Origin of the sequence: Salmonella sp. NW177, assembly GCF_051811585.1 — a bacterium.
GTDB classification, from domain to species: Bacteria; Pseudomonadota; Gammaproteobacteria; order Enterobacterales; family Enterobacteriaceae; genus Salmonella; species Salmonella enterica.
The window spans coordinates 1-45,190 of sequence record NZ_JAMMZV010000013.1 but is presented as its reverse complement, the minus strand read 5'-3'; the positions used below and the strand labels follow the sequence as shown (position 1 = coordinate 45,190).

The following is a 45,190-nucleotide window of genomic DNA, read 5'->3' as shown; positions in this document are numbered from 1 at the left end:
TGCCGAACTCAGAAGTGAAACGCCGTAGCGCCGATGGTAGTGTGGGGTCTCCCCATGCGAGAGTAGGGAACTGCCAGACATCAAATAAAACAAAAGGCTCAGTCGAAAGACTGGGCCTTTTGTTTTATCTGTTGTTTGTCGGTGAGTACTCTCCTGAGGAGGACAAATCCGCCGGGAGCGGATTTGAACGTTGCGCAGCAACGGCCCGGAGGGTGGCGGGCAGGACGCCCGCCATAAACTGCCAGACATCAAATAAAGCAAAAGGCTCAATCGAAAGATTGGGCCTTTTTGCATTTATCTCTCTATGGAAAAAGTTATCGGTTAATGGCGCCGACGCGTTTTAAACATCTTCGTAGAGTGGATAAAAACCGTTTTAGTCAGCGTGATTTCCCGCCATATATCCGCCTGAACCATCGAATGTGAACCGTGCTGAAGTAGATGTACAAACGGCTTTTACTTACGCCTCTAATAAGCAATAGAGATATTCGCTGAGGACTAAAAATCTGGCCCATTAGGCTATTTTATTTGCCAGTTTGGCCCTGGGGCAGTGCTCAAAATCCTCATGTATTACGTGTATGCTCCGGTTTATATCCAGACTGTCTGTAATAATTACGCCTAATGACCACGCGCTAAGTCTTACTGTATAAAGCGTGTTTTTAATGCGGCTTACGATGCTATCAAGCTACAATTTTGTCTGCATCGGACAAGGAATAGAATAAATACTATCGGGATGGGCGAGTAAGAAAAGAGAGCGTTTTATCGTGTTAACTTTCGGGGGACAGGCTGAACAGATTACGTCGCTGAGTATCCTTACGACCTTTATATTATTACTGAAAGCGCGGCATTGCCGCGCCTGCATGTATCATTTAGAAAGCGCAATGATACCCATCGTCAACCCTGCTACCGCCGCAGCGCCGCCAGCAATAGCGCCTGCTGTCTCCCAGTTATCCTGCGTTGTACCTTTCATACATGTATTGGTATGAACCAGCCGCCCTTGATCGTCATAAACCGGTACGCAGGGAGAATCATGTGCACAACCTGCCAATAAGGTGGTAAGCAATGCAACTGGAATTAGTCTTTTCATGGTGTTACCTCATTAATCAGCGTTTCGCGAAGTACAGCAACGTAAATGCTGGCTCTAACCGCTGCGAAAACGAGAGTTATTTTACCACCACAGAAAAAATGGCCGACATGAGGAATCATCTCAATTCATGTGAATTGTAAAAACTATGGAGAATGCAGAGGTAAGCGGAGAGGGGGGAATAGCGGAGATAAAGACGTACCGTTTAAAAAGGCGTCCGAAGACGCCTCTGTTTACCGGTTAATCATGATGGCGATTAAATCGGCGTTTTACAACAACGAAGAATACTGGCACGAAGAAGATAGCTAATAAGGTTGCGGTTAACATTCCCCCCATAACCCCTGTGCCTACTGCGTTCTGTGCCCCACTACCTGCGCCACGACTGATAACTAACGGCATTACCCCGAGAATAAAGGCCAGCGAGGTCATTAGAATAGGACGTAAACGCATACGGGATGCTTCCAGCGTCGCTTCAATCAATCCACGTCCTTCTTTTTCCATGAGATCTTTGGCGAACTCGACAATCAGGATGGCGTTTTTAGCAGAAAGGCCAATAGTGGTTAACAAGCCAACCTGGAAGTAAACGTCATTGTTCAGACCGCGCAATGACGCTGCAAGCAGAGCGCCAACCACGCCGAGCGGTACGACCAGCATTACCGAGAACGGAATTGACCAGCTTTCATACAGAGCGGCAAGGCAGAGGAAAACGACAATGAGTGAGATTGCGTACAGCGCCGGCGCCTGGTTACCTGACAACCGTTCCTGATACGACATACCTGTCCAGTCATAGCCAATACCGTTTGGCAGCTGTGAAGCCAGGTTTTCCATTAACGACATGGCTTCACCGGTACTTCGTCCGGGCGCTGCTTCACCGAGCAGTTCCATTGACGGCATCCCGTTATAGCGTTCCAGGCGTGGCGAACCATAAATCCACCGTGCTGAGCTAAAGGTAGAGAAGGGCACCATCTCGCCATTGGCGCTGCGTACATAAAGATTGTTGATATCTCCCGGCAGCATACGGAACTGAGCGTCAGCCTGAACGTATACTTTTTTCACTCGTCCGCGATCGATAAAGTCGTTAACGTAATAGCCGCCCAACGCCGCGGAGATGGTTTCGTTGATATCAGACAGCGAAACACCGAGCGCCTGCGCTTTTTCTTGATCGACATCCAGCTTGAACTGTGGCGTGTCTTCGAGCCCGTTCGGGCGTACGCGCACTAATAGATCAGGATGCTTCGCGACCATACCCAGGAGTTGATTACGCGCTTTCGTTAACGCATCGTGACCGAGCCCTCCCTGATCAATCAGTTCAAAGTCGAAACCTGTCGCGGTACCTAACTCGACAATTGCCGGCATGTTGAAGGGGAACACCAACCCGTCGCGAATCTGGCTGAAGGCGCGTGTCGCTCTGGCGATAACGGCTTCGACGCTATTTTCTTCACCGTTACGCTCTTCCCAGGGTTTAAGGCTAACAAATGCCATCCCTGAGTTTTGTCCCTGACCGCTAAAGCTAAAGCCGTTTACGGTAAACACGCTTTCGACGTTCGCTTTTTCATTATTCAGGTAGTAATGAGTGACTTGATCCAGCACTTTCTGCGTACGTTCTTGCGTAGCGCCAGAGGGGAGCTGAATCATGGTCAGGAATACTCCCTGATCTTCTTCCGGCAGGAAGGAGGTCGGGAGGCGTAAAAACAGAACCGCCATTCCGACTACAATAAGTAGATAGATAATGAGATAGCGACCCGTATTACGCACGATACCGCTTACGCTGTTAGTATAGTGGTTAACGCTGTGGTCAAACCTGGTATTGAACCAGCCAAAGAAGCCGCTTTTTTTCTCGTGATGTTCAGCAGATACGGGTTTAAGCAGTGTAGCGCATAGTGCTGGCGTCAGAATCAACGCAACCAGAACGGATAGCGCCATTGCTGAAACAATAGTAATAGAGAACTGGCGATAAATTGCCCCGGTCGAGCCGCCAAAAAAGGCCATCGGGATAAATACCGCAGACAGTACCATCGCGATACCAACCAGCGCTCCCTGAATCTGCGACATGGATTTTTCCGTCGCCTCTCGGGGAGAAAGGTTATCCTCCATCATTACACGTTCAACGTTTTCTACGACCACTATCGCATCGTCAACCAACAGCCCTATCGCCAGTACCATACCAAACATCGTCAGAGTATTGATGGAATAGCCAAAGGCGGCGAGTACCGCAAAAGTGCCTAGCAACACGACAGGAACAGCGATGGTAGGAATCAGGGTTGCCCGGATATTCTGTAAGAACAGATACATTACCAGGAACACCAGAATAATTGCTTCAAACAGCGTTTTTACCACTTCGTGGATAGATATTTTTACGAAGGGCGTTGTGTCATAAGGATAAACCACCTTCATTCCCTGGGGGAAGAAAGGCTGCAGCTCCGCCAGTTTCGCTTTGATTGCGGTTGCGGTATCCAGCGCGTTAGCGCCGGTCGCCAGTTTAATACCGAGACCGGAGGCCGGTTTACCGTTAATGCGCGCTACAACGTTATAGTTTTCACCGCCAAGCTCAATACGCGCGACATCTTTGAGATGGACGACAGAGCCGTCGGTATTGACACGCAACGTAACTTTGCCGAACTCTTCCGGATCTTTCAGACGCGTTTGGGCGATGATTGAGGCGTTAAGCTGCTGGCCCGGTAATGCTGGCGTACCGCCCAGTTGGCCTGCCGCAATCTGGTCGTTCTGTACTTTTAACTGGTTGATGACGTCAACTGGCGTGAGCTGGTATTTATTTAGCAGATTCGCATCCAGCCAGATACGCATGGCGTACTGTGCGCCAAATAGCTGAACGTCGCCCACACCATTCAGACGGCTGATAGAGTCCTTAATGTTAGAGGCGACATAGTCAGAGATGTCGTCCTGGGTAGTGTTCGGATTATCCGAGACGAACCCGGCGACCATCAAAAAGCTGCTGCTGGACTTTTCAACGCTAATCCCCTGCTGCTGGACTTCTTGCGGCAGTAAAGGCGTGGCGAGTTGCAATTTATTTTGCACCTGAACCTGCGCGATATCCGGATCGGTTCCGGACTGGAAGGTCAGGGTGATGGTCACGCTACCAGCAGAGTCGCTGGTAGAGGACATATACATCAGGTTATCGATACCGTTCATATTTTGTTCGATAACCTGAGTAACCGTATCCTGTACCGTCTGCGCATCCGCGCCAGGATAGGTTGCAGAAATAGAAACCGCTGGCGGCGCAATGGTTGGATACTGCGCAACGGGAAGTTGCATTATTGCCAGTGCGCCAGCCATCATCAGGATAATGGCCAGAACCCAGGCGAAAATAGGACGTCTAATAAAAAAGTTTGCCATGTACGGTTACCTTATTGCGCCGTTTTCGCTGCAGGAGCATCGGTAGTGGCTTTCACCTGGACGCCCGGTCGCGCTTTTTGTAAGCCGCTGACGATGACCTTATCGCCCGGTTTTAACCCTTCGCTGATGAGCCATTTATCGCCAATAGCCTGCGCCGCCACGACATTGCGGGCTTCGACCTGGCTTTTATCGTTAACCACCATCACCATTGCGTCGCCGCGCGGCGTGCGGGTTACGCCCTGCTGGGGGACAAGGATGGCATTGGGCTGGACGCCTTCATCAATGCGGGCGCGAACAAACATACCGGGAAGCAGACTGTGTTGCGGGTTAGGGAAAACTGCCCTGAGCGTGATAGAGCCGGTGCTTTCATCTACGGTAACGTCGGAAAATTGCAGCGTGCCTTTAATCGGGTAGACCTGACCATTCTCCATTACCAGTTGAACCGTGCTACTGGCGCTGTCTTTATGCAGGTTACCTTGTTCGACGGATTGCTTGAGTCGCATAAAGTCGTTGCTTGATTGCGTCACGTCGACATAAATCGGATCGAGTTGTTGCACGGTAGCCAGTTCAGTTGACTGACCATTAGTCACCAGCGCGCCTTCAGTCACATTAGATTTTCCTATACGGCCGCTGATGGGTGAGGTGACTTTGGTATACGCAAGGTTAATACGCGCGCTTTCAACAGCGGCTTTTGCCGCCACAACGGCGGCATCGGCCTGGCGGGCGTCGGCAATCGCCTGATCATATTCCTGTTGGCTGATATATTTTGTGCCGACCAGTGGAACATAGCGTTTGACCGTCAGGTGCGCGATAGCCGCAGCCGCTTCGCTTTTAGCAAGTTCGCCTTTAGCGCTGTCATAATCAGCCTGATAAGTGGCAGGATCGATCTGATAGAGCGACTGCCCGGCCTCTACATCGCTACCTTCGGTGAAGTTTCTTTTAAGCACGATCCCGCTCACCTGGGGGCGAACCTCCGCAATACGAAATGCGGACGTACGTCCGGGAAGTTCGGTCGTTACGGCTAGCGGCGCTGTTTCGACCACATGGACGGTGACTTGCGGCTCGCCGGCATGAGCCTGGGTATCTCCCTGGTCATTACAACCGGCCAGCAGCGCAGCAGAGAATATGATGAATGAGGGCAGGAGTGAAAACCTGGCATGTTTCGTCATTACTGTTCCTTAAAAAACCGAAAGCTCGTTATTCACCGGATAACGGTAAGGCGTTAACGCGCGAAAAATAGAATAGCAGTGGGGTATCCTACAAATTATTAGCTTGTGATGTAAGCAATACTTATTTTGGGATGGGGTTCACGGCACATAAAAGCAAAAAAAAGAACTATTCCCTGTCGTTTCATAATGTCCCGATTAGTAAAATCATGATGTTGAATAACATAATTAGAAATATATATTTTATATGAATATGTTTTATTAATTTATTTGTTTTTATTATTGATTTGGCGATATTGTGCGAAATAAAAATGGCTGTCTCTCGTCTGACTAAAAAGGACATGGTAAAGTTGTTTTTTGTGCTGAGTATTTTATCAGCGTATTTATCGTTTTTATGGTCCAGGATATCTTAATTATGGCGAAGAAAACGAAGGCGGATGCGCTTAAAACGCGGCAACATTTGATTGAAACCGCTATTGCGCAGTTCGCTTTGCGCGGCGTTGCCAACACGACGTTGAATGATATCGCTGATGCCGCTGATGTCACGCGGGGCGCCATCTACTGGCACTTTGAGAATAAAACGCAGTTGTTTAATGAGGTTTGGTTACAGCAACCACCTTTACGCGAACTTATTCAGGATAGGCTTACGGGATGCTGGAATGATAATCCTTTACAGGATCTACGAGAGAAATTTATTGCAGCCTTACAATATATTGCGGCAGTGCCTCGTCAGCAGGCATTAATGCAGATTTTATATCATAAATGTGAATTCCATAATGGTATGATATCGGAACAGGCCATTCGGGAGAAGATGGGTTTCCATCATCAGTCGCTGCTTGAAGTATTACAGCGATGTATGGATAAAAAGCTGATCTCAGGCAGTCTTGATCTGGATGTCATATTAATTATTCTGCATGGTAGTTTTAGCGGAATAGTAAAGAACTGGTTAATGAATCCCACAAGTTATGATCTTTATAAGCAGGCGCCTGCATTAGTCGATAATGTATTAAAAATGCTAAGCCCGGATGGCAGTGTGAGGCAATTAATGCCAAATGAACAACAGGCGGAAGAAGCCTGAGATTATTTTGAGTTGATATTATATATTTGCCTTGTGAATATATTGGCAGGGTCCCGAATATCGCGAGCAATTTCCTCTGCCGTACGCGGCTTGCCAAGCAGGAACCCCTGAAGCGTATGGCATCCTAACTGGGTCAAAAATTGTTGCTGCGTTTCATTTTCTACCCCTTCTGCCACAATTTGCAGATTTAACGCTTTCGCCAGCGCGACAATAGCCGCAACAATGGTCGCGCCGTCGCCTGCCTCGCTGAGTTCATGTACGAAAGCGCGATCAATTTTTAGTTCGCACGCCGGAAGACGTTTCAGATAGAGAAGGCTGGAATAACCGGTGCCAAAGTCGTCAATAGAGGCCTTAACCCCCATTTCCGTTAATCTGGTGAGTATAGCGACGCTTTGCTCCGGCTTATTCATCGCCGTGGTTTCGGTGATTTCCAGAATCAATAAATCGGGACGGATACTGTGTCGGGCCAGGCTCCGCGTAATGGTGTCCACAAGCCCGGGCTGCTCAAATTGTAAGGCGGACAGGTTTACCGCCACTGACCATAAGGCGTATCCCTGTAAGTGCCACTCGCGGAGCTGTCGACACGCCTCGTCTATCACCCAGCTACCGATAGTGACGATAAGACCCGTTTTTTCCGCCAGCGGTAAAAACTGGTCAGGATTCAGTACGCCTTGTTTTGGATGATACCAGCGCAACAGGGCCTCAAATCCTACAATGGGGCCGGCAGGAGCCTGAAATTTAGGCTGATACACCAGCCTGAGCTCTTGTCTTTCCAGCGCCAGCCACAGGTCATTCATTAGCTGAAGTTGGGTTTGCGCCAGCATATTCATTGATGGCTGAAAGAAATGGTATCCGTTACGCCCCGTATGTTTCGTGTGGTACATTGCGGCATCGGCGTTGAACATCAGTTCCCGTTCGTTTTTTCCGTCCAGCGGATAGAGCGCTATTCCCACGCTAAGTGTAACGACCAGTTCGTACGGATCTATTGTAAAGGGCGCATCTATCGAATGTACCAGCGCGCTGGCAAGGGAAGCCGCTTCGTCAGGCGCGCTGACTTCTGCAAGCAGCACAAATTCGTCGCCGCCAATCCGCGCCAGGGTAAACTGCCCGCTCAGCGGTTGGTTCAGACGATGCGTGACCGCCACCAGTAGCTTATCGCCGATATCATGACCATAAGCGTCATTAACGGCTTTAAAGCCATCCAGATCCATAAACAGTAGCGCGAAAGACGTGCCTTCCCGATTCGCTTTGCTGATGGCCTGTTCCAGACGATCCTCAAGAAGTACCCGGTTTGGTAAACGGGTGAGCGTATCATGCAGCGCCAACTGCGCCAGTTCCTGGTTCGCCTGCGCCAGCGAAGAGGCAAGTAGTGCGGTGCGGGCCTGAAGCCGGGCGTCAAATAAAGAAACCAGCAGAGTAATACCCAGGATAGTCAGCGCGACCACGCTGACAAGAACAGCCAGCCAGTTGCTATCGACGCCACGATGCTCCATCGGCCAGTTTTGGGGAAAGTGTGCGGCCTTCATGCCGGCGTAATGCATGCCGGCGATAGCTATCCCCATTAATACCGCGGCGCCTGCTCGCCTCAGGGCGACATCTGTTCCCTCATTACGCAGGCGGAACGTGAGCCACAGCGCGCCGCAGGACGCCAGTAGCGCGATAATGATAGAGAGGGCAACCCACGCGCTATTCCAGACGATAATGGAAGCAAATTGCAGCGCCGCCATCCCGGTATAATGCATTGCGCTGATGCCCAGTCCCATCACCAGCGCGCCCGGCAGTAAACGTCGCAGGCGCAGTTTTTCAGCGCTAACCAGCCATAGCGCAAACAGGGAGGAGCCGATCGCGATCAGCATGGAGAGGCCGGTGAGGAACGGATCGAAGCGCATGTTCATCGCGTGATCCATCGCCAGCATCCCGACAAAATGCATCGCCCAAATACCGACGCCCAGCGCGAAGCCGCCGCCCATTAGCCATATTCTGGCGTTTGATCGGGCGCTTCCGGCTACGCGTCCGGCCATATTTAATGCGGTATAGGACGCAAAAATAGCGACAGCAAATGAAACCGCCACAAGGATGTGGTTGTACTCACTAACCGGCATGTATCATTAGCTCATTGGTTATGCAGGAAAAGAACAGGACGAGACAGTATCACCCCTTCTTTTATCCTCAACGTGTTTTAATTCCCTGTTTTTATAAGGGATAAAAGAAATCCGGGTGATAAATAATCATAGGTTAAATCGCCCGGTTCGCTACTCCAGATCGGTACAATTGATCAATTTAAGAGGGTTAACCGAGTCCATGTTTCGGCACTTATCCTGTTCAGTCGCCATCAATTCGATCCATTGCATCAAAAGCGCATCAAAAAGAAAAACGGAGACGGCAAAAACAACCAGCCACCAATACTTACGTATCATCGTCAAATCCTGTGTATTCATGCCCATGCGTGCTGGGAATATACATGAAATTTTGACGCTGAAAAGCGGACTTACAATGCTTTTACTTCTCTGAAGATAGCGCGTTTATCCCGACATTTCGCTGCTTTTTGGACAGGTTTTGTGTTTTTCTCTTTTTGACTTTTGCAAGTTCATTTTCTGAATAATGCGAAGTGACGCTCAATCTTCTGAGCCCCATTTTTACGTACTCATTATTGAGTTCAATACCGATAAACTTACGACCTGACGCCGCTGCGACAGCGCCTGTGGTGAAACTGCCTGCGAAAGGGTCCAATACGGTATCGCTCGGGTTAGAAGAGGCCAGTATGATCCGTTTTAACAGCGCGCTGGGCTTTTGCGTAGGATGGTTTTCATATTCATCCATCAGATAACGTACGCGAGGAAATGACCAGACGTTGCCCGGCACTTTTTTCTGATTGTATGGTTGGGGCGGGTTTTTTCGATAATCGATTAGCGCGCGCTTAGCGCCCGTAGTGGTTTCGACCAGAATCGCGTCACGATTAAAGGTATAGCTTTTCGGGTTCTTTACCATCATCAGGATCGGTTCATACATAGAACCAAAGTATTTTTTCGCCTGCACCCCGGAACTATCATAGGACCAGACGATACGGCTTTTGATGGTAAAAAGCGTTCGACATTTGAGATCGATATACGGCATATTTTCTGTGCTATTCATGATGTACATGGTGCCGTGTTTCTTCAGTACGCGGTGGCACTCATCAATGCATTCATACAGCCAGGCCAGAAAAGACGCTTCGTCCCAGGATTCCACCATACCGTCGAAATCTTTTCCGATATTGTAAGGCGGATCGGCAAAAATTAAGTCAATGCTTTCAGAAGGCAGTTTTTTAAGTTCTGTTAGCGCGTCACCGTGAATAATCTTCTTCGATTCATCGCCAAAGTACTGAGGTTCACATTCCGCTTTCATGACCAAATTCCATGTGATGCGTATAAAAAAGGCGCTTCCCCATGCCGAGTAGCGCCTTTTTAAACAAGCAGTTAGCTAATCGAAATTAGTTCATGCCGTATTTTTTTAATTTTTTACGCAGCGTACCACGGTTGATGCCCATCATCAGAGCAGCACGGGTCTGGTTACCACGGGTGTATTGCATCACCATGTCCAACAGGGGCTGTTCTACTTCAGCCAGTACCAGCTCATACAGGTCATTAACGTCCTGACCATTCAGTTGAGCAAAATAGTTCTTCAGTGCCTGTTTAACCGAGTCACGCAGGGGTTTTTGGGTTACCTGATCCTGAGAGTTAACGGTAGAAACGGTCAGTACGTCAGAATTTACGCGTTGTTCGAACATAGTTCTGTCAGCTCTTTATTTCTGTTTACGCAAAATTTTCGAAGTATGCCTCCAACGCCTCCAGCTGTTCGCTGGCGTCCTCAATAGCGTTGAATGTGCGCCGAAACTGGTCGTCTGGAGCGTGCTCCTGGAGATACCAGGAGACGTGTTTACGCGCGATTCGGTACCCTTTTGCCTGACCGTAAAAGTCATGCAGTTCCCGAACATGCGTGCAAAGCAAGCGCTTTACCTCTGCCAGCGGCAGCGGCGGAAGCAGCTCCCCAGTGTCCAGATAATGCTGGATTTCCCGAAAGATCCAGGGTCTTCCCTGAGCTGCGCGGCCTATCATCAGGGCATCCGCCCCTGTATAGTCGAGAACAGCTCTGGCTTTATGCGGGTTAGTAATGTCGCCATTCGCGATAATCGGAATGGAAACTTTCTGCTTAACTGCCCGAATACTGTCGTATTCAGCTTCTCCGTTGAACAAACAGGCGCGGGTGCGGCCATGGATGGTCAGAGCCTGAATACCACAATCTTCAGCCAGTTGGGCAATCTCTACGCAGTTACGGTGTTCCGGCGCCCAGCCGGTGCGAATCTTGAGAGTCACAGGAACGTCCACTGCGTTTACGACCCCGATGAGTATAGACTTCACTAAATCCGGGTACTGCAAGAGGGCTGAACCTGCCAGCTTACGATTCACTTTCTTCGCCGGGCACCCCATATTGATATCAATAATCTGGGCGCCGCTTTCCACGTTAATACGTGCGGCATCGGCCATCTCAACAGGGTCGCTACCGGCAATTTGCACCGTGCGAATTCCTGGCTCATCAACGTGCACCATCCGTAAACGAGATTTATCGCTTTCCCACACTTGCGGGTTAGAAGACATCATCTCGGATACTGTCAATCCTGCTCCCATCTCATAGCACAGCGTCCGGAAAGGTCTGTCAGTAATGCCAGCCATGGGCGCTGCGATCAGGCGATTTCTGAGCTGATATTGTCCGATGCGCATGAGTTAAGAAATGACCATACTGTGACTGCAAGGCGGCGTATATTACGCATTTTTTGCACGAGATGAAAGGCCAAACTTTGAACAATCCACTGTTGTAGATCAATGAATCGTGCTTAAAAACAGCAAAATAAATTTATAATTCAGTAAAATCATAGGGTTATTTATTGTCGGCGGTTTTGTACGCGCTTACAAATTCCCGTAACTTCTCTCTATTTCTTCGTCCAGAAACAAGATAAGCGGAATAATCTGCTTTTTTTATAAGCTAATTACCCCAAATGAATGGGATCGCCGTCTCGTTTCAGGACAAGATCACTTCCCGCTGCGCGTGATTTTTCTCCATTGCCAGTCGGAAGGGGGCGCACAGATGCGCTTTTGTGTTCATGAACGGCACGGATAAATTTTTCCAGCTGCGCTGAAGAGAGGGTTAGCGGATGCTGCAGAACAACCCAGACAGCATTTACTAAGCACGAGGACGATGGCTGCCACCCGTTAAAACGCCAGTATCTTTTGTCCGCTGGTAGCAGCAGTTTATCCAGACGGATAGTGACAAAGAAGTTATTTCAGGCATTCATTTGATGAATTTAATGATGTCTCGGTGCCTGAAAGGCGTTAAGGCAGTTGTGTGGAGAAAAGCGTGGCCGGGCGACCACGCTGACAAGAATTATTTCTTACGGCCAGTAATGCGGCACCATTCTTCTTTTTCGACGACCGGGTCGAGAGTGAAAAGCTCGGCGTAAGCATCACAGACGCTTTCCGCCTGGCTGGCGAGAATACCTGAAAGCCCCAGCAGACCGCCCTCAACGGGCAGTACGCTGATTAACGGGGCCAGTTCGCGTAATGGGCCTGCCAGGATGTTAGCGACGACCACGTCGGCTTTCATGGCTTCTGGCTGGTCTTTCGGCAGGTACAGCTCCAGCCGGTCAGACACGCCGTTGCGTTCGGCATTATCGCGACTGGCCTGAATAGCTTGCGGATCGATATCAATACCAATCGCTTTTGCCGCTCCCAGTTTCAGCGCGGCAATCGCCAGAATGCCTGAACCGCAGCCAAAGTCGATCACGGTTTTGCCGTTGAGATCGAGCCCGTCCAGCCATTGCAGACATAAAGAGGTGGTGGGGTGCGTACCCGTACCGAACGCCAGTCCCGGGTCGAGCATCACGTTGACGGCATTCTCGTCCGGAATGTCACGCCAGCTGGGACAAATCCACAGACGCTCGCCAAAACGCATCGGATGGAAATTATCCATCCATTCGCGTTCCCAGTCTTTATCTTCCAGTTGTTCGATTTTATGGGCAAATCCGGCACCCAGCAGCGGATGTTGCTCCAGAATCGCGACAACGTCTTTCATGTCGGTTTCGGCGTCGAACAGACCGATCACATCGGTATCGCCCCACAGACGGGTTTCGCCCGGCAACGGCTCAAAAACCGGCGTATCGTGCGTATCCTGAAAGGTAATGGAAACGGCGCCCGCTTCCATCAGCGCATCACTCAGCTCTTCAGCATTCGCGCCGGTGGTATTCAGTTTCAATTGGATCCATGGCATGGCAAAACTCTTTATTTATCAGTAGACAATACGGTGGCTTGCGAAGCGGAAGAGCCGAATCGGTTTCCGATCAGAAAAGCCAATAAACTTAACAGTAACGCGGGCACAATCGGATGAAAGCCCAGGTACTGAATATTAAATGTGGCAAGCAGGGCATATAGCACGCCGCCCACGATCATGGCGCTTAATGCGCCTGCCGCGTTTGCCCGCTCCCAGTAAAGGCCCAGTACCAGCGGCCATAAGAACACCGCTTCCAGGCCGCCAAACGCCAGCAGGTTGAGCCAAATGATCATCTCTGGCGGTTTCCACGCGGCCAGCAACAACAGCGCGCCTAGCAGTAAAGTAATCGCTGCCGACATACGCTTCAGCCGGATCTCATTTTGCATCTGATCGGGGCGCAGGTTGAGATAGAGATCTTTAATGATCGTCGCGGAACTTTGCAGCAGTTGGGCGTTAATTGTTGACATAATCGCCGCCATTGGCGCAGCGAGGAAGATCCCGGCGGCAAACGGCGGCAAAACTTTCACCATTAGCGTTGGGATCACCAGATCCGGCACCGTCAGATCCGGAAGCACCGCGCGACCCAGCGCGCCGGCAAGGTGCATCCCGAACATTAAAATCGCCACGACAATCGTACCGATAATAATGCCCCGGTGTACCGCTTTACTGTCTTTATAGGAGATGCAGCGCACCGCCGTATGCGGCAGGCCAATCACACCAAAACAGACCAGTACCCAAAAAGAGGTCATAAAGGCGGGAGAAAGTATGTCATCGGCGCCCTGCGGCGTTACCAGTTTGGGGTCGAGAGCGTGCAGCGTGTCAACGGCCTGACTTAGACCGCCCGCCGCATGGATCACGCCCACCAGCAGCACTATCGTGCCGACCAGCATCACCAGGCCCTGTAGCGTATCGTTAAGTACGCTGGCGCGAAAGCCGCCAAACGCCGTATAGAGTGCGATACTGACGCCAAATATTAGCAGGCCGGTTTCGTAGGGAATTCCCGCCGCGGTTTCCAGCAGTCGCGCGCCGCCGATAAATTGTACGGTCATTGCGCCAATAAACGCGACCAATAAACTCAGGCTTGCCAACCACACCAGCAGGCGGCTTTGGTAACGCGCGAATAGCATATCGTTAAGCGTGACGGCATTATAGCGACGCGCCAGGATAGCGAATTTTTTACCCAGAATACCCAGTGAAAGCCAGACGGCGGGAAGCTGGATCATCGCCAGCAAGACCCAGCCCAGACCGTATTTATAAGCCGCGCCGGGACCGCCGATAAATGAACTGGCGCTAATATAGGTGGCGGTAAGCGTCATCGCGAGCACGATCCCGCCCATCGAACGGCTGCCAAGAAAATATTCGTTTAAAAAGGTGCCGGCGGTACGCTTGCGCATAGCGTAAATCGAGACCCCGAAGACCACGACCAGATAGGCTACCAGCGGTAGAATGACCTCAAGCTGCATCGTCATCCTCCAGCGAAATATCGCGATAAATGAATTTCACCATCGCCCAGCACAGCAAAATAAAGACCAGCGGCGTCAATAAGCAGGCCATCTCGAACCAGTGCGGCAGACCGGTAATTCCCGGCGAGTCTCCAGGTAAGTAAGCAGCCACTAACCATGCCGCCAGATAGCAAAGGGTCAGCCACAGCGCCCAGCGCGCCTCTTTATGGGCCTGAACAAAACGAGCGTCCATTTTTTGTCCCTTATGGGTGAAGAAAGCGGGAATTGTACATGATGGGGCATCGCTATCCCCAGAAATAAAAAAGGCCGGATTCACCGGCCTTTTGAGATTAACGTGCGATTACTTTTCCTGAAGACCGAGTTTTTTCTCCAGATAGTGGATGTTGGTTCCACCGTGCTGGAAGTGCTCGTCATTCATGATGCGGGTCTGCAGATCGATATTGGTTTTGATACCATCGATAATCAGTTCCTGCAGGGCATTTTTCATACGGGCAATCGCCACGTCGCGGTTTTCACCGTAGCAGATGAGTTTGCCGATCATGGAATCATAGTACGGCGGCACCGTGTAGCCCGCGTAGATATGAGATTCCCAGCGAACGCCAAAGCCGCCAGGCGCATGGAAGCGCGTGATTTTGCCAGGGCTTGGCAGGAAGGTGTTCGGATCTTCGGCATTGATACGGCATTCTACCGCATGGCCTCGAACGACAACTTCGTCCTGTGTGATCGACAGCGGCTGACCCGCCGCGATGCGCAACTGCTCTTTGATCAAATCGACGCCGGTAATCATTTCAGTCACCGGGTGTTCAACCTGAATACGGGTGTTCATTTCGATGAAATAGAACTCGCCGTTTTCGAACAGGAATTCGAACGTCCCTGCGCCGCGATAGCCGATGTCTACGCACGCTTTCGCGCAGCGTTCGCCGATATAGCGACGCAGTTCCGGCGTAATGCCTGGCGCCGGGGCCTCTTCAACCACTTTCTGGTGGCGACGCTGCATGGAACAGTCGCGTTCCGCCAGATAGATAGCGTTGCCCTGGCCGTCCGCCAGCACCTGAATTTCGATGTGGCGTGGATTTTCCAGGTATTTTTCCATGTATACCATGTCGTTGCTGAAAGCCGCTTTCGCTTCCGCTTTGGTCATGGAGATGGACTGCGCCAGTTCAGCATCGCTACGAACCACGCGCATACCGCGGCCGCCGCCGCCGCCGGACGCTTTGATGATCACCGGATAGCCAATACGTTTGGCATGAGCGCGGTTCGCATTCATATCGTCGCCCAGCGGGCCGTCAGATCCTGGTACGGTCGGCACGCCCGCTTTTTTCATCGCGGTAATCGCGGACACTTTATCGCCCATCAGGCGGATGGTATCCGCTTTCGGGCCGATAAAGATAAAGCCGGAGCGTTCAACCTGCTCGGCAAAATTGGCGTTCTCAGAAAGGAAGCCGTAACCCGGGTGGATTGCCACCGCGCCGGTGATTTCAGCGGCGCTAATGATAGCCGGGATGTTCAGATAACTTTTTACGGACGGTGCCGGGCCAATACAGACCGTCTCATCCGCCAGCAATACGTGTTTTAAATCGCGATCCGCGCTTGAGTGCACAGCGACGGTCTTGATGCCGAGTTCTTTACAGGCTCGAAGAATACGTAGTGCGATCTCGCCGCGGTTGGCGATGACAATTTTATCCAACATGTTCGCCTCGTTACTCGATGACGACCAGTGGCTCGTCAAATTCTACCGGTTGACCACTTTCGACCAGAATCGCTTTCACAGTACCTGCTTTGTCAGCTTCGATCTGGTTCATCATTTTCATGGCTTCAACGATGCACAGGGTATCGCCCACGTTCACTTTCTGGCCCACTTCGATGAACGCTTTCGCGTCCGGGCTTGGGGTGCGGTAGAAAGTACCAACCATTGGGGAGCGTACGATGTGACCACTGATTTCCGCTGCGGCAGGCGCTTCCATTGCTGGAGTAGCCGCTGGCGCGACAGCGTTAGACAGAGCGGGTTGCTGCATCATCGGCGCCGCATAAGCCTGCTGCATCACCGGAAAACCGGCGTTTGCCGTTGTGCGGCTGATGCGAACAGATTCTTCGCCTTCAGAAATTTCCAGTTCGGAGATACCTGATTCTTCAACCAGCTCGATCAGTTTTTTAATCTTACGAATATCCATGAGTGGGTTCCGTACTCTTTGTTTAGTGTGATTGTGACAGGCGTTTTAGCGCCGTCTGTAAAGCATGTGAATGACTGCCGCGGGTAAAATACCGCGCATCTTTGATTTGCCTGTTATGCCGTAGCACCCGAAGGTGAAATTCATGATTTGCCAGTCATTGTGTGGCTATCTTCTGCCATTTTCGGGCAAAAAACAAAATATACCTTCATTGCTCGATTGTCACCCTTTCTGCGAACGAAAATCGCCGTTGGGCAATGTAAAGTCGCACATTATAACTATTTCGTCGCAATTGGCAGCTAAATACTGGTCTTATCAGGGAAGATAATCAACCCGAAACATAAAAAGGACATTACCTGTTTTGCGTTTTGCAATCGACCGCACAGTTCACCAAACTAGCGCCACCACTGGCGAAACTTCCGGTAACGCAACGCTAAAAGGGCTAACGCTAATGCCGCGTAGATGACCGGTTGCGGTGATAAAATCTTTACCGACCACAGGTAATGTATGGGAGCCAGGATCGCGACAAGATAGACGACGTTATGCAGTGTTTGCCAGCGTTTGCCCAATTTACGCTGCGCAAATTGCGTTGAGGTCAACGTCAGCGCCAATAACACCAGCCAGCTAATGATCCCAAGCGTCAAATAAGGGCGTGAAATCAACTCGCTTCCTAACAACGCCAGGTTATGTATCCCCAGTTCCAGTAAGGCATAGCTGGTTAAATGCAGCGTAGCCCAAACGAAACACCATAATCCTAACAGGCGGCGTGTGCGTATCAATAATGGCTGTTTAGCGTAGCGCGCCAGCGGTGAAACCAGCAAGGTGGCGAGCAAAAATTTGAGCGCGGTTCTGCCGGTAAAGTGTTGGATATCCTTTACCGGGTCTGCGCTGAGTCCACCGTGATTTATCGCCCAAAAGAGCCACAGAAGCGGCAAAAAACCGGCAAGATGCAGACAAACTTTTAGCCAGGTTATCTGTTTTGCTGTCAGACGCACTTAAAAATTCTCCCGCAAATTGAGACCGCGATACAGCGAAGCGACTTCATTGGCGTAGCCGTTAAACAGCAGCGTCGGCTGCCTTTGCACATCGAGGATACCGCCTGAACCAATAAAGCGTTCGGTAGCCTGAGACCAGCGTGGATGATCCACATGCGGGTTCACATTGGCATAAAAACCATATTCGTTGGGAGCCGACAAATTCCAGGTGGTTGGCGGACGTTCGCGGGTGAGTTTAATGCTGACAATAGATTTAATACCTTTAAAACCATACTTCCATGGAACGATGAGTCGAATAGGCGCGCCGTTTTGCGGGGGTAACGCCTTACCATAGACGCCAACGGTCATCAGAGTCAGCGGATGCATGGCTTCGTCCAGACGTAGCCCTTCGACATAAGGGTATTTCAGTCCGCCGCCAATAAAGCGATCTTTCTGTCCCGGTATATCATCCGGCGCGTATAGCGTTTCGAATGCCACATATTTAGCGTGGCTGGTGGGCTGTGCCTGCGCGAGTAGCTTATATAAAGGGAAACCAATCCACGGCACGACCATGGACCACGCTTCGACGCAGCGCATTCGATAGATACGCTCTTCTAATGGGAAACGATGTGTTAAATCGTCGTAATCCAGCGTAAATGGCTTCGCGACTTCCCCGCTGATTTTCAACGTCCACGGTTCGGTTTTCAGACTTCCGGCATTGGCCGCCGGGTCGGCTTTATCAAGGCCAAACTCATAGAAATTGTTGTAGCCCGTCACCTTATCTTCCGGCGTTAACGCTAAATCGCTTCGCCAGGCGGCAGGCTGACTAAACTCAAGCGGTTTACCGGCAGGCGCTTTCGGACGATCGTTGCCTTTAAACCAACTGAAGAGATCGGCCTGCGCCGTTGAGGGTAAGGATAAGGCGGCCGCGCTGATGCCTAATGCTTTTAGCACCTGTCGGCGCTGCATAAAAAAAGCCGATTCCGCAGTCACATCGGCTTCTGTTAATGGACGTATCTTTTTCATCACAGACTCCCGGTCTACCCACCACAACATGGCGTGTAGTGAATATGACAGGGAGTGTGTCAATGTGTAAAAATAAATAGTTAATTAAGTGTAAATTTTTTTATACGTGACGTTATTTTATCTTCACCAGCGTACGGCCCTGAACCTGATTATTGATGATGGCATCGGCGAACTTCGGCGCATCCGCCAGCGTAATCTCTGTGGCGGCCTGAGCATAGAACGATTCCGGCAGATCCTTAACCAAACGCGCCCAGGCTTCTGCGCGACGTGCCGGTGGGGTCATCACCGAGTCCACCCCTTGCAAACGCACATTACGCAGAATGAATGGCATAACGGTGGTCGGCAGCGCGAAGCCGCCCGCCAGGCCGCAGGCGGCCACGCAACCGCCATAGTTCATCTGTGCCAGGACTTTCGCCAGCACTTTATCGCCAACGGTATCAATTGCACCGGCCCACAGCTGTTTTTCCAACGGGCGAGATTCAGCAAACTCATCGCGGCTGAGAATACGGTTAGCTCCCAGGCTCTTAAGATAGCCGTGGGTGCTTTCACGTCCTGATACTGCTGCAACCTGATAGCCCAGCTTATGCAGTAATGCAACGGCAGTGCTGCCCACGCCGCCGCTGGCGCCGGTGACGACAACCTCACCGTCTTGCGGGCGAATACCTGCATCTTCAAGCGCCATGACGCACAGCATGGCGGTAAAACCGGCGGTGCCGATGATCATGGCGTTACGGCTGCTCAGTCCCGCAGGCAGCGCGACCAGCCAGTCGCCTTTAACGCGTGCGCGTTCGGCCAGGCCGCCCCAGTGGTTTTCGCCCACGCCCCAGCCAGTCAGTAGTACTTCCTGGCCTGCATGAAAGCGAGGATCTTCGCTTGCGTGAACGGTGCCGGCGAAATCAATACCAGGAATCATCGGAAAATGACGGATAATTTTCCCTTTTCCGGTGATAGCCAGAGCATCTTTATAATTCAGGCTGGACCAGTGGACATCCACCGTCACATCACCTGCCGGCAGTTGACTCTCTTCGAGATGTTGCACGGATGCGAGGGTTTTACCGTCCTGCTGTTCTAAGATCAACGCCTGCATAACCTGTCCTCACTTTACATGGTAGATTGGAAAAATAGCTACGAAGACTATACTCGCTAATTAAAACGTGATGCCGATGCAACGCAATAAATTGCCAGATAGATCCATTTTGGTAGTATGCCTGCTTCATTGCGCGCCGTGGCGAATTCCGCCTTCAGATTCGCTTTTTCATACTGTTTATAACCGTCGGAGTTAACTCAAGGATGCGATTAACGACGAAATTCTCAGCTTTTATCACGCTGCTCACGGGGTTAACGATCTTCGTGACTCTGATAGGTTGCTCGCTAAGCTTTTATAACGCCGTACAGTATAAGTATGTCAGCCGTGTGCAGGCGACGGCGACAGCCATTGATACGCACCTGGTGACCCATGATATTGTCTCGCTGACGCCGCAAATCGACGAACTCATGATCGCTTCCGATATTGTGCGTGTCGATCTGTTGCAGGGGGAGCGCAGCGTCTACAGCCATTCTCGCGCCAGAGGTTATCGGCCAGCCGGCACCAGCGACATGTATCGCGAGCTGGTCGTACCGCTGATAAAACATCCAGGAATGTCGCTACGTCTGGTTTATCAGGACCCGATGGGTAACTATTTTCACTCACTGATCACCACGGCGCCGCTGACGCTGGCGATCGGTTTTATCGTTCTGATTTTGTTTTTATCGGTGCGCTGGCTGCAGCGGCAGCTTTCCGGGCAAGAGCTTCTGGAAATTCGCTCAACGCGTATTCTGAACGGCGAACGCGGGGCGAATGTCCGCGGTTCTGTTTACGAATGGCCAGCGCGCACCAGTAGCGCGCTTGATGTATTGCTTTCCGAAATTCAGTTTGCTCACGAACAGCGTAGCCGCCTGGACACCCTCATTCGCTCCTACGCCGCGCAGGACACCAAAACCGGACTCGGTAACCGTCTGTTCTTTGATAACCAACTGGCGACGCTGCTGGAAGATCAGGAAAAAGTGGGAGTGCATGGCGTGGTGATGATGATCCGCTTGCCAGACTTCAATCTTCTGCGCGACAGCCTGGGAGGCAATCAGGCGGAAGAGCAGATGTTTATGCTTATCAATCTGCTATCGACATTTATTATGCGTTACCCAGGCTCGCTGCTGGCGCGTTATCACCGCAGCGACTTTGCCGTGCTGCTACCGCATCGAACGCTGAAAGAAGCGGAAAGTATTGCCGGACAACTTTTAAAAGCTGTCGATGCGCTACCGGCTAACAAAATGCTCGATCGTGACGATATGGTACATATCGGCATTTGCGCCTGGCGCAGCGGACAGTCCACCGAGCAGGTGATGGAACATGCTGAAGCCGCGGCGCGGAATGCCGCCCTGCAGGGGGGAAATAGCTGGGCTATTTACGACGACACTCTGCCGGAAAAAGGGCGCGGCAATGTGCGCTGGCGCACATTGATTGAGCAGATGCTGAACCGGGGCGGACCGCGACTTTATCAAAAACCAGCGGTCACGCGAGAAGGTCGCGTACATCATCGGGAATTGATGTGTCGCATCTATGACGGTAAAGAAGAGGTGAGCTCGGCGGAGTATATGCCGATGGTGTTGCAATTTGGTTTATCGGAAGAGTATGACAGATTACAAATTAGCCGCCTGATTACGTTGCTGGGCTACTGGCCGGATGAAAATCTGGCAATGCAGTTGACGGTTGAGTCGCTGATTCGTCCGCGTTTTCAGCGCTGGTTGCGCGATACGTTAATGCAGTGTGAAAAATCACAGCGAAATCGCATAATTATTGAACTTGCGGAGGCAGATGTTTGTCAACACATCAGCCGGTTACAACCCATCCTTCGCTTAGTCAATGCGCTTGGCGTTCGGGTGGCGGTGACACAGGCGGGTTTGACGCTGGTTAGCACGAGCTGGATTAAAGCGCTCAATGTGGAATTACTCAAGCTGCATCCGAGTCTGGTCAGAAACATTGAGAAGCGAACGGAAAACCAGCTTCTGGTTCAAAGTCTGGTAGAGGCCTGCGCGGGTACGCCTACGCAGGTTTACGCGACGGGCGTCCGTTCGCGCGGCGAGTGGCAGACGCTGACAAAACGCGGCGTGGCTGGCGGGCAGGGTGATTTTTTTGCCTCCTCCCAACTACTTGACACAAACGTGAAAAAATATTCGCAAAGATACTCGGTTTAACCTGCCGTTTAATTTGTTTTCACGTAGAATAACGCGCGCTGCGCCTCATGGGGGTGTGCTTGTCTGCTCGCCAGATTGTTGCAGCAAATATGCAGGTGAATGACCTTTGACAGGTTGCAAACGAAGGCGAGGATTGCTGCTGATTTTTTCAGCCCTGAGGGACTCAGGCCGAGATTTGTAACAAAGGAAACGAACTGCACTAATTTTCACCGTAGCAGATGATTTTTGCGCCTTGTCGCTGCTGCGTGTGGTTGGTAAAGTAAGCGGATTTTGTTTTCCGCCCCAGCTTTCAGGATTATCCCTTAGTATGTTGAAAAAATTTCGTGGCATGTTTTCCAATGACCTGTCCATTGACCTGGGTACCGCGAATACCCTCATTTATGTAAAAGGACAAGGCATCGTATTGAATGAGCCTTCCGTTGTGGCCATTCGTCAGGATCGTGCCGGTTCGCCGAAAAGCGTGGCTGCAGTCGGTCATGATGCGAAGCAGATGCTGGGCCGTACGCCGGGCAATATCGCTGCGATCCGTCCGATGAAAGACGGCGTTATCGCTGACTTCTTTGTGACCGAAAAAATGCTCCAGCACTTTATTAAACAAGTGCACAGCAACAGCTTTATGCGCCCAAGCCCGCGCGTACTGGTATGCGTGCCGGTCGGCGCGACGCAGGTAGAACGCCGCGCGATTCGTGAATCCGCTCAGGGCGCAGGCGCCCGTGAAGTCTTTTTGATCGAAGAGCCGATGGCGGCCGCGATCGGCGCAGGTCTGCCAGTTTCTGAAGCAACCGGTTCAATGGTTGTGGATATCGGTGGTGGTACCACTGAAGTTGCCGTGATCTCCCTGAACGGCGTGGTTTACTCTTCTTCTGTCCGTATTGGTGGTGACCGCTTCGACGAAGCCATCATTAATTACGTTCGTCGTAACTACGGTTCTCTGATTGGTGAAGCCACCGCAGAACGTATTAAACACGAAATCGGTTCCGCTTATCCGGGCGACGAAGTCCGCGAGATCGAAGTGCGTGGCCGTAACCTGGCGGAAGGCGTTCCACGCGGCTTTACCCTGAACTCAAACGAGATTCTGGAAGCGTTGCAGGAACCGTTGACCGGTATCGTCAGCGCGGTAATGGTGGCGCTGGAACAGTGTCCGCCGGAGCTGGCGTCAGACATCTCCGAGCGCGGTATGGTGCTCACCGGCGGCGGCGCGCTGCTGCGTAACCTTGACCGTCTGTTAATGGAAGAGACGGGCATTCCTGTCGTGGTTGCTGAAGATCCGCTGACCTGTGTGGCGCGCGGCGGCGGCAAGGCGCTGGAAATGATCGATATGCACGGCGGCGACCTGTTCAGCGAAGAGTAGTTGGATACGGGCAGGATTATCCCTGGATTATCCTGCCTCTCCGACGCGAGAATACGCATAGCCTATGAAGCCAATTTTTAGCCGTGGCCCGTCGCTACAGATTCGCCTTATTCTGGCGGTGCTGGTGGCGCTCGGCGTTATCATTGCCGACAGCCGCCTGGGGACGTTCAGTCAAATCCGAACGTACATGGACACTGCCGTCAGTCCTTTCTATTTTATTTCAAACGGCCCTCGTGAACTGCTCGACAGCGTGTCGCAAACGCTGGCTTCTCGCGACCAGCTTGAGCTGGAAAACCGGGCGCTGCGCCAGGAATTACTGCTAAAAAACAGCGACCTGCTGATGCTGGGGCAGTACAAACAGGAGAACGCGCGGTTGCGCGAGCTGCTGGGGTCGCCGCTGCGTCAGGACGAGCAGAAAATGGTGACGCAGGTTATTTCAACGGTTAACGATCCTTACAGCGATCAGGTCGTTATCGATAAAGGCAGCGTTAATGGCGTATATGAAGGTCAACCGGTCATTAGCGACAAAGGCGTCGTAGGGCAGGTTGTCGCCGTGGCGAAACTGACCAGCCGCGTACTGCTGATTTGCGATGCGACTCATGCGCTGCCGATTCAGGTACTGCGCAATGACATCCGCGTGATTGCCGCCGGTAACGGCTGCACTGACGATCTTCAGCTTGAACATCTGCCCGCCAATACCGATATTCGCGTCGGCGATGTGCTGGTAACGTCCGGACTTGGTGGGCGTTTCCCGGAAGGGTATCCGGTGGCGGTGGTCTCTTCCGTCAAGCTGGACACTCAGCGCGCCTATACCGTCATTCAGGCACGTCCAACCGCGGGTTTGCAGCGTTTACGCTATCTGCTGCTGTTGTGGGGAGCCGATCGTAACGGCGCCAATCCGATGACGCCGGAAGAGGTTCACCGCGTCGCCAATGAGCGCCTGATGCAGATGATGCCGCAGGTGTTGCCTTCTCCGGATGCGATGGGGCCGCCGGCGCCAGTGCCGGACCCGGCGACGGGGATTACTCAGCCATCTGCGGGCCAGACTGCGCCGGTATCAACGCAACCATCGCCTTCGGGCGCGACCACGCCGCCTGCGCGTGCGCCGGGAGGGTAATGGTGGCGAGCTATCGTAGCCAGGGGCGCTGGGTTATCTGGCTCTCGTTTCTTATTGCGCTGTTGCTGCAAATCATGCCCTGGCCGGACGACATCATTGTTTTCCGGCCAAACTGGGTTTTGCTCATCTTACTGTACTGGATTCTGGCCCTGCCGCACCGCGTAAATGTGGGGACGGGATTTGTGATGGGTGCCATACTTGATCTCATCAGCGGTTCCACACTTGGCGTGCGCGCTCTGTCGATGAGTATTGTCGCCTATCTGGTCGCTCTGAAATTCCAGCTCTTCCGTAACCTGGCGCTCTGGCAGCAGGCGCTGGTGGTAATGTTGCTTTCACTGGCCGTGGACATTATTGTTTTCTGGGCCGAGTTTTTAGTGATCAACGTCTCTTTCAGACCGGAAGTGTTCTGGAGTAGTGTAGTCAATGGCGTGCTGTGGCCCTGGCTCTTTTTGCTGATGCGTAAAGTACGCCAGCAGTTTGCTGTGCAATAAAGGTCGATATGACAACTCTGTATCTTGCTTCCGGTTCCCCGCGTCGCCAGGAATTATTGACTCAACTTGGATTTTCATTCGAGCAGGTCGTGCCTGGTATTGAAGAGCAACGGCGTGCTCAGGAAAGCGCGCAGCAGTATGTTGTTCGGCTGGCGCGCGAAAAGGCGCAGGCTGGCGTGGCGCTGGTTCCCCGTGATCTGCCGGTATTGGGCGCGGATACGATAGTCGTGTTAAACGGCGAGGTGCTGGAAAAGCCGCGCGACGCCGCTCATGCCGCAGAAATGCTGCGTTTGCTTTCCGGAAATACGCATCAGGTGATGACTGCTGTTGCGCTTGCGGACTCGCAGCAGACGCTGGATTGTCTGGTGGTAACGGAGGTGACTTTCCGCACGCTTTCTGCGCAGGATATTACTGGCTATGTCGCCAGCGGCGAGCCTTTAGATAAAGCAGGTGCATACGGTATTCAGGGGCAGGGTGGCTGTTTTGTCAGGAAGATAAATGGCAGCTATCACGCCGTGGTCGGCTTACCGCTGGTTGAAACGTATGAGTTGTTGAGTCATTTTAACGCACTGCGTGATAAAAGGGATAAACATGACGGCTGAATTGTTGGTAAACGTAACGCCATCGGAAACGCGCGTGGCGTACATTGATGGCGGTATTCTTCAGGAAATCCATATTGAGCGCGAAGCGCGACGCGGAATCGTAGGCAATATCTACAAAGGTCGTGTAAGTCGTGTACTTCCAGGTATGCAGGCGGCTTTTGTAGATATTGGGCTGGATAAAGCCGCATTTCTTCACGCTTCCGATATTATGCCGCATACCGAATGCGTGGCGGGCGACGAGCAAAAACAGTTTACGGTGCGCGATATCTCCGAACTGGTGCGTCAGGGACAGGATCTGATGGTGCAGGTAGTGAAAGATCCGCTCGGCACGAAAGGCGCGCGTTTGACCACGGACATCACGTTGCCCTCCCGTTACCTTGTTTTTATGCCCGGCGCGTCACACGTTGGCGTTTCCCAGCGCATCGAAAGCGAAAGTGAACGCGAGCGCCTGAAAAAGGTGGTGGCGGAATACTGCGACGAACAGGGCGGGTTTATTATTCGTACCGCAGCGGAAGGCGTGTGTGAAGAGGATCTCGCGTCTGACGCCGCCTATCTCAAGCGCGTCTGGACGAAAGTCATGGAGCGCAAAAAGCGTCCGCAAACGCGCTACCAGATGTATGGCGAACTGGCGCTGGCGCAGCGCGTGCTGCGCGATTTCGCCGATGCGCAGTTGGACCGAATTCGCGTCGACTCACGTCTGACCTATGAGTCGCTGCTGGAGTTTACCGCAGAATACATCCCGGAAATGACCAGTAAGCTGGAGCATTACAGTGGCCATCAGCCGATCTTCGATCTTTATGACGTGGAAAATGAGATCCAGCGCGCGCTGGAGCGTAAGGTTGAACTCAAGTCTGGCGGTTATCTGATTATCGACCAAACCGAAGCGATGACGACGGTAGATATCAATACCGGCGCGTTTGTCGGACACCGTAATCTCGACGACACCATTTTTAATACCAATATTGAAGCGACTCAGGCCATTGCCCGCCAGCTACGCCTGCGTAATCTGGGCGGCATTATCATTATCGATTTTATCGACATGAATAATGAAGATCATCGCCGCCGGGTGCTGCATTCGCTGGAACAGGCGTTAAGTAAGGATCGCGTGAAAACCAGTATTAACGGTTTTTCGCCGCTGGGACTGGTGGAAATGACCCGTAAACGGACTCGTGAAAGCGTGGAACATGTGCTTTGTAACGAGTGTCCAACTTGTCATGGCCGCGGGACGGTAAAAACGGTGGAAACCGTCTGCTATGAGATCATGCGTGAAATTGTACGTGTTCATCACGCTTATGACTCCGATCGCTTCCTGGTTTATGCTTCTCCTGCGGTGGCGGAAGCGCTGAAAGGCGAAGAATCACACGCGCTGGCGGAAGTCGAAATCTTTGTCGGCAAACAGGTTAAAGTTCAGGTCGAACCGCTTTATAACCAGGAGCAGTTTGACGTCGTAATGATGTAAAAGACCGCGACCCGTACGAGCATTTGCAGGCCGGATAAGGCGTTCACGCCGCCGTCCGGCAAAGCAAGGTTGTGAGTCGTATTTTTTGGCAGACAAGGAGAGACGCGTGAGGCGATTGCCGGGGATTTTATTGCTCACTGGAGCCGCGCTCATCGTCATTGCAGCGCTGCTGGTTAGCGGGCTGCGCCTGGCGTTGCCTCATCTTGACGCCTGGCGTCCAGCTATCCTGAATAAGATTGAGTCTGTGACCGGCGTGCCGGTGGCCGCCAGCCAACTCTCCGCAAGCTGGCAAAATTTTGGCCCTACGCTGGAAGCGCATAATATTCATGCCGCCCTGAAAGATGGCGGCGAACTGTCGATAAAACGCGTTACGCTGGCGCTGGACGTCTGGCAAAGCCTGTTGCATATGCGCTGGCAGTTTCGCGACCTGACCTTCTGGCAACTCAATTTCCGCACCAACACGCCTCTTCAAAGCAGCGACGGCGAAGGCATCGAAACCAGCCGTTTAAGCGATCTTTTCCTGCGGCAGTTCGATCATTTCGATCTGCGCGATAGCCAAATCAGTTTTCTGACGCTTTCCGGACAACGCGCGGAGCTGGCGATCCCACAGCTTACCTGGCTAAACGGCAAAGAGCGGCACCGCGCCGAAGGCGAGGTCAGCCTCTCCAGCCTGACCGGGCAGCACGGCGTGATGCAGGTGCGGATGGATTTACGCGATGACGACGGTTTGCTGAATAACGGCAGAGTCTGGTTACAGGCCGACGATATTGACGTCAAGCCGTGGCTGGGCAAATGGATGCAGGATAATGTGGCGCTCCAGACGGCGCGTTTCAGTCTGGAAGGCTGGATGACGCTCAGTAAAGGTGAAATCGCCGGAGGAGACGTCTGGCTGAAACAGGGCGGCGCAAGCTGGCTGGGCGATAACACGACGCACACGCTGTCTGTCGATAACCTGACGGCGCAGATTAGCCGCGAGCAGCCGGGCTGGCAGTTTTATATTCCGGACACACGGATTACGCTTGATGGTAAACCCTGGCCGAGCGGAGCCTTAACCGTGGCCTGGCTCCCGCAGCAGGACGTCGGCGGTGAGAATCACACACGTAGCGATGAGCTACGCATTCGCGCCAGTAATCTTGAACTGGCGGGGCTGGAAGCATTACGTCCGCTGGCGGCTAAACTGTCGCCTGTGCTGGGCGAAATATGGCAGGCTACGCAGCCGAGCGGAAAGATCGCCACACTGGCGCTGGATATTCCGCTACAGGCCACCGAAAAAACGCGTTTTCAGGCATCGTGGGAAAATCTTGCCTGGAAACAGTGGAAGCTGTTGCCCGGCGCGGAACATTTTTCCGGTACGCTGGCGGGAAGCGTAGAAGACGGGCAGATGAAGGTTGCGATGCAGCAGGCTAAGATGCCCTATGAAACCGTTTTTCGCGCGCCGCTGGAAATTGAAAACGGCGTCGCGACGCTTAGCTGGTTGAAGAATGAGAACGGCTTTCAGCTTGATGGCCGCGACATTGACGTCAAAGCAAAGGCGGTACATGCGCGCGGCGGGTTCCGCTATCTGCAACCGACGGGCGACGAACCGTGGCTGGGCATTCTGGCCGGAATCAGTACCGACGATGGATCTCAGGCGTGGCGCTATTTTCCGGAAAACCTGATGGGCAAAGCGCTGGTCGATTACCTTAGCGGCGCGATTCAGGGCGGCGAGGCGGATAACGCCACGTTGGTTTACGGTGGTAACCCGCACCTCTTTCCCTATAAGCATAACGAAGGTCAGTTTGAAGTGCTGGTGCCGCTACGCAATGCGACGTTTGCTTTTCAACCCGACTGGCCGGCGCTAAAAAATCTCAACATTGAACTGGATTTCCTGAACGACGGTCTGTGGATGCGTTCGGATAGCGTCGATTTGGGCGGGGTGAAGGCCAGCAAACTCGCAGCGGCGATTCCGGATTATTCCAAAGAGAAACTGCTCATTGATGCCGATATTAACGGGCCGGGAAAAGCCGTTGGGCCTTATTTTGACGAGACGCCGCTAAAAGACTCGCTTGGCTCGACGCTGGCGGAGCTCCAGTTAGATGGCGATGTGAATGCTCGCTTACATCTTGATATTCCGCTGGATGGCGAACAGGTTACCGCCGAGGGCGATGTCTCGTTGCGTAATAACAGTCTGTTTATTAAGCCGCTAAACAGCACGCTCAAAAATCTGAACGGTAAATTCAGCTTTGTGAATGGCGCGCTAAAAAGCGGGCCGCTGACGGCAAACTGGTTTAATCAGCCGCTGAACCTGGATTTCAGTACGACGGAAGGGGCAAAAGCCTATCAGGTCGCCGTCAACCTGAACGGTAACTGGCAGCCAACGCGTATGGGCGTCTTACCGCCGCAACTGAATGACGCCCTGAGCGGCAGCGTGACGTGGAATGGTAAAGTCGGCATCGATCTTCCATATCACGCTGACACCACTTATCACATCGAGCTGAACGGCGATCTGAGAAATGTGAGCAGTCACTTACCTTCTCCGCTAAATAAACCCGCAGGCGAAGCCATTCCGGTGAACATTCAGGCTGACGGCAACCTGAAAAGTTTTGCGCTAACGGGGAGCGCAGGGAGTAAAAATCACTTTAACAGCCGCTGGTTATTAAATCAGAAGCTGACGTTGGATCGGGCTATCTGGACGACGGACAGCCGGACGATTCCGCCATTACCTGCTCAACAAGGCGTTGAGCTCAATCTGCCGGCGCTGGATGGCGCGCAGTGGCTGGCGTTATTCCAGAAAGGCGCGGCGGATAACGTGAGCAGTTCGGCCGAGTTTCCTCAACGCGTCACGTTGCGTACTCCCGCGCTATCGCTGGGTGGCCAGCAGTGGAACAATTTGAGCGTTGTTTCAGCCCCCTCGCTGAACGGAACAAAAATTGAAGCGCAGGGCCGTGAGGTGAACGCCACGCTGCTCATGCGCAACCATGCGCCGTGGCTGGCGAACATTAAGTACCTGTACTACAACCCTGGCGTCGCAAAAACGCACGCCTCGTCACCAACGCCGACATCGCCGTTGGCTTCGGCGAACACGATTAGCTTCCGCGGCTGGCCGGACTTACAGCTTCGCTGCGAAGAGTGCTGGCTGTGGGGGCAAAAATATGGGCGTATTGATGGCGATTTCGCCATCAAAGGCAATACGCTGACTCTGGCGAATGGCCTGATCGATACCGGATTCGCCCGTTTGAAAGCGAACGGCGAGTGGGTGAATGCGCCGGGTAATGAACGAACCTCGCTGAAAGGTAGTCTGCATGGTAGTAACCTCGACACGGCTGCCGGGTTCTTCGGCATCTCAACGCCAATCCAGAACGCGTCTTTTAACGTAGATTACGATCTGCACTGGCGAAACCCGCCCTGGCAACCTGAGGAAGCCACGCTCAACGGGATTTTACGTACGCGTCTGGGTAAAGGCGAGTTTACTGATCTCAGTAGCGGTCATGCCGGACAGTTACTGCGGCTGCTCAGTTTTGATGCGTTGCTGCGTAAGCTGCGGTTTGACTTCAGAGATACCTTTAGCGAGGGTTTCTATTTCGACTCTATTCATAGTACCGCGTGGATTAAAGATGGCGTCCTGCATACTGACGATACGCTGGTGGATGGGCTGGAAGCGGATATTGCAATGAAAGGTTCTGTTGATCTGGTGCGTCGTCGTCTTGATATGGAGGCCGTTGTCGCGCCGGAAATTTCCGCCACCGTGGGCGTCGCCGCCGCGTTTGCCGTTAACCCGATTGTCGGCGCGGCGGTATTTGCCGCCAGTAAAGTGTTGGGGCCGCTATGGAGCAAGGTCTCCATTCTGCGTTATCGCATTACCGGTCCGGTCGATGCGCCGCAGATCAACGAAGTTCTGCGCCAACCGATAAAAGAAAGCCAGCAATGATTTGACGGGGGCGAGGAATTGCCCCACTCTCAGTAAATAGTCATGCCGGACGGCGCTGCGTTTATCCGGTTTGTACAATCTAACAACGTAGTCCGGATAAGGCGTGAACCGCCATCCGGCAGAAATCAACGAGTAGCAAAAACGATGAGTCTGAACCTGGTAAGTGAACAATTGCTAGCGGCGAATGGCCTGAACCATCAGGATCTGTTCGCTATTTTGGGCCAACTGGCCGAACGCCGTCTTGATTATGGCGACCTCTATTTTCAGTCGAGCTATCACGAATCCTGGGTTTTAGAAGACCGCATCATTAAAGATGGTTCATATAATATCGACCAGGGCGTTGGCGTTCGCGCCATTAGTGGCGAAAAAACCGGTTTTGCTTATGCTGACCAGATAAGCCTCCTGGCGCTGGAGCAGAGTGCGCAGGCAGCGCGAACCATTGTACGCGAGAACGGCGAAGGCAAGGTAAAAACGCTCGCCGCCGTAGCGCATCAGCCGCTCTACACCACCCTTGATCCGCTGCAAAGTATGAGCCGCGAAGAGAAGCTGGATATCCTCAGACGCGTTGATAAAGTGGCGCGAGAAGCCGATAAACGCGTGCAGGAAGTTAACGCCAGCCTGACCGGCGTATATGAATTAATCCTCGTGGCGGCGACCGACGGGACGCTGGCGGCGGATGTCCGTCCACTGGTGCGGTTGTCCGTTAGCGTGCAGGTGGAAGAAGACGGTAAACGCGAGCGCGGCGCCAGCGGCGGCGGCGGTCGCTTTGGTTATGAGTATTTTCTTGCCGATCTCGACGGCGAGGTTCGCGCCGACGCGTGGGCGAAAGAAGCGGTACGCATGGCGCTGGTTAATCTCTCCGCGGTCGCTGCGCCAGCGGGGACGTTACCGGTGGTTCTGGGTGCCGGGTGGCCGGGCGTATTGCTGCACGAAGCGGTCGGTCACGGGCTGGAAGGTGATTTTAACCGTCGTGGGACGTCTGTGTTTAGCGGTCAGATCGGCGAGCAGGTTGCCTCCGCGCTTTGCACCGTAGTGGACGACGGCACAATGATGAACCGTCGCGGCTCCGTTGCTATCGATGATGAAGGTACGCCAGGCCAGTACAACGTATTGATTGAAAATGGCGTGCTGAAAGGATACATGCAGGACAAGCTGAACGCGCGCCTGATGGGCGCTGCGCCGACCGGTAACGGGCGTCGCGAATCTTATGCGCATCTGCCAATGCCGCGTATGACGAATACCTATATGTTGGCGGGGCAGTCAACGCCGCAGGAAATTATCGAATCCGTTGAGTACGGCATCTATGCGCCTAACTTTGGCGGCGGTCAGGTGGATATCACCTCCGGCAAGTTTGTGTTCTCTACCTCGGAAGCGTATCTGATTGAAAACGGCAAAGTCACGACGCCGGTGAAGGGCGCGACGTTGATTGGATCAGGCATTGAAACGATGCAACAGATCTCCATGGTCGGCAACGACCTTAAGCTGGATAACGGGGTGGGGGTCTGCGGTAAAGAGGGTCAAAGTCTGCCGGTAGGCGTAGGCCAGCCGACGCTGAAAGTCGATAACCTGACGGTTGGCGGCACCGCATAACTGTCCGCCTTATCAGGCCTGTGGTGTGTGCCGCCCAGGCCTGATAAGCGCAGCGCCATCAGGCAATGTCTGCGTCGGGTGGCATCTGGCTACAATCGTCTTCAGCAATTACCCGGTGTTTTTATTTTTCTTTCCCTCGCCCGTGCATTCCCTGAAACAGGTGTGCGACATCGACAAAATAGTCAGTTAACGCGTTAATCACTACCTGCACTTTAAGCGGCAGCTTATCTTTTTCGGTGTACAGCGCGTACACCGGACGAGGATCGGACTGATAGCGAGGCAGCAGGATCTCCAGATCGCCACGATTGATCTCATCGATCACCCACATCAGCGGCACATAGGCGATTCCGGTTCCGGCGGTCAGCCAGCGTACCAGCGTCATCGGATCGTTAGTGACGAACCGCCCCTGTGGAATCAGTCGGGTAGAAATTCCTTCCGGCGCGATAAGTTCAAACTCATTATCCGGGCGCACGCTATATTCCAGCCAGGAATGGCTACTGAGATCGGCGGGTTTTTCCGGGACGCCGTACTGAGCGAGGTAGGGCTTGGCGGCGCACACAACCATCGGCATCGCGCCGAGTCGACGGGAAAACAGGCTGGAGTCTTGCAGCGCGCCCACTCGGATCACCACGTCCAGCCCGTCGGCAATTAAATCCGGGGCCGGAATTCCTGTCACCAGATTGACCGCCAGACCGGGATACTCTTTTAATAATTTTGCGGTAAGCCCGGCCAGCACATTTTGCGCCATGGTTGAAGAACAGCCGATACGCAATGTACCGATAGGCGTGTTATTAAAAGCGTAAAGCTGCTCGTGAACATCCTGCACTTCATGCAGCATACGACGACAGCCCTGATAATAGATTTTTCCAGCTTCGGTGAGCCCAATGCTGCGTGTGCTGCGGTTGAGCAATTTAACCTGAAGCTCATCTTCCAGTTTCGCCACAGTCTGGCTGATGGACGATACGCTCATTTGCAGCTGTCTGGCTGCGGCGGTAAAAGAGCCAAACTCGACAACTTTGGCGAATACCGACATTCGTTTTAATCGTTCCATTATTCACTCTGGCTTAAAAGTGATTTAGATCACATAATATAGATAACAGCATAACAATTACGTTAATATACTATTATTCGAATAAGAGCTATGTCGCTCTCGCCTGGCGTCTCTTGCCCTTCTCTGCGGCGATGTAGCTTAACAATCTATCGCCTGCTCTCTCTCAGAAATCAAGGTCAACATGAGTCTGTTTCCCGTTATCGTGGTGTTTGGTCTTTCCTTCCCACCGATATTTTTCGAATTGCTTTTGTCACTGGCTATTTTTTGGCTGGTGCGTCGGATGCTTGTGCCGACGGGTATCTATGATTTTGTCTGGCATCCGGCTCTGTTCAATACCGCGCTGTATTGTTGTCTGTTTTATTTAATATCGCGCCTGTTCGTTTGAGGTTGAAGTGAAAACACTAACAAGAAAACTCTCCCGTACGGCCATTACCCTCGTACTGGTTATTCTGGCCTTTATCGCCATTTTCCGCGCCTGGGTGTATTACACCGAATCTCCCTGGACGCGCGACGCGCGTTTTAGCGCCGATGTCGTCGCTATTGCCCCGGATGTCGCGGGCCTGATTACCCATGTAAACGTGCATGATAACCAACTGGTGAAAAAGGATCAGGTTCTGTTTACCATCGATCAGCCACGCTATCAAAAAGCGCTGGCGGAAGCGGAAGCTGATGTAGCCTATTATCAGGTCCTGGCGCAGGAAAAACGCCAGGAAGCCGGTCGCCGTAATCGCCTCGGCGTACAGGCGATGTCCCGGGAAGAGATCGATCAGGCGAACAACGTCTTGCAGACGGTACTGCATCAACTGGCTAAAGCCCAGGCGACGCGCGATCTGGCTAAACTCGATCTGGAACGCACCGTCATTCGCGCGCCTGCCGACGGCTGGGTAACTAACCTCAATGTTTATGCCGGTGAATTTATTACCCGCGGTTCCACAGCCGTCGCCCTGGTGAAAAAGAACTCTTTTTACGTGCAAGCCTATATGGAAGAGACCAAGCTGGAAGGCGTGCGTCCGGGATATCGTGCCGAAATCACGCCGCTTGGCAGCAACCGGGTATTAAAAGGTACCGTCGATAGCGTGGCGGCAGGGGTAACGAATGCCAGCAGTACCAGCGATGCGAAAGGGATGGCGACGATAGACTCTAACCTCGAATGGGTGCGTCTGGCCCAGCGTGTCCCGGTGCGTATCCGGCTCGACGAGCAGCAGGGGAATTTGTGGCCTGCCGGTACGACGGCAACCGTCGTGATCACCGGTAAGCAGGATCGTGACGCAAGCCAGGACTCCTTCTTCCGTAAACTGGCGCACCGGCTGCGCGAATTCGGTTAATCGTCATGGGCATTTTCTCCATTGCCAACCAGCACATTCGCTTTGCGGTAAAGCTGGCGTGCGCCATTGTGCTGGCATTATTTATCGGCTTCCATTTTCAACTGGAGACGCCGCGTTGGGCGGTGCTGACCGCCGCGATCGTGGCGGCAGGCCCGGCATTTGCCGCTGGCGGGGAACCCTATTCCGGCGCTATCCGTTATCGCGGAATGTTGCGTATTATCGGGACGTTTATTGGCTGTATCGCCGCGCTTATCATTATTATCTCTATGATCCGCGCGCCGCTATTGATGATTCTGGTGTGCTGTGTCTGGGCCGGTTTTTGTACCTGGATCTCCTCTTTAGTACGGATCGAAAACTCTTATGCGTGGGGACTGTCAGGTTATACTGCGCTGATCATTGTGATTACCATTCAGACGGAGCCGCTGCTTACGCCGCAATTTGCGCTTGAGCGCTGTAGCGAAATCGTCATCGGCATTGGCTGCGCTATTTTAGCGGATCTGCTTTTCTCGCCGCGATCGATAAAGCAGGAGGTTGATCGCGAACTGGACAGTTTACTGGTAGCGCAATATCAGCTAATGCAACTTTGTATTAAGCATGGCGACAGCGAAGAAGTCGACAACGCCTGGGGCGATCTGGTGCGACGCACGGCGGCGCTGGAGGGGATGCGAAGTAATCTGAATATGGAATCTTCGCGCTGGGTACGCGCTAACCGCCGCCTGAAAGCGTTGAATACGCTTTCGCTCACGCTGATTACGCAATCCTGTGAAACTTATCTTATTCAAAACACGCGGCCGGAACTGATTACCGATACATTCCGGGAACTGTTCGAGACGCCGGTTGAAACGGTACAGGACGTCCACAGGCAGTTAAAACGGATGCGGCGTGTCATTGTCTGGACCGGCGAGCGCGAAACGCCCGTCACGCTTTATAGCTGGGTAGGCGCTGCGACGCGCTATCTGCTGCTTAAACGCGGCGTGATCAGCAACACCAAAATCAGCGCGACGGAAGAAGAGATCCTGCAAGGCGAGCCCGTAGTTAAAGTGGAATCCGCTGAACGTCACCATGCGATGGTGAACTTCTGGCGCACCACGCTTTCCTGCATTCTGGGGACATTATTCTGGCTATGGACCGGCTGGACATCGGGTAATGGCGCGATGGTGATGATTGCCGTGGTGACCTCGCTGGCGATGCGTTTACCCAATCCGCGCATGGTCTGCATTGATTTTATTTATGGCACTCTGGCGGCGTTGCCGCTGGGATTGCTCTATTTCCTGGTGATTATTCCCAATACGCAGCAAAGTATGCTGTTGTTATGTTTGAGCCTGGCGGTATTGGGGTTCTTTATCGGCATTGAGGTCCAGAAACGGCGTCTGGGGTCGATGGGGGCGCTGGCCAGTACGATTAACATTATTGTGTTGGATAATCCGATGACGTTCCATTTCAGCCAGTTCCTCGACAGCGCGTTGGGGCAAATTGTCGGCTGTATGCTGGCGTTTATCGTCATCCTGCTGGTGCGTGATAAATCCAAAGATCGAACCGGTCGCGTGCTGCTTAATCAGTTTGTTTCCGCTGCGGTCTCGGCAATGACGACTAACGTGGTACGTCGTAAAGAAAACCGTCTGCCTGCGTTATATCAGCAACTCTTTTTGCTGATGAATAAATTCCCTGGCGATTTGCCGAAGTTTCGCCTGGCGCTAACGATGATCATTGCTCATCAACGTCTGCGCGACGCGCCGATACCGGTTAATGAGGATCTGTCAGTGTTCCACCGCCAGCTTCGTCGTACCGCAGACCATGTTATTTCCGCCGGAAGCGATGATAAACGGCGACGCTACTTTGGTCAGTTGCTGGATGAGCTGGATATCTATCAGGAGAAATTACGTATCTGGGAGGCGCCGCCGCAGGTGACGGAACCGGTTAAACGCCTGACGGGCATGTTACATAAATACCAGAACGCGCTTACCGATAGCTAACCCACAAGAACCGATGCCAAAAGCGTCGGTTTTTTTATGACTATACTTATTTGAGATACAAAAACAGCGCAAGAGTGCTCCGGGGCTAAAAGCGTTTCTGGAAGTGAAACCTCTGCATAATGATGCTTAGTAGTAAAACAGACAATTGTCTGTCGGGGATGGTGGCTGGCTATGAATGTCTATACTTTTGATTTTAATGATATTAAAAACCAAAGCGATTTTTATCGCGAGTTTACGCAGACGTTTGGTCTTGCCAGTGAGAAAGTAAGCGATCTTGATACATTATGGGATGCGGTAATGAGCGATATCTTACCCCTACCGCTAGAGATTGAGTTCGTTCACCTGCCTGATAAACTGCGCAGGCGCTACGGGGCGCTGATTTTACTCTTTGATGAAGCGGAAGAAGAGCTGGAGGGACGGCTACGATTTAATGTCCGGCATTGAAAAAGCATAAAAAAGCCCCCGACAGGCGGGGGCAAGTCGTCGGGTTAGACGACGAGGGTTTACTTATACAACTCGGCGGTGGCGTGCCAGTTATCACCTTCTTTTAATTCGATGATGCGATAGCTATTAGCGCCTGCTTTTTCGGCTTTAGCGACGATCTCCTGGCGCATATCCATTGGCGTACTGCCAATCTGCGAGACGGAAATGGTGCCCATCGGTTGCAGATTCTGCGCCTGTTCCGCGTTGACCTGGTGTACTGCGGCATTTGCGCCGAAAGAGAGCAGAGTGGCCAGGCCGAGTGATGCGATAATGTATTTCGTTTTCATGGTCTTTTATTCCTTTATAGGGTCAACCTCGTGGATTAATGGGCTTTTCTTATGCGATATCTCCGCGAAGCAATGACACGTTATATGCGATGGCAGGTGAATTTTATTTGTACAGTTCGGCAGTGGCGTGCCAGTTGCTGCCGCTACGCGCTTCGGTAATGTGGTAGGCCGTAGCGCCTTGTTCATCCGCTTTTTTGCTCAGCATGGCGTTCATATCCATAGGCGATGAGCCGATAGCGCTGACTGAAACCGATCCGATTGCTTCACGGTTTTGCGCTTGCTCTGCGCTGATAGGTTCTGCGGCGAAAGCGCCAAAAGAGAGAACGGACAGAATACTTAATGTTGCAACAGTGGTTTTGATTTTCATGATTTTTACCTCGTCGAATTCCTTTACTGGGGTCTTTGTTTCGTGACCCTCATCACAAAATTAAGTATACACTAATCACGCGATTAATTAATACCACGCTAATTGTTTCTGCTTTTTAAAGATATTAAAAATTTTATTTTTTATAACGTTATGGAATTAAAATTGCTGTTTTTCGCCGCTGCTGTTTAAAAAATAAAAGAAAATCAATCGGTTAAAAAATTTGACATTTTGTGCGTTTTTTTGATTTGTCATTCATGTGGTGAATGTTTAAGGGCATGATTTGCCAAATGATAGCTGTACAGGAAAGCGGCGAGGGGAGAGGACAAAAAGGTGCCTCCGCCGTACGACGACGGAGGAAGTGGGACTAAAGCTCTTGTTCAAAAAGTTCCAGAATGGCTTCGTACAGATCTCTTACGGAAAAGCCGCTGGCAGGCGTAGTGAAGATAGTATCGTCGCCGGCAATCGTGCCGAGAATACCTTCTGCTTTCCCCAGTGAATCCAGCAGGCGCGCGATGAGTTGTGCCGCGCCGGGGCTGGTATGAATCACCACGACAGCGTCGTTATAGTCGATATCCAGCACCAGATTTTTCAACGGACTGGATGTTGTTGGGACGCCCAGTTCAGCCGGAAGACAGTACACCATTTCCATTTTTGCGTTACGTGTACGCACTGCGCCGAACTTAGTCAACATGCGCGAGACCTTGGACTGATTGATATTTTCAAAGCCCTGATCCTGCAACGCGAGGACGATTTCGCCTTGTGAGCTGAATTTTTCTTCTTTGAGGAGCGCTTTAAACGCTCTTACTAGTTCTTCTTGTTTAGCCGAGCTTCGCATAAGTCACCCGTAATATGGCGGTAGAAACAACATTATTGTGCATACAGATGAATTTTTATGCAAACAGTCTGCCTTGTTTAAGGCTGAAATAATGTTATGAAAGAGCGGAATTTTATCAAATTTCGTTATCAAGAAACATGCCTGTGTCACGCCTCGCAAATAAGATTAAAAGTAAATTAATTGTTATCAAAATGATGTTGTTTTGAGAGGATAGTAGGGTATATTGTCACCACCTGTAGGAACGTTGCTCTCTGGTTGCAGTCGATCCGGATTACGCAAATTAAATGCATAAAAGCCAAAATTGCGCGACTCCGCATTCTTGATGAGTGAGGATTGTAATCATTGAATTTGTGAATTAAGGTCGCCGCCGCGGAGCAATAGACACTTAGCTAATCATATAATAAGGAGTTTAGGATGAAAGTCGCAGTCCTCGGCGCTGCTGGTGGTATCGGTCAGGCGCTGGCATTACTTTTAAAAAACCAACTGCCTTCAGGTTCAGAACTCTCCCTGTACGACATCGCTCCAGTGACTCCCGGTGTGGCCGTTGATTTGAGCCACATCCCCACCGCTGTAAAAATCAAAGGTTTCTCCGGTGAAGACGCAACCCCGGCGCTTGAAGGCGCTGACGTAGTACTGATTTCTGCGGGTGTGGCGCGTAAGCCGGGTATGGACCGTTCCGATCTGTTTAACGTTAACGCTGGCATCGTGAAAAACCTGGTGCAGCAGATCGCTAAAACCTGCCCGAAAGCGTGCGTGGGCATTATCACCAACCCGGTGAACACCACCGTTGCGATTGCGGCGGAAGTGCTGAAAAAAGCAGGCGTATACGACAAAAACAAACTGTTTGGCGTTACCACGCTGGATATCATCCGCTCTAATACCTTTGTCGCAGAGCTGAAAGGTAAGCTGCCAACGGAAGTTGAAGTTCCGGTGATTGGCGGACACTCCGGCGTGACGATTCTGCCGCTGCTGTCGCAGATTCCAGGCGTAAGTTTTACCGAACAAGAAGCGGCCGAGCTGACTAAACGTATTCAGAACGCCGGTACTGAAGTCGTCGAGGCGAAAGCCGGCGGCGGATCGGCAACCCTCTCTATGGGCCAGGCTGCCGCGCGTTTCGGTCTTTCTCTGGTTCGCGCTCTGCAGGGCGAAAAAGGCGTGGTGGAATGCGCCTATGTGGAAGGCGACGGTCAGTATGCCCGTTTCTTCTCTCAGCCGCTGCTGCTGGGTAAAAACGGTGTAGAAGAGCGTAAATCCATCGGCACACTGAGCGCTTTCGAGCAACATTCGCTGGACGCTATGCTGGATACGCTGAAAAAAGATATTCAGTTGGGTGAAGATTTTATTAATAAATAAGCTGTTCCTGCCCGATGCCGGGGCTTTTGCTCCGGCTTCTTTGACTGTAAACAAGCCACGAAATCAAGTACTAAATCTGCTAAACTCCTCACGTCTTATCGGTTATTAACGAGAACGTCGTGAAAAAGATCCAAAGAACGCAAACCCGCGATCACATTACGCAAATGCTTCGCTATGAAATTCTTTCCGGCAATATAAAAGCGGGAGAAGAACTCGCGCAGGAAAGTATTGCGGAGCAGCTTGGTCTTTCACGAATGCCGGTTCGAGAAGCGCTACAGTCACTCGAACAGGAAGGTTTTTTAATCCGACTGCCCAACAGGCACATGCAGGTCGCGCATCTTGAGGCCGATCGCGTGAGTCATATTTTTCGCGTGATTGCCGCGATGGCCGCCGAAATGTTTTCGCTGATACCCAGCGAAGTAGGCGATGCCCTCCTGATACGTGCGCAAGCGCTGGCTGTCGCAGAAGACAAATCCTGCGAACTGGAGTGTCATGCGATGCTGATTTCTTATGTGAATAACCGCTATCTGGAAAAGGTGTATCAGCAGTTCCTGGACGGTTATGTCTCTTATGTTATTTTGCATCTGAAAAAAGATAATCAGGAGTCGGCGCAGCTTTTCGCTGAACTGGCTGACGTCATACGCCAGGGGCGGCGTGATGAGATTGGGCAAGTTATGCAGCGTTATTTCCTCTCTTTAGCAGAAATAATGCGTCAACATATGAAGGATTGGGAAAGTGCAGAAGCCTAAGTTAGGGAAGATTAAGCTTCTTTCAGCGAAAGAACAGGTCGCGGCAGTGCTGCGTAAAGCGATTCTTTCGAGGGAGTTAGTGGAAGGGCAGGAGATTACGTTAGAAGGCATTGCCGGAATGGTCGGCGTGTCCAGTATGCCAGTGCGCGAGGCGTTTCAGATTCTGGCGGCGGATGGGCTGATAAAAGTGCGCCCTAATAAAGGGGCGGTGGTGTTGGGCATCAATGAACAAACGATCCGTGAACACTATGAAATTCGCGCGCTGTTAGAAAGTGAGGCGGTGGCTAAAGCTTCTCGTCCTGGCACCGATATCTCGCGGATAGCCCAGGTGCATTATGCCGCTGAAAAGGCTCTCGCGGAAAATAACTCGGCGGAATACTCCGACCTGAATCAGGCATTTCATATGGAAATATGGAATGTTGCTGGCAACGAAAAAATGAAAATGTTGCTCTGTAATATGTGGAACGGCCTGTCGATGGGCCATAAGGTCACCGAAGAAGAGTATGCCGTGATTTCCATTCAGGAACATAAAAGTATTCTGCAAGCTCTTGAACTTCATGATGAAACATTGGCACGCCAGCGCATGCGCGAACACATTATTCGCTCAATGGAGAATATGCTGACCCGCTATGTTGGTGACCCTTCTGCCTGATCTTTTCGCCTGCGTGAGCATCGCAGGCGCTTCAACCAATTCTTCAATTCTATTAATCACGTCCAGTAACGATCTAACCACGATCTTGATGTAGATCCCACTCCTGCATCTTTCCTGAGAAACGATTTGACTTAGTTTTTGTATGGGAATAATTTCTCCCTGTCAACATTGGATACAATATCATATATCATTGATTGGATAATTATAAATATGGAACCCATTACCCTTACCTTATGTTTATTGGTGTTCGCTATCGTCATGTTTGTATGGGAAAAAGTGCCACTGGCCGTCACTTCCATGATTGTCTGCGTGGCCTTAGTGATCACCGGCGTTCTGAATATCAAACAGGCCTTTGCTGGCTTTATCGACACTAACGTTATCCTCTTTGTCGCGATGTTCATCGTGGGCGGTGCGTTGTTCGAGACCGGTATGGCAAACAAAGTGGGCGGCGTCATCACGCGCTTCGCGAAAACAGAAAAACAGCTGATCTTCACCATTATGGTGGTGGTGGGTTTGATGTCTGGCGTCCTCTCTAACACCGGTACCGCTGCGGTTTTGATTCCGGTGGTGATCGGCGTGGCGGCAAAATCGGGCTTCTCGCGTTCTCGTCTACTGATGCCGCTGGTTTTCGCCGCTGCGTTGGGCGGTAACCTGTCGTTAATTGGCGCGCCGGGAAATCTTATCGCGCAGTCTGCGCTACAGAATATTGGCGGCGGCTTTGGCTTTTTTGAATACGCAAAAATCGGTCTCCCGATGCTCATCTGCGGCATTCTCTACTTCCTGACTATTGGCTATCGCTTTCTGCCGAATAATGCGACCGGCGGTGAGGTGGGGAGCGTCGGGGAGCAACGTGACTACAGCCATGTTCCACAGTGGAAACAACGGCTCTCACTCGTGGTGTTGATCGCAACGATCCTCGGCATGATCTTTGAGAAGAAGATCGGTGTCAGCCTGGCCGTGACCGGTTGTATTGGCGCTCTTGTGCTGGTCGTAAGCGGCGTACTCACGGAAAAACAGGCCTATAAAGCCATTGATTCACAGACTATTTTTATCTTTGGCGGCACCCTGGCGCTGGCAAAAGCGCTGGAAATGACCGGGGCAGGCAAGCTGGTTGCGGACTATGTAATCGGCATGCTGGGGCAAAACTCCTCACCGTTCATGTTGCTGATCGCCGTTTTCGCCTTATCCGTTGTGATGACCAACTTTATGTCCAATACCGCAACGACAGCGCTATTGGTGCCGGTGAGTTTGTCCATTGCCGCAGGCATGGGGGCCGACCCGCGTGCGGTTCTGATGGCGACGGTCATTGGCGGTTCCTGCGCCTACGCAACCCCTATCGGTATGCCTGCCAACATGATGGTGCTCTCCGCGGGTGGCTATAAATTTGTCGACTACGCTAAGGCCGGTATCCCCCTGATTATCGTTTCAACCATTGTCAGCTTGATCCTGCTGCCAATCCTTTTCCCTTTTCATCCGTAATTAACGGAAGCTGTTCTGACTAAGGAGCATTTATGAGCAAAAGTGAACAGATATCCCATATGACCGACGTTATGGCCAAGTTTGTGGGATATACCGGCAAAGTTTTGCCTGATGATGTCACTGCAAAACTGGAAGATTTGCATAAGAAAGAGACCAGTAAACTGGCCGACGTCATCTTTACTACCATGATTGAGAACCAGCGTCTGGCGAAAGAGCTGGATCGACCTTCCTGCCAGGACACCGGTGTCATTCAGTTTCTGGTGGAGTGCGGGACGAACTTTCCGCTGATTGGCGAGCTGGAAGCGTTGTTGCGTGAGGCGGTGATCAAAGCAACTGTAGATTCTCCGCTGCGCCACAACAGCGTAGAAACTTTTGATGAATACAACACTGGTAAAAACGTGGGTAAAGGTACGCCGACGGTCTTCTGGGAAATCGTTCCCAATTCCGATCAGTGCAGCATTTATACCTATATGGCAGGCGGTGGTTGTTCTCTGCCGGGGAAAGCGATGGTGCTGATGCCGGGTGCAGGCTATGAAGGTGTGACCCGCTTTGTACTGGATGTGATGACCAGCTACGGCCTCAACGCGTGTCCGCCGCTGCTGGTTGGCGTGGGCGTAGCGACCTCTGTTGAAACGGCGGCACTGCTATCGAAAAAAGCGCTGATGCGTCCGATCGGTTCGCATAACGAGAATGAGCGTGCAGCCTCGCTGGAAAAAATGCTGGAAGACGGCATTAACAAAATTGGCCTGGGGCCGCAGGGGATGTCCGGTAATACCTCCGTTATGGGCGTGAACATTGAAAACACCGCGCGTCATCCTTCTACCATCGGCGTGGCGGTAAACGTCGGCTGCTGGTCGCACCGTAAAGGGCATATCGTTTTCGATAAAGATTTGAATTACACCATTACGTCTCACAGCGGAGTGAATTTCTGATGACTAAAAAAATCCTGACTACGCCAATTAAAGATGAAGATTTAGCGGATATTAAGGCTGGCGATATTATTTATCTCAACGGTCATATTGTTACCTGCCGTGACGTAGCCCATCGCCGTTTAATTGAAGGTGGTCGCGAACTTCCGGTAGATGTTCGCGGCGGCGCTATTTTACACGCTGGCCCCATTGTCCGCCCAATTAAAGGCGAAGACGATAAGTTTGAAATGGTCTCCGTTGGCCCAACCACCAGCATGCGTATGGAGAAATTCGAAAAAGAGTTTATTGCGCAGACCGGCGTGAAATTAATTGTTGGTAAAGGCGGTATGGGTAAAGGTACCGAAGAGGGCTGTGCTGAACACAAAGCGCTGCACTGCGTATTCCCTGCCGGTTGTGCGGTTGTAGCCGCCGTGTGCGTGGAAGAAATTGAAGATGCCCAATGGCGCGATCTGGGGATGCCGGAAACGCTGTGGGTCTGTCGGGTTAAAGAGTTTGGCCCGCTGATTGTTTCTATTGATACCCATGGGAATAATCTGTTTGAACAGAACAAAATTATTTTTAATCAGCGTAAAGAGATCGTCGCTGATGAAATATGCCAGAACGTAAGTTTTATCAAATAAACCTGATTACGTAAATTGCACGATAATGGTGGTAATACGTTATGACGATAATAATAACCAAGGGCTCTGGCCGGGGGCGGCTCAGGGAAATCCACCCTTATTATTTCATCGTCATAAATAGCCCCATTATCGTGCCTCCTGCCTGAAGGCTATTTTATGACTAATGCAGCTCTGCTATTAGGTGAAGGCTTCACCCTGATGTTCCTCGGCATGGGGTTCGTGCTGGCGTTTCTGTTCCTGCTGATTTTCGCCATCCGCGGCATGTCCGCCGTGATTACTCGCTTCTTCCCGGAACCCGTCGCCGCGCCCGCACCGCGCGCCGTTCCCGCCGTGGACGACTTCACCCGCTTAAAGCCGGTGATTGCCGCCGCCATTCACCATCACCGCCTTAACGCTTAATTTCCGGAGGGATCCATGACTATTGCCATTACCGATGTCGTCCTGCGCGACGCCCACCAGTCCCTGTTCGCCACCCGCCTGCGCCTTGATGACATGCTGCCGATTGCCGCTCAGCTCGACGACGTGGGCTACGGGTCGCTGGAGTGCTGGGGCGGCGCCACCTTTGACGCCTGTATCCGCTTTCTCGGCGAAGATCCGTGGCTGCGCCTGCGCGAGCTTAAAAAGGCCATGCCGAAGACTCCCCTGCAGATGCTGCTGCGCGGCCAGAACCTGCTCGGCTACCGCCACTACGCCGATGATGTGGTGGAGCGCTTCGTTGAACGCGCGGTG

General features: G+C 52.1%; 41 protein-coding genes, 1 rRNA gene and 1 pseudogene. 22 read left to right on the top strand and 21 right to left on the bottom strand.

Annotation, left to right across the window (positions count from 1 at the left end):
* Positions 1–79: ribosomal RNA gene (gene rrf, locus NA986_RS23445) — 5S ribosomal RNA — on the top strand; the annotation flags it as partial.
* Positions 80–862: 783 nt separating this feature from the next.
* On the opposite strand, the gene NA986_RS23440 is transcribed toward rrf, so the two are convergent.
* The 3 genes from NA986_RS23440 to NA986_RS23430 all read right to left on the bottom strand — a co-directional run bounded on the left by NA986_RS23440 (position 863) and on the right by NA986_RS23430 (position 5,604).
* Positions 863–1,084, bottom strand: coding sequence for a membrane protein (locus NA986_RS23440; protein ID WP_000825645.1), 222 nt, complete (start codon positions 1,082–1,084; stop codon positions 863–865).
* Between the two features lie 237 nt (positions 1,085–1,321).
* Positions 1,322–4,435, bottom strand: a complete 3,114-nt coding sequence (locus NA986_RS23435; protein WP_001273283.1) for an efflux RND transporter permease subunit — start codon at positions 4,433–4,435, stop codon at positions 1,322–1,324.
* Between the two features lie 11 nt (positions 4,436–4,446).
* Entirely contained in the window at positions 4,447–5,604 is a 1,158-nt protein-coding gene (locus NA986_RS23430; RefSeq protein WP_000160383.1) for an efflux RND transporter periplasmic adaptor subunit, read from the bottom strand.
* Positions 5,605–6,016: 412 nt separating this feature from the next.
* Here NA986_RS23430 and envR point away from each other — a divergent pair, with 412 nt between their 5' ends.
* Positions 6,017–6,679: an acrEF/envCD operon transcriptional regulator gene (gene envR / locus NA986_RS23425; RefSeq protein ID WP_001085725.1), complete on the top strand. Its 663-nt coding sequence runs from the start codon at positions 6,017–6,019 to the stop codon at positions 6,677–6,679.
* Positions 6,680–6,681: 2 nt separating this feature from the next.
* Here the strand turns inward: envR and NA986_RS23420 are convergent, their stop codons facing one another.
* The 14 genes from NA986_RS23420 to acuI form a co-directional block, all read right to left on the bottom strand.
* Complete coding sequence (locus NA986_RS23420; RefSeq protein ID WP_023216417.1) at positions 6,682–8,781, bottom strand: putative bifunctional diguanylate cyclase/phosphodiesterase; 2,100 nt, start codon at positions 8,779–8,781, stop codon at positions 6,682–6,684.
* A 150-nt stretch (positions 8,782–8,931) separates the two neighbouring features.
* Positions 8,932–9,096 carry a DUF2556 family protein gene (locus NA986_RS23415; protein WP_000620015.1) on the bottom strand — a complete coding sequence of 55 codons (165 nt, stop codon included), beginning with the start codon at positions 9,094–9,096 and terminating at the stop codon, positions 8,932–8,934.
* An 82-nt stretch (positions 9,097–9,178) separates the two neighbouring features.
* Positions 9,179–10,063 (bottom strand): adenine-specific DNA-methyltransferase, encoded by an 885-nt coding sequence (gene yhdJ, locus NA986_RS23410; protein WP_000642611.1) that lies wholly within the window; start codon positions 10,061–10,063, stop codon positions 9,179–9,181.
* Between the two features lie 85 nt (positions 10,064–10,148).
* Positions 10,149–10,445 carry a DNA-binding transcriptional regulator Fis gene (gene fis, locus NA986_RS23405; RefSeq protein WP_000462905.1) on the bottom strand — a complete coding sequence of 99 codons (297 nt, stop codon included), beginning with the start codon at positions 10,443–10,445 and terminating at the stop codon, positions 10,149–10,151.
* Positions 10,446–10,470: 25 nt separating this feature from the next.
* Positions 10,471–11,436 (bottom strand): tRNA dihydrouridine synthase DusB, encoded by a 966-nt coding sequence (dusB, locus tag NA986_RS23400; protein ID WP_001219664.1) that lies wholly within the window; start codon positions 11,434–11,436, stop codon positions 10,471–10,473.
* 266 nt (positions 11,437–11,702) lie between these two features.
* Entirely contained in the window at positions 11,703–11,960 is a 258-nt protein-coding gene (locus NA986_RS23395; protein WP_240890589.1) for a carbonic anhydrase family protein, read from the bottom strand.
* 137 nt (positions 11,961–12,097) lie between these two features.
* Complete coding sequence (gene prmA / locus NA986_RS23390; protein ID WP_001145849.1) at positions 12,098–12,979, bottom strand: 50S ribosomal protein L11 methyltransferase; 882 nt, start codon at positions 12,977–12,979, stop codon at positions 12,098–12,100.
* A gap of 11 nt (positions 12,980–12,990) precedes the next feature.
* Positions 12,991–14,442 (bottom strand): sodium/pantothenate symporter, encoded by a 1,452-nt coding sequence (gene panF / locus NA986_RS23385; protein WP_001175741.1) that lies wholly within the window; start codon positions 14,440–14,442, stop codon positions 12,991–12,993.
* Positions 14,432–14,674 carry a YhdT family protein gene (locus tag NA986_RS23380; protein WP_000340018.1) on the bottom strand — a complete coding sequence of 81 codons (243 nt, stop codon included), beginning with the start codon at positions 14,672–14,674 and terminating at the stop codon, positions 14,432–14,434. Before NA986_RS23380 ends, panF begins: the two co-directional genes overlap by 11 nt.
* A gap of 108 nt (positions 14,675–14,782) precedes the next feature.
* Positions 14,783–16,132, bottom strand: a complete 1,350-nt coding sequence (accC, locus tag NA986_RS23375) for an acetyl-CoA carboxylase biotin carboxylase subunit (RefSeq protein ID WP_000884627.1) — start codon at positions 16,130–16,132, stop codon at positions 14,783–14,785.
* Between the two features lie 10 nt (positions 16,133–16,142).
* Positions 16,143–16,613 (bottom strand): acetyl-CoA carboxylase biotin carboxyl carrier protein, encoded by a 471-nt coding sequence (accB, locus tag NA986_RS23370; protein ID WP_000354626.1) that lies wholly within the window; start codon positions 16,611–16,613, stop codon positions 16,143–16,145.
* Between the two features lie 392 nt (positions 16,614–17,005).
* A complete protein-coding gene (gene msrQ / locus NA986_RS23365; protein WP_001240053.1) occupies positions 17,006–17,605 on the bottom strand; it encodes a protein-methionine-sulfoxide reductase heme-binding subunit MsrQ in 600 nt (199 codons plus the stop codon).
* Entirely contained in the window at positions 17,606–18,610 is a 1,005-nt protein-coding gene (gene msrP, locus NA986_RS23360) for a protein-methionine-sulfoxide reductase catalytic subunit MsrP (protein ID WP_023216416.1), read from the bottom strand.
* 112 nt (positions 18,611–18,722) lie between these two features.
* Entirely contained in the window at positions 18,723–19,697 is a 975-nt protein-coding gene (gene acuI / locus NA986_RS23355; protein ID WP_001148246.1) for an acrylyl-CoA reductase (NADPH), read from the bottom strand.
* 203 nt (positions 19,698–19,900) lie between these two features.
* Here acuI and csrD point away from each other — a divergent pair, with 203 nt between their 5' ends.
* The 8 genes from csrD to tldD all read left to right on the top strand — a co-directional run bounded on the left by csrD (position 19,901) and on the right by tldD (position 32,358).
* Complete coding sequence (csrD, locus tag NA986_RS23350; RefSeq protein WP_001241381.1) at positions 19,901–21,841, top strand: RNase E specificity factor CsrD; 1,941 nt, start codon at positions 19,901–19,903, stop codon at positions 21,839–21,841.
* Positions 21,842–22,148: 307 nt separating this feature from the next.
* A complete protein-coding gene (gene mreB, locus NA986_RS23345) occupies positions 22,149–23,192 on the top strand; it encodes a rod shape-determining protein MreB (RefSeq protein ID WP_000913396.1) in 1,044 nt (347 codons plus the stop codon).
* A gap of 64 nt (positions 23,193–23,256) precedes the next feature.
* Entirely contained in the window at positions 23,257–24,309 is a 1,053-nt protein-coding gene (gene mreC / locus NA986_RS23340) for a rod shape-determining protein MreC (protein ID WP_000802538.1), read from the top strand.
* Between the two features lie 2 nt (positions 24,310–24,311).
* Complete coding sequence (gene mreD, locus NA986_RS23335; protein ID WP_000179403.1) at positions 24,312–24,800, top strand: rod shape-determining protein MreD; 489 nt, start codon at positions 24,312–24,314, stop codon at positions 24,798–24,800.
* Between the two features lie 8 nt (positions 24,801–24,808).
* The gene (locus NA986_RS23330) at positions 24,809–25,402 is read left to right on the top strand and encodes a Maf family protein (protein ID WP_000210305.1); all 594 of its coding nucleotides are present in this window, start codon (positions 24,809–24,811) and stop codon (positions 25,400–25,402) included.
* Positions 25,392–26,861: a ribonuclease G gene (gene rng, locus NA986_RS23325; RefSeq protein WP_000123188.1), complete on the top strand. Its 1,470-nt coding sequence runs from the start codon at positions 25,392–25,394 to the stop codon at positions 26,859–26,861. The genes NA986_RS23330 and rng overlap by 11 nt, the downstream gene beginning before the upstream one ends.
* Before the next feature lie 106 nt (positions 26,862–26,967).
* Positions 26,968–30,768, top strand: coding sequence for an AsmA2 domain-containing protein YhdP (yhdP, locus tag NA986_RS23320; RefSeq protein ID WP_001253502.1), 3,801 nt, complete (start codon positions 26,968–26,970; stop codon positions 30,766–30,768).
* Positions 30,769–30,912: 144 nt separating this feature from the next.
* Positions 30,913–32,358 carry a metalloprotease TldD gene (gene tldD / locus NA986_RS23315; RefSeq protein ID WP_000055940.1) on the top strand — a complete coding sequence of 482 codons (1,446 nt, stop codon included), beginning with the start codon at positions 30,913–30,915 and terminating at the stop codon, positions 32,356–32,358.
* Positions 32,359–32,479: 121 nt separating this feature from the next.
* Here the strand turns inward: tldD and aaeR are convergent, their stop codons facing one another.
* Complete coding sequence (aaeR, locus tag NA986_RS23310; RefSeq protein ID WP_000440300.1) at positions 32,480–33,409, bottom strand: HTH-type transcriptional activator AaeR; 930 nt, start codon at positions 33,407–33,409, stop codon at positions 32,480–32,482.
* Between the two features lie 181 nt (positions 33,410–33,590).
* Between aaeR and aaeX the strand changes: the two genes are divergently transcribed.
* The 4 genes from aaeX to NA986_RS23290 all read left to right on the top strand — a co-directional run bounded on the left by aaeX (position 33,591) and on the right by NA986_RS23290 (position 37,151).
* The gene (gene aaeX, locus NA986_RS23305) at positions 33,591–33,794 is read left to right on the top strand and encodes a p-hydroxybenzoic acid efflux pump operon protein AaeX (protein ID WP_000051840.1); all 204 of its coding nucleotides are present in this window, start codon (positions 33,591–33,593) and stop codon (positions 33,792–33,794) included.
* A 7-nt stretch (positions 33,795–33,801) separates the two neighbouring features.
* Positions 33,802–34,734, top strand: a complete 933-nt coding sequence (gene aaeA / locus NA986_RS23300) for a p-hydroxybenzoic acid efflux pump subunit AaeA (RefSeq protein WP_000855134.1) — start codon at positions 33,802–33,804, stop codon at positions 34,732–34,734.
* Positions 34,735–34,739: 5 nt separating this feature from the next.
* Entirely contained in the window at positions 34,740–36,707 is a 1,968-nt protein-coding gene (gene aaeB / locus NA986_RS23295) for a p-hydroxybenzoic acid efflux pump subunit AaeB (protein ID WP_000510913.1), read from the top strand.
* Between the two features lie 171 nt (positions 36,708–36,878).
* Positions 36,879–37,151 carry a barstar family protein gene (locus tag NA986_RS23290; RefSeq protein ID WP_001103887.1) on the top strand — a complete coding sequence of 91 codons (273 nt, stop codon included), beginning with the start codon at positions 36,879–36,881 and terminating at the stop codon, positions 37,149–37,151.
* Positions 37,152–37,210: 59 nt separating this feature from the next.
* Here the strand turns inward: NA986_RS23290 and yhcN-B are convergent, their stop codons facing one another.
* The 3 genes from yhcN-B to argR all read right to left on the bottom strand — a co-directional run bounded on the left by yhcN-B (position 37,211) and on the right by argR (position 38,679).
* A complete protein-coding gene (gene yhcN-B / locus NA986_RS23285) occupies positions 37,211–37,477 on the bottom strand; it encodes a DUF1471 family stress response protein YhcN-B (RefSeq protein WP_000853277.1) in 267 nt (88 codons plus the stop codon).
* 103 nt (positions 37,478–37,580) lie between these two features.
* Complete coding sequence (yhcN, locus tag NA986_RS23280; RefSeq protein WP_000695693.1) at positions 37,581–37,844, bottom strand: peroxide/acid stress response protein YhcN; 264 nt, start codon at positions 37,842–37,844, stop codon at positions 37,581–37,583.
* Between the two features lie 364 nt (positions 37,845–38,208).
* The gene (gene argR, locus NA986_RS23275) at positions 38,209–38,679 is read right to left on the bottom strand and encodes a transcriptional regulator ArgR (RefSeq protein WP_001257852.1); all 471 of its coding nucleotides are present in this window, start codon (positions 38,677–38,679) and stop codon (positions 38,209–38,211) included.
* Positions 38,680–39,093: 414 nt separating this feature from the next.
* Here argR and mdh point away from each other — a divergent pair, with 414 nt between their 5' ends.
* The 8 genes and pseudogenes from mdh to NA986_RS23235 all read left to right on the top strand — a co-directional run.
* Entirely contained in the window at positions 39,094–40,032 is a 939-nt protein-coding gene (gene mdh, locus NA986_RS23270) for a malate dehydrogenase (protein WP_000861586.1), read from the top strand.
* 119 nt (positions 40,033–40,151) lie between these two features.
* Positions 40,152–40,781, top strand: a complete 630-nt coding sequence (locus NA986_RS23265; RefSeq protein ID WP_000723776.1) for a GntR family transcriptional regulator — start codon at positions 40,152–40,154, stop codon at positions 40,779–40,781.
* Positions 40,768–41,433, top strand: coding sequence for a GntR family transcriptional regulator (locus NA986_RS23260; RefSeq protein ID WP_001171581.1), 666 nt, complete (start codon positions 40,768–40,770; stop codon positions 41,431–41,433). The genes NA986_RS23265 and NA986_RS23260 overlap by 14 nt, the downstream gene beginning before the upstream one ends.
* Positions 41,434–41,643: 210 nt before the next feature.
* Complete coding sequence (locus tag NA986_RS23255) at positions 41,644–42,912, top strand: SLC13 family permease (RefSeq protein ID WP_000433390.1); 1,269 nt, start codon at positions 41,644–41,646, stop codon at positions 42,910–42,912.
* Positions 42,913–42,944: 32 nt separating this feature from the next.
* The gene (gene ttdA, locus NA986_RS23250; RefSeq protein ID WP_000045349.1) at positions 42,945–43,844 is read left to right on the top strand and encodes a L(+)-tartrate dehydratase subunit alpha; all 900 of its coding nucleotides are present in this window, start codon (positions 42,945–42,947) and stop codon (positions 43,842–43,844) included.
* Positions 43,844–44,461, top strand: a complete 618-nt coding sequence (gene ttdB / locus NA986_RS23245; protein WP_000162405.1) for a L(+)-tartrate dehydratase subunit beta — start codon at positions 43,844–43,846, stop codon at positions 44,459–44,461. The genes ttdA and ttdB overlap by 1 nt, the downstream gene beginning before the upstream one ends.
* Before the next feature lie 156 nt (positions 44,462–44,617).
* Positions 44,618–44,860 (top strand): oxaloacetate decarboxylase subunit gamma, encoded by a 243-nt coding sequence (locus NA986_RS23240; RefSeq protein WP_000180120.1) that lies wholly within the window; start codon positions 44,618–44,620, stop codon positions 44,858–44,860.
* Between the two features lie 15 nt (positions 44,861–44,875).
* Positions 44,876–45,190: pseudogene (locus NA986_RS23235) on the top strand (sodium-extruding oxaloacetate decarboxylase subunit alpha); the annotation flags it as partial.

Excerpts from the sequence above, each read along its gene's own strand:
- NA986_RS23435 (WP_001273283.1), bottom strand. The coding sequence starts at position 4,435 with ATGGCAAACTTTTTTATTAGACGTCCTATTTTCGCCTGGGTTCTGGCC.
- aaeB (WP_000510913.1), top strand. The coding sequence starts at position 34,740 with ATGGGCATTTTCTCCATTGCCAACCAGCACATTCGCTTTGCGGTAAAG.
- prmA (WP_001145849.1), bottom strand. The coding sequence starts at position 12,979 with ATGCCATGGATCCAATTGAAACTGAATACCACCGGCGCGAATGCTGAA.
- yhcN-B (WP_000853277.1), bottom strand. The coding sequence starts at position 37,477 with ATGAAAACGAAATACATTATCGCATCACTCGGCCTGGCCACTCTGCTC.
- mreB (WP_000913396.1), top strand. The coding sequence starts at position 22,149 with ATGTTGAAAAAATTTCGTGGCATGTTTTCCAATGACCTGTCCATTGAC.
- accB (WP_000354626.1), bottom strand. The coding sequence starts at position 16,613 with ATGGATATTCGTAAGATTAAAAAACTGATCGAGCTGGTTGAAGAATCA.
- msrP (WP_023216416.1), bottom strand. The coding sequence starts at position 18,610 with ATGAAAAAGATACGTCCATTAACAGAAGCCGATGTGACTGCGGAATCG.
- dusB (WP_001219664.1), bottom strand. The coding sequence starts at position 11,436 with ATGCGCATCGGACAATATCAGCTCAGAAATCGCCTGATCGCAGCGCCC.
- ttdA (WP_000045349.1), top strand. The coding sequence starts at position 42,945 with ATGAGCAAAAGTGAACAGATATCCCATATGACCGACGTTATGGCCAAG.
- yhdJ (WP_000642611.1), bottom strand. The coding sequence starts at position 10,063 with ATGAAAGCGGAATGTGAACCTCAGTACTTTGGCGATGAATCGAAGAAG.
- ttdB (WP_000162405.1), top strand. The coding sequence starts at position 43,844 with ATGACTAAAAAAATCCTGACTACGCCAATTAAAGATGAAGATTTAGCG.
- mreC (WP_000802538.1), top strand. The coding sequence starts at position 23,257 with ATGAAGCCAATTTTTAGCCGTGGCCCGTCGCTACAGATTCGCCTTATT.
- tldD (WP_000055940.1), top strand. The coding sequence starts at position 30,913 with ATGAGTCTGAACCTGGTAAGTGAACAATTGCTAGCGGCGAATGGCCTG.
- accC (WP_000884627.1), bottom strand. The coding sequence starts at position 16,132 with ATGTTGGATAAAATTGTCATCGCCAACCGCGGCGAGATCGCACTACGT.
- NA986_RS23290 (WP_001103887.1), top strand. The coding sequence starts at position 36,879 with ATGAATGTCTATACTTTTGATTTTAATGATATTAAAAACCAAAGCGAT.
- envR (WP_001085725.1), top strand. The coding sequence starts at position 6,017 with ATGGCGAAGAAAACGAAGGCGGATGCGCTTAAAACGCGGCAACATTTG.
- csrD (WP_001241381.1), top strand. The coding sequence starts at position 19,901 with ATGCGATTAACGACGAAATTCTCAGCTTTTATCACGCTGCTCACGGGG.
- rng (WP_000123188.1), top strand. The coding sequence starts at position 25,392 with ATGACGGCTGAATTGTTGGTAAACGTAACGCCATCGGAAACGCGCGTG.
- NA986_RS23330 (WP_000210305.1), top strand. The coding sequence starts at position 24,809 with ATGACAACTCTGTATCTTGCTTCCGGTTCCCCGCGTCGCCAGGAATTA.
- aaeX (WP_000051840.1), top strand. The coding sequence starts at position 33,591 with ATGAGTCTGTTTCCCGTTATCGTGGTGTTTGGTCTTTCCTTCCCACCG.
- NA986_RS23440 (WP_000825645.1), bottom strand. The coding sequence starts at position 1,084 with ATGAAAAGACTAATTCCAGTTGCATTGCTTACCACCTTATTGGCAGGT.
- mdh (WP_000861586.1), top strand. The coding sequence starts at position 39,094 with ATGAAAGTCGCAGTCCTCGGCGCTGCTGGTGGTATCGGTCAGGCGCTG.
- NA986_RS23255 (WP_000433390.1), top strand. The coding sequence starts at position 41,644 with ATGGAACCCATTACCCTTACCTTATGTTTATTGGTGTTCGCTATCGTC.
- aaeR (WP_000440300.1), bottom strand. The coding sequence starts at position 33,409 with ATGGAACGATTAAAACGAATGTCGGTATTCGCCAAAGTTGTCGAGTTT.
- NA986_RS23380 (WP_000340018.1), bottom strand. The coding sequence starts at position 14,674 with ATGGACGCTCGTTTTGTTCAGGCCCATAAAGAGGCGCGCTGGGCGCTG.
- argR (WP_001257852.1), bottom strand. The coding sequence starts at position 38,679 with ATGCGAAGCTCGGCTAAACAAGAAGAACTAGTAAGAGCGTTTAAAGCG.
- fis (WP_000462905.1), bottom strand. The coding sequence starts at position 10,445 with ATGTTCGAACAACGCGTAAATTCTGACGTACTGACCGTTTCTACCGTT.
- yhcN (WP_000695693.1), bottom strand. The coding sequence starts at position 37,844 with ATGAAAATCAAAACCACTGTTGCAACATTAAGTATTCTGTCCGTTCTC.
- NA986_RS23415 (WP_000620015.1), bottom strand. The coding sequence starts at position 9,096 with ATGATACGTAAGTATTGGTGGCTGGTTGTTTTTGCCGTCTCCGTTTTT.
- acuI (WP_001148246.1), bottom strand. The coding sequence starts at position 19,697 with ATGCAGGCGTTGATCTTAGAACAGCAGGACGGTAAAACCCTCGCATCC.
- NA986_RS23240 (WP_000180120.1), top strand. The coding sequence starts at position 44,618 with ATGACTAATGCAGCTCTGCTATTAGGTGAAGGCTTCACCCTGATGTTC.
- NA986_RS23420 (WP_023216417.1), bottom strand. The coding sequence starts at position 8,781 with ATGCCGGTTAGTGAGTACAACCACATCCTTGTGGCGGTTTCATTTGCT.
- panF (WP_001175741.1), bottom strand. The coding sequence starts at position 14,442 with ATGCAGCTTGAGGTCATTCTACCGCTGGTAGCCTATCTGGTCGTGGTC.
- NA986_RS23430 (WP_000160383.1), bottom strand. The coding sequence starts at position 5,604 with ATGACGAAACATGCCAGGTTTTCACTCCTGCCCTCATTCATCATATTC.